The sequence below is a fragment of the Gemmobacter aquaticus genome (genome assembly GCF_007859075.1).
Lineage (GTDB): Bacteria > Pseudomonadota > Alphaproteobacteria > Rhodobacterales > Rhodobacteraceae > Gemmobacter > Gemmobacter aquaticus.
On the sequence record NZ_VOAK01000011.1, the window covers coordinates 57,162 to 111,204 of the forward strand.

Here is a 54,043-nt window from a genome sequence, read left to right on the forward strand (position 1 = left end):
GGACTGCACGATCCGGGGCAATGTCGTGATCGGCCCCGGCAGCCGCGTCATGCACGGTGCCAGACTTGTGGCTGAGGGCGGGGGGCGGATCGTTCTGGGCCGGAACTGCATCGTTCTGGAGAACGCGGTGATCCGCGCGACGGCGCGCCATGATTGCCGGATCGGCGATCACTGCGTGTTCGGCCCCCAGACCCATGTCGTCGGCGCCGATATCGGGGACGAGGTCTTTGTCGCGACCGGGACCACCATCCTGCATGGCGCCAGCATCGGGGCAGGGGCCGAAGTCCGCATTCAGGCGACAGTCCATATCCGAACACGGCTTGATCCGGGCGCTGTGGTCCCGATCGGATGGGTCGCGGTCGGCAACCCCGCGCATATCCTATCCCCCGACCGGCATGAGGCGATCTGGGAGGTGCAGAAGGATCTTGATTTTCCGGGCTTCGTCTATGGTGTCAATCGCGACGATCCCATGGCGATGCGCAAGATTGCCCTGCGCTTGTCGGAGGATCTGGGGCAAACGTGATGACAGCACGCGTCCTGTGGGTGGTGGACCGCTGAGCTGTCGTCGGATCCGATGCACGCCAGGTCCTTGGCGGTTGGTCAGGGGCCGCTATGGGCGCAGAAGTGACGCCGCCTGAGCTTCCAGGCAGCGTATAGGATCGCTCATCATAGCAATACAGGATGACTGATTGTGCCCTAGGGCAGCCGTGACGGCCCCGGTTCCAGACCGGCCACCTCGCGGCGGAAGCGCGGGGTGTCACCGCGATCATCGGTCGTGTCCAGTTCCTCGGCAAAGCGTCGGCCCGCATAGGTTGCCCAGGCAATCGGGCCCGGCGCTGCCGCATCCCCGATCAGCTGTACCGATTTGACCCCGGCGTCTGCCCATTCGGCCTGCCGGGCGCGCAGATCATGGTAGAGCGCGTCATGGGGCAGGCGTGAGGTCACCATCACAACCGCGTCTGCCGCCAGAGCGCTTGCGGCGCCCGTCCATGTGCAGCCCAGTGTCACCTCTTTCGGACCGATCGCCTCGGGCGCCTTGCTGAGATGCACGCGGACGCCGATCTCCAGCAGCCGGCGCATGATGATGGCTTGCTCCAGCGTGTTTTCCGCCCACTCGGCCACCTTGGCGGCTGGCGTCACGAAGTCGACCTGGCAGCCGCGCGCCGCGAGCACCTCGGCCATGACCGAGCCCATGTAGAAGTGGTCGTCATCATAAAGCATGACGCGTCCACCCGTCGGGCCGATCCCCGCCATCAGATCATCCGGCGAATAGACCGGCATCGCCGCGTCGGTCGGGATCGGGTGCAGATGCAGCCGCGCCACCGCGTCGCGTCGCCAGCTTGCGCCGGTGGCAATGGCCACATGTTCGGCCCCCATGGCCAGAACGTCATCAGCGGACAGGCTGCTATCGCGATAGATCTCGACATTGGTCATCGGTGCCATCTGGCCGGTGCGGTAGTCCGCGACCCGTCCCCAGGCCGCAAGGCCCGGCAAGGTGCGCTCTTTTGCGACGCGCCCGCCCAGAACGGTCGTCGCCTCGGCAAGCGTCACGGCGTAGCCGCGCCGACCGGCCTGCAAGGCAGCCTCCAGCCCGGCAGGCCCGGCCCCCACCACCAGAACCGAGCCGGACGGCCCCTTGGGGCGTGCCCGCTCAGGGTGCCAGCCCTTGCGCCATTCCTCCATGAAGGCGGTGTTCTGGGTGCAGCGGCTGATCCCCCCTGTCATGTCGCCCGAGACGCAGATATTGCAGCCGATGCATTCGCGGATGTCTTCGAACCGCCCCTCCTCGATCTTCTTCGGCAGGAAAGGATCGGCGATCGAGGGCCGCGCCGCGCCGATGAAGTCAAGAACGCCTGCCCGGATCTGGCGCACCATCGCGTCGGCCGAGGTGAACCGTCCGACCCCGACCACGGGTTTCGGCGTCAGCGCCTTGATCCCTGCGACCAGATCCTCTTGCGCGCCCTCGGGCTTGAAGCGGCTGGTTCCAGAGCAGGCCTCCCAGGTTCCATGCGCCAGATCCCAGATATCGGGCAGTTCGCCATGCATCTCGATGAAGTCACGCAACTCGGCATTGGAAAAACCGAAGGCCCCGCCCTCATGCAACGACAGACGCAAGCTGATGGCCAGTTCGCCTCTGGTTTCCTCGCGTGCTTCCTCGACGATCTCGCGCAGGAACCGCGCGCGGTTTTCAAGGCTGCCCCCGTATTCGTCAGTCCGGTGATTGGTCGCGCGGCTCAGGAAGTGCTGAAGGATGCCGAAACCATGCGCCCCGTAGAGGCAGATCAGGTCAAACCCGGCAGTCTGACTGCGGCGAAAGGCGTTGCGGAACCAGCGGCGCAGGTCGCGGATATCTTCACGGTCCATCGTGCGTGCCTGAACCGGGTCGGATGTGAAGGTCAGGATCGGCCCGCCCGTTACTGCCAGCGGCACCTCGCGGCTGTAAAGGTTCGGCCCGTTGATGCCAGAATAGGCCAACTGAATTCCCGCCAGCGCCCCGCCTGACTTCATGGCCTCGGCCATGGCGGCCAAGGCTGGGATGTCCTTGTCCTCCCACAGGTGCTGCTCAATGAAGGGGGTGATCTCGCTCGTGGGGTGAATCTCCGTCTGTTCGGTGAAGATCACACCCCATCCGCCCTCGGCCTTGGTGCGGCGCATCTCCGCCACGGCGGATGGATCGCGGTAGCCACCGCCGTTGCAATGCGGCACCTGATAAAAGCGGTTCTTGGCGGTTTTGGGCCCGATCTTCACGGGCTCGAACAGGATGGCGTAACGGCTGTCGGTCGGCATGTCACAGGGTCCGCAGGTCAAGGGATTGGGTTGAGAGACGCGAGGGATCGCGTGGCGGCAGATCGGCGATCAGTAGCGCCGGATGCTGACCCGCCTGTGCCAGCACCTCGCCATGTGGCCCTGCAATCAGGCTGCCGCCGGTATAGGTCAGGTTGCCCTCGCTGCCGCAGTAATTTGCATAGGCGATGGCCAGCCCATGATTGGCCGCCATTGCCGGAACGGTATGGGCCGGCACATGGACAAAGGGCATCATGTTAGCGGTGGGGCACAGGATCAGCTGAACGCCCTGATCCGCCAGTGCCTTGATATGCGGCGCAAATTCTATGTCATAGCAGATCAGCAGCGCGGCGCGCAGCCCGCCCAGATCGAACGTGCAATAGGCGTCGCCCGGAGTGTAGAGCGCCCTTTCGCGTGGGCCATAGAGCTGCACCTTGTGATAGCGCGCCCGCGCGGTGCCAAGAACGCTGGCGCTGTTGTAAACCGCATCCCCCTCACGTTCGGCGTGGCCAAGCACCAATGCGCAGCCGGCCACCAAAGCCGTCGCGTGCAGCTCCTCCAGCAGTGCGGCATCGGGCGCTGCGGCCGCAGGATCCGCGCAGTTGTAGCCGGGCAGGAACACCTCGGGCAGTACCAGCACCCCGGCCCCCGCCGCGCTGGCCGCGCGTAGCGCCATGCGGGCCCCAGACACAGCTCGTTCGGCATCGCCCGAAGGCGATGGGCATTGCAGCACAGCAATCCGCATCCCGGATGTCTCCCGCCCTGGTGCGCCCGCCCGACCGGTGGGCGTGGCGAGCGCGTTGTGATGGTCACTTCTTCAGATTGGTCCAGACCGCGTCATAGAGCTTCTGGGTTTCTTCATCGCAGACCGCGATGAAACTGCCCTTTGCGGCATCTGCGGGCGGATTGGTCTCTGGGCTGGACTTCACGGCATCCGACAGGAAGGGCTCCACCCCCATCACGCCCGATGTGTAGGCGGCGTAGTTGGTCACCGCCGCCGCGTTTTCGGGCTGCAGAAGGAAGTCCATGAACTTCAGCGCGTTGGCCCGGTTCGGCGCATCTTTCAACAGCACCACGTTGTCCATCCAGACAACATAGCCTTCCTTCGGATAGGCATATTCCACCGGCGCACCCTCGGCCCGGGCCTTGGCGGCAAAGCCGTTGTAGATCATGCCTGCCGCCGCATCGCCCGAAACAAGCACATCCTTGGCCGTGTCTGACCCGAAGCTGGCCCAGCTGGCCTTGGCCTTCAGCAGCATCTCCATCAGCGCCTTCAGCTGTTCCTTGTCATTGGTGCATTGGGGGATGCCAAGGTACATCGAGCCAAGCGCCAGAACCTCGCCCTGGCTGTCGAGCACGTTGATCTTGCCCTGCAGTTCTGGCGGCGGATCGAAGATCAGGCCCAGCGAGTTGATGTCGCCCTTGAAGACATCGCGGTTCACGGCAAAGGCGGTCGAGCCCCATTGATAGGGGATCGAGGATTTGCGACCCGGATCGAAGGGCACATCCACCCATTGCGGATCGATATTGGCGTAGCCGGGCAGCTCTTCGGGCGTGAAGGTATCGAGCAGCCCTTCGCCAGCCATGATCTGCACCATGTAATCGCCGGGCACCGCCACGTCATACTGACCCAGCTTCCCGGCCTTCAGGCTGGCCAGCATCGCCTCGTTGCTGTCATAGGTGTCGATGGTCACCTTTATCCCGGTCTCGGCGGTGAACTTGTCCACCAGCTCTTGCGGCATGTATTCGAACCAGTGGTAGACCGAGAGCGTTTCCTCGGCATGTGCGGCCGCGCCTATCAGGGCAAGTGCGGCGGTGGTCAGCATCAGGCGGTTCATGGGGTGGCTCCTTGTCGGGGGTTACAGGCTCTTCTGGCCCTTGCGGTTGATCAGGTAGGACAGCGTGACGAACAGGATCGAGACGCCAAGCATCAGGGTGGAGATCGCCATGATGTTCGGCTTGATCCCCTGCTTGACTGATCCGTAGATGGCGGTCGGCAGCGTCTCCATGCCGGCGCCTTTCACGAAATTCGTAATGATGAAGTCATCCAGGCTGATGATGAAGGCGAGCAGATAGCCCGACACCACACCGGGCATCATCAAGGGCAGCAGGATCAGGAAGAAGGACTGCGCGCGGCTGGCGTAAAGGTCCCGCGCCGCCTGCTCGAACGACCCGTCGATCCCTTGCAGACGGGCCGCGATGGGCAGGTAGGCAAAGGGGATGCAGAAGGTGATATGGGCGATCAGGATGGTCAGATAGCCCGGTGTCAGCCCCACCATGCTGAAAAAGATCAGCGAGGCCACGGCGATCACGATCTCGGGCACCATCAGGGGCAGGTTGATCAGCGCATAGGTCAAAGACCTGCCCTTGAAGCCGCCCGCCCGCAACATGGCCAGTGCCGCAGCCGTGGCGATCGCTGTCGCCGAGGTGGCCGCGATCACCGCAATGGTAAGCGAGTTCCACGCCGCCGCCTTGAAGCGCGGGGCTTCGGGGCCGGTGAAGACATCCGTGTACCAGCGCAGCGACACACCACCCCAATTGGTGATTGAGGTGGAATCGTTGAAGCTGTAGGCCATCACCACCAGCAGCGGCGCATAGAGGATGACGAGGCATGCCACGGTCATCGCCAGAAATCCGGGGTAGTGCCGCACATTGCGCAGGGCCATCAGCGCACCTCCTGCCGCGTGGCGGCCCGCGCCTGCACGAAGAGCACGATCAGCACGAGGGTCATCAGGATCATCGACACGGCCGCCCCAAAGGGCCAGTTGCCAAGCGATTTCTTGAACTGCTCCTCGATCAGCGATCCGATCATGAAGTTCTTTGCCCCGCCCAGAAGGTTCGGCGCAAGGAATGCACCCAGCGACGGGATGAAGACCAGGATGCAGCCCGCGACGATACCGGGGCGCACGATCGGCAGCACGATCTCGCGCAGGGTCACCCAGCGGTTGGCGTACAGGTCTGCGGCGGCCTCGGAATAGGCAAAGCTGTAGCGTTCGACGGCTGCATAGATCGGCAGAACCATGAAGGGCAGGTAGCTGTAGAAAAGCCCCAGTTGCACCGCCATGTTGGTGTTGATGATCTGCAAGGGCTCGGAAATCAGCCCCACCCCCATCAACGCGTCGTTCAGCGGTCCGTTCTCGCGGATGAGGAAGCGCAGGCTGACGGTGCGGATCAACAGGTTAACCCAATAGGGAACGGTGATCAGGAACAGCCAGATGCCGCGTGAGCTCGCAGGCCGCGTCGCGATGAACCATGCCGTCGGAAATCCGATCAGAAGACATAGCGCTGTCGCCCCCGCTGCCTGCGCGATCGAGCGGGCAAAGACCGTGATATAGGTCCACTCCAGGGTCGGCGGCTCATCCCCGAACAGGCCCCGGTTCAGGAAGAACTGGTCATAGGCGGCCAGCGAGAACTCCCATTCCACCCCGCCGCGAAACTCCTTGGTCAGAAAGGAGTAGACCGCCATCAGCAGCACGGGCAGCAGAAGGAAAATGCCGATCATCGCCCAGGTTGGCAGCAAGAGCGGCACCAGAATGCCCCGCCAGCTTCCCGGCCCCGGCGCATGGTTTGATCCGGGCCCGGCCATCAGTCGGCCAACAGACGCGCAGCGCCTGCCTCTACCGCCAGACCAACCCGCTTGCCGGGTGCCGGTACTGCAACTCGGTCAGAGTTCTGCAAGCGCAGATGCAGCGGGGTGCCATCCTCCAGCCGGGCGATGACCTGCCGGTCGGTGCCCAGATAGACCACCCGGTCGACCACGGCCTGCAGATCGCCCGCCTCGGTCAGGGCCATGCGTTCGGGCCGGATCGACAGGTGATGCTTGCCGATGCCTTGTCCCGCCGCCGCGACCTGCAAGCGGTGCCCTCCGGGCAAGGTAACCTCGGCCCGACCGTCCCGCACCGACAAAACCTCGACCGGCAGAAGGTTGGTCTCGCCAATGAAGTCCGCGACGAAGCGGTTTACCGGTGCCTCGTAGATTTCCTGTGCCGTGCCGATCTGCTGGACATGACCGGCGCTCATCACCGCGATCCGGTCGCTCATCGTCAGCGCTTCTTCCTGATCATGCGTCACGAAGATGAAAGTGATGCCGGTGTCTTCCTGCAGCTGCTTCAATTCGACCCGCATCGCCTGCCGCAGCTTCAGGTCCAGCGCCGACAGGGGCTCGTCCAGCAACAACACCTTGGGTGAGGGGGCGAGCGCGCGCGCCAGCGCCACCCGCTGCTGCTGCCCGCCCGAAAGCTGCGCCGGAAGCCGGTCGGCAAAGGCCGACAGATGCACCATCTCCAGCATCTCGGCCGCCCGCTTGCGCCGCGCGTCCTGCGCAACCTTCTGCATCTTCAGCCCGAAGGCCACATTGTCGATCACGCTCATATGCGGGAACAGGGCATAGTGCTGGAACACCGTGTTCACCGGGCGGTGGTTCGGCTCAAGGTTCGCGATGTTCTGACCAAAGAGCCGGATCTCGCCCTCGGTCACGTCCTCAAACCCGGCGATCATCCGCAAGAGTGTGGTCTTGCCACAGCCCGACGGCCCGAGCAGGGTGAAGAATTCGTTGTCCCTGATGGTCAGCGAGACACCATGCAGCGCAGTCACGTTGCCATAGCGTTTCACCGCGTTGCGTATTTCGACGGCATCTGTCATCGCGCTGGCCCATACCCCCGGTTCGTGTAAAGTCAGGCTAAACACCAGCAAACGGGGGGTATATACCCCCAGAAGGGTATGACCCGGTGCAAGCCCTGCCCAATCTTTCCGAAGAGGCGCTGGCGCGCTGCATCCGCCAGTTGCGCCAGCCCAAGTTTGAACCCGCCCTGTGGGACCTGTTTCGCGCCGCCGTTGCGCCGGACAACCTGATCATCCTTGCCTATCGCGACGTAGGCGCGCCGCAGGTTTTCTATTCCCGAACCGATGATCCCACGGTCTTTGCGGAACTGGAGAGCACATACCTGCCGGGCGCCTACAGGCTCGATCCCTATTTCGGGCTGCATCTGGATCGGGTGCGCGCCGGGGCTTATCGGCTGACCGACATTGCGCCCGACGCATTTCAGAGAAGCCGCTATTTTCTTGAATACTACGCCCAGACCACGCTGGTCGATGAAATCACCTTCATCGCCTATCCCGCACCTGGGGTGTCGCTGAACCTGTGCCTCGGCCGCGATGCCAGTTCAGGGGCCGAGTTCTCGGGGGCTGACCTTGCCACTTGCCAGCGGCTTTCGCCCATCGTGGCCGCGCTGGCCGAGGTGCATTGGTCCACACTGGCCAGTGCCGCCGGCGCAGCAGATGACAGCGCGGCGCTGCTTGCACGGGCGGCAAAAGCCCGGTTGGGGATCGCGCTCTCGCCCCGTCAGGCCGAGGTCGCCCTGCTGATCTTGCGTGGTCACTCCAGCCTGTCGATCGGCGCACGGCTGGAGGTTTCGGCCCAGACGGTCAAGGTCTTTCGCAAGCAGCTTTATGCCCGCTGCGCGATCTCATCGCAGGCCGAACTCTTCGCGCTGATGTTGCCCTTGCTTACCGAGGGCTGACAGCCCCCGACTAGTACTTCACCCAGACAGTCTTGAGCGCTGAATACTTGTCGAAGGAGTGGATCGACAGATCGCGCCCGAAGCCCGACTGCTTCATCCCGCCAAAAGGCGTCATCGCCGATAGCGCGTCCACCGTATTGACCGACACCGTGCCCACATGAAGCCGGTCCGCCATTCGTAGCGCGCAGCCCAGATCGCGGGTCCAGACTGAAGCCGCGAGTCCATAGACCGAGGCATTCGCCATCACCACAGCCTCGTCCTCGGTGCTGAAGGTCTGGATGCTCAGCACGGGCCCGAAGATCTCTTCTGTCGCGATCCGCGCATCTTGCGCCGCCCCTGCAAAGATCGTGGGTTCGATGAAGGCATCCGATCCGTTCAGCGTGATGCGCCCGCCGCCACAAACCAGCCGGGCCTCGGTCTTGCCGATTTCGATATAGCGCGCGACAGCTGCCGCATGTCGGGCATCCACCATTGCCCCAAGTGTGGTTTCAGGGTTCAGCGGGTCGCCGGGGCGGATCGCACGGGCCTTTTCTGCCATCCGCGCCGTCATCTCTTCGGCCACCGCCTCATGCACCAACAGGCGGCTGTTGGCCGAGCAAACCTCACCCTGATTGAAGAAGATGCCAAAGGCCGCCATCTCGGCTGCTCGGTCGAGGTCGGCGTCGGGGAAGACGATGTTGGGGGATTTGCCGCCGGTTTCAAGCCAGACCTGTTTCATGTTCGACTGTCCGGCATAGGTCTGGAACAGCTTGCCCACTGCCGTCGAGCCGGTGAAGACAAGGCAGTCAACATCGCAATGCCGGCCGAGGGCCTGCCCCGCGTCCTCGCCAAATCCCGGCACCACGTTCAGAACGCCATCCGGCAATCCGGCCTCTGCCGCCAGCTCTGCCAGCCTGAGCGCCGAAAGCGGGCTTTGCTCGGCCGGTTTCAGGACAACCGAATTGCCCATGGCAAGCGCGGGCGCCAGTTTCCATGTCGCCATGTCGAGTGGGAAGTTCCAGGGCACCACGGCGCCAATGACACCCAGGGGCACCCGACGCACCATCGCCAGATCGCCTGCACCCGTGGGCGCGATTTCGTCATAAAGCTTGTCGATTGCTTCGGCATGCCACTGGAAGAAATGCGCCGATCCCGGCGCATCGATGGTTGATGAATCGCGGATCGGCTTGCCCATGTCGAGCGTATCGAGAAGCGCCAGCTCGGCCACATTCTCGCGGATCAACGCCGCGAGCCGCAGCAGCACGTCCTTGCGTGCGGCCGGTGCCAGACGTGACCAGCGGCCATCCTCAAACGCGCGTCGTGCCGATGCGACTGCGCGGTCAATGTCCACTGATCCACCCCGCGCCACGTCGGTGAGCACGGTGCCGGTAGCAGGGTTTACCGTCGGAAACCGCGACCCGTCTGCGCTTGGCACAAAGCGCCCGTCAATCCAGCAATCGGTGCGCAAGCGCAGCGCCGCCGCGCGGGCCTTCCAATCGTCATGGCTCAGCATCATTCATTCCCCGGGGATAATCGATCATGGGCGCCTCGGCTCTGTCCTTGGCGCGTCGCACAGAAGTCGCTTTTGGCGACCGAAGGACCGGCCGCTTGTCCGTTATTGTCCGCGCAGTCACCCGAACCGTCATCGCGCATGCAGGCTGGCGCCGAGGGTGGCACGGCAAAGATGAGTTTGAAAGTAAGAGATTGTGAGCCGCAGGTTAGGTTTTGTCTAACAAGGCAGGGCCCTGGGCGCCTGCCTCTGGCATTGCGATACCGCTTTGTCGGCAACGACTTCTTGGCCGGCATGAACCGGTGAACGAGGCTGGGGTTGGGCGCCGCCACACCGATCGCAATGGTGGGTCCGATTGCCTGCGCCGGACACGATTGCAGGTGACGTCACCTTTGTTGAAGAGCAAGCCTCCCGTCGACCTGCAAAAGCACACGACCGCGCCCACTACGGAGGATGCGCACTGGCCAGTCGCTCTCGGCCAGACGGCGCGAAAGCAGAAGCAGGCGGGATTCGAGGTTGTCCTTGAACTCGGGCAATCTCAGCGTGGTATCCAGACGGAACTCACGATTGGTGAACTCTGTCCGACCCTCCTGTGCGAAGGTCTGCAGCATCCGCCAGAGCAGCCTGCCAGGCACACCCTTGATGACATAGTCGTGGTCGATGAACAGGCTGTCATCATAGGCGAAATGCTGGATAAGCACCTCGCGACTGTTGTCGCCTGCGGTCATCGCCGAAACCGAAGTTCCTGCCCGGGCGACGCCAAGCTCGCGCGAAGACTCGACGAAGGCCACGAGGGCCGCCAGCTGCGCGGCGATCAGATTGACGGCCTGCTCGTCCACGGGCGTGAAGGCAAGACGATCCTCGGATTCGGCATAGATCATCCCCCTGACGTCGCCGCCGGCAATCATCGGGACGGCAAGCAGGCTTTGCGGGGCCTCCAGCCCAGGCATCGGTACGTCATGCGACGCGTCGGGGCCAAGATGACCGGTGGTCTTGACGTTGTGGATGTAGAGAAAGTTTCGACCGACGCAGGAAAAGCGCAGGGCCTGGGCTCGCTTCGCGGCAAGGCCGATCACGCCCTCGCCCCATCGGACCTCGGCGCCGGCTCCCTGACGGTTGTAGCCCCGGCTTGCGATTGCCGTAAGGGCACGGGTGTCAGGATCGGCAAGGAACAGCATGCAATGCGATATGCCAAGCCGGGTCACCAGCCCGTCCAACACCAGATCAATGGCCCGGTCAAGGTCGTCCAGCCGAGAGAGCGACAAACAAATCGGGATGGCCGCGCCGAGCGTATCGACGCGCGCAACCCGCGTCGCGGGCGCATCCCGAACGCCCGGTTCGCAGCTTTGCACTTCGACCTCAAGGACGCGGTAGATATCGGCCGACCTCAGGCGCATCACATGGTCCATTCCTTGATGCGTGGCGACCGCTGTCACCAGCGTGGCCAATGTGTCGAAGAGCGGACCCGAGGTCTCGGCGCGTTCAAAGACAAGGTCGAGGATAAGCTGCGCCCCGGTGCGCGCGTTCACAACTACCACCTGCAGCCGTGGGTTCTCGCGGACATTCCGGACCATCTTCGACATGAACTGGTTCGACAGGGCGACGTGGTCCTCGTCGATGTAGAAGACGTGGCTGATGTAGGAGACGTTCGGCGTGCCGTCCCGCGCTGCCGTAACCACGACCGACGGCACGATACCCTCGAAACACTCCCAATGGTCGGCGAGGAGCGGGCGTTCGTGCGTCTTCATAGGCGCTGACCGGCATTCTTGCCGGGGGTCTGCAGGAACACCGCCTCTGGGGCCATGCGAACACGGTAGAGCCCGCGCGCCGTGAAGGTCGTCTGCACCACCGCTTCGGGTTCTCCAAGGCGCCGGATCCGGTCGCGGATCGCGTCGGTGTAGACGGCGGCAAGGTGCAGGTCATCCTTGCTGCAATCCGCCGTCTCAACCACACGGCCCTTGATCTGAAAGGCGTCAAAGGTTTCCGGTGCGGTAAAGGTGACGGCGATCCGCCCGTTGGCCGCGATATTGTCGGCCGTCCTGGTTCCCGGCCAGCGCGAAATCAGCACCTCCACTGCCTCGCCATCGCCGATCACGCGGGCGCCAAACGCACGGGACATCGTGGGAACAAGCGCGCGGTCGCAGGTGCCGACCGTGATCGACGGATGCGACTCGATGAGGCCGATCAGTCTGTCGTCGAAGCCTGAGATCATTTGGCGCCCCGGTGCTTAGGAACTTTTTAGGATTGCATCCAATGCTTAGCAAGTCTCTAGGAAGCACTTGGCTGTCCGACCGGCTAATGACGCTGCATCGATCCAACATGGGCGCAGCAATCATGTATAAACACCTCATCCCTTTGCTATCTGCCGTTGTCGCGGCTTCCATTGCCCTTCCCGCGCAGGCTGAAGACGCGGCCATTGCGCGCGGCGCATATCTGGTGTCCGTCGCCGGTTGCGGTGACTGCCACACGCCTGGCCACTTTCTTGGCAAGCCAGATCTTGAACGGGCGCTTGCGGGCTCGGAAGTAGGCTTTGAGATTCCGGGGCTCGGCACATTCTACGGACCAAACCTGACACCCGACATGGAAACCGGACTTGGCAAGTGGTCCGAGGCCGAAATCGTGGCGGCGATCACAACCGGGGTTCGGCCAGATGGGCGCGTGCTTGCGCCCGCGATGCCGTGGATGGGGTTTGCGAACTTCACCCCCGAAGACGCAACCGCGATTGCCGCCTTTCTGAAGTCGCGCCCGCCGATTTCGAACAAGGTTCCCGGTCCCTTCGGGCCGGGCGAGCAGCCGACGGCGTTTGTGATGCGGATCGTTCCGCCCGGCACCTGATGCACGGCGGGACCGCGACAGGCGTGTTGAGACCGGGGGCAGGGCAGCCTTGCCCCCGGTCAGGTTGGCTCAGGCCTTTGCGAAAGCCAGCAGGTCAGCATTGACCAGTTCGGGGTGTGTCGCGAAGGGGGCATGCGACAGGCCCGGATAGGTTTTCAGCGTGCCGTTCCGCAGAAACTTGATCGCCTTATGTGCCGAATTGTCGATCGGCACGATCTGGTCATCCTCGCCGTGCAGGACCAGGACCGGGATGGTCAGCGCCTTCAGGTCTTCGGTAAAGTCGGTTTCCGAAAAAGCCCTGATGCAGTCGTATTGCGCCTTTGCGCCGCCCATCATGCCCTGCCGCCACCAGTTCTGGATCTGGCCCTGACTGACGTTGGCACCCTCGCGGTTGAAGCCGAAGAACGGCCCCGAGGGAATATCGAGGAAGAACTGCGCCCGGTTCGCCACAAGGGCTGCACGAAAGCCGTCAAAGACCTCGAGCGGAATGCCGTCCGGGTTGCTTTCGGTCTTCGCCATGACCGGCGGAACGGCCCCGATCAGCACCGCCTTGGAGATCCGCCCAGCCTCGGCGCGGGCGGCATAGCGGGCAACCTCACCACCGCCGGTCGAATGCCCGATGTGGATCGCGTTCTTCAGGTTCAGCGCGCGCGCGAGCTCGACCACATCCTGAGCGTAGGTGTCCATCTCGTTGCCGGTATCGGTCTGGTCCGACCGGCCATGGCCGCGGCGGTCATGGGCGATGACGCGGTAGCCCTTTTCCAGAAAGTGGAGCATCTGGTTGTCCCAGTCGTCGCTTGAGAGCGGCCAGCCGTGGTGGAACACGATCGGTTGCGCATCGCGCGGGCCCCAGTCCTTGTAGAAGATGTTGGTGCCGTCGGTTGTGGTGAAAAATGCCATGATCAGGTCTCCTCTAGGGTTCGCTTGGGTTGTTCGGTTCAGGATCAGAAGGGCGGTCGCAGCGGCCCCGGTCGTCACCGGTGTTCGTCTGGTTATCGTCGGGTTCATCGGACCGTCTTTCGTTGCGGTATGGACAAACTACGCCCTGCGATGCACGAAGGGGCGTGGCGAAAATGACAATGATCGGGGCAAAGAGGACAATGGCACATGTGGTGGCCGATATCGGCCTGCTGCTTTATCCCGGCTGCCAGTTGGCGGCGGTCTATGGGCTGACGGATCTGTTCCGCATTGCAGGCGAGTGGACCGGCGCGGACGCCCGCGAGGTGCGCGTGTCGCACTGGCAGGCGGATGACGCAGGGGTGACCTGCATCTGGGACAGCCACCCAGGCACGCCCCACAAGCTGACCCATGTGATTGCGCCCCCCAGCATCATCATGCCCGATCGCATGGCCCCCGCACCCGCCGCCGCACATTGGTTGCGGGAAAGGCACGCGGGCGGGACAGTGCTGTGTTCGGTCTGTGCCGGTGCCTTTGTTCTGGCCGAGACGGGATTGGTGGACGGGCGCCGCGCGACCACGCACTGGGCCTTTGCCCGGCAGCTTGCCCAACGCTTTCCCAAGGTGCATCTGGCCGACGAGCAGATGGTTGTCGACGAGGGCGACATCATGACTGCGGGTGGCATCCTGGCATGGACCGATCTGGGACTTACTCTGGTGGGGCGCCTGCTCGGGCCTGCGACCATGCTTGCCACCGCCCGGTTCCTGCTGGTCGAGCCGCCACGCCAGAGCCAGCGACCCTTTTCCCAATTCATTCCACGCTTTGACCATGGCGATGATGCCGTTCGGGTCAGCCAACACCACATTCACGTCCATGCGCAAACCATGCAGGGCGTCGGCGAACTTGCGGGAATGGCCGGTATGACGCCGCGCACGTTCCTGCGCAGGTTCAGCGCCGCAACAGGGCACACGCCGGTTGAATATCTCCAGCAGGTCCGCATCGCAAAAGCGCGGGAGATGCTGGAGAGGACCCTGACGCCGGTTGACCGTATCGCCTGGGAGGTGGGTTACGCCGACCCTGCGGCATTCCGCAAGCTGTTCCAGAAACTTGCAGGCCTGCCCCCCGCTGCCTATCGCCAGCAGTTCGGCATCGCGAGCCAGATTCCCGATCCGGTGACATGAAAGGTCGACGCGTCTGGTCAGCAGGGCATGCGCGCATTCAGATCGGAAATGGTCCTGCGTTCCGATCGTCTGGATGAATGACGCTGTCTGGCTTTTATTCAGTACGGCATCCCGGATGCCGGGGCTGAAGCTAAGTCTAAAGCTTCTTTTTCTTCGGCAGGGCCGCCGTCGCAAGCGCCCCTTTTTCGAACATCGGGACCACAATGGGCACAGATTTGACCCGCTTGGGCTTCTTCACCTCGCGATTACCGCGCTTGTATCCTTTTGCCATGACGAAATCCTTTGATGAACCATCTGCAACGCGCAGCGGTGAACATGCGATCCTCGCGAAATGCGAGAATTTGCTGAGTTGATTGACCAACATTCGGCTTCCTTGAAAGAGCCGATGGTTTCCGTGCGGATAGGAAACCGCTCTGGATAACTTCCGATCAGGGTCAACTCATTTGAGATCAATATGGGGATGGGTGCAGAAAATAACAATCTCCTAATCGCGAATGCATGGAAACTCGAAGTTTTGACAGCAAATACATAGAATTGGGGGAGGCGCATTCTCAGAGAAATATCACATGGAGGTCGGTCGGATAATGGCGCTTGATTTTCTCAATGAAGCCCTGTATCGAGAGTAAACAGATTTCGCCTGGCAATCAGCCGGTCGAACGAGCAACTTCTCTTCGCTTGAGAGATCTCCGTAACGCCCTGTTTTTGTTTCGACCGGCTGTTGCTGGGTCGGGTAATGCTGTTCCGGTTCTGCGGATATGGCCTAGAATGGACAAGCTTTTGGCAACGAAGAACAAGGCGAAAAAGACCTCCGGCTCACCAGTGCGTGAGACCCTGGCCGATCGAACAAACGCAAATGCGCGAGAAATCGTGGCTGCGGAAGCCAAGAAACGCCACGACCTGACAGTGCTACTTCGGGCAGCGCGTTTGGCCAAAGAAGCTGAGCCAACTTCGGAACCCATTGCGAAGTCAAGAAAAAATGGTGCCGACTGACTTTATGCTTTGAGTTGGCGCGCAAATAATATTTGTGTGTTCTTGCGATTCGTCCGACGGCGAGATGCGGATTAGCGGCCTCTGCTGTTATATGGCTTTCGGATTTGCCCTGAAAGAATGAGCTGGCAAATTTGTGCCCGGGATACGAATTGCGGGTAATGCGGCATGTCATTGCTATGCCGTGATACGACTCGACTGACGCGATGAGCTGCATTGACATTGAAACGTGAAGCGGTGGGCAGGCTCCGTCACTTTGCACTGAATGGTAAAGGACCTGATATGGGATACTCCACACCGAAAACCCCGTTTGATCTGACCAAATTCTTGGATCAGAAAGCCGCGCCAAGATCATACCGCAAGCCGGTTTGGGCGAGAAAATCCTTTGTCAAGCTAAGCGCCGAGAATGACACTTCGCACGGCGACGGCGCCGGAAACGGCTCTGAGGGAAAAATGGACAGCTGAGGCTGGACTAAGTTTTGATTGTTATCAATGGGATGTGCTTGGATCCTGGATTTCGTCCATAGAATCCTCGCATTTCAGAGAGTTTTGACCTATATGGGTTAGGCATATCTTTTTTCGGACCTGTCCCTTTCGGCTCAGCATTCGATCTTCAGCTTTGCCGGGCTGCTACGTCCTGTGAGCAGCGCCCATGAAAAGGAATATCACGATGGCCAATGGCACCGTGAAATGGTTCAACTCAACCAAGGGCTTCGGCTTTATTGCGCCAGCAGGCGGTGACAAGGACGTGTTCGTCCACATCACCGCTCTGGAGCGCGCAGGCCTGCGTGGCCTCGACGACGGTCAAGCCGTGTCCTTCGACATCGAGCGCGACCGCAATGGACGCGAATCGGCGACGAACCTTGTGCTCGCCTGAGCATCTGGCTCGCTGACACCGCAGGCGGGGCCGGTCGCAATCCGGCCCCGTCTGTTTTTTTCGAACCACATCAGGATTGCTGATGGGTTCGCATTTTCAGGAAAGAATTGACTTGATCGAGATCCACTGGGGGCAACCCCTGTCCTTTGTCATGTCGCCCGAGGGCGACGTGCAGAAATTCAGCACCATCGAGCAGGCGAGACACTGGCTGCGGCGAAAGTGGCCCGTCTCGGACGACGCCCATGAAAAGGCGCTGCATCATCTTGAGGCCGCAATGGACTGCATCGGCTCCGTCGGAACGGCGCGCCGGGCGTTTATCGCAGCCGCGCGCAGCGCGGGCTTTGTCCCCGAAGATCTGATGACACAATCCCACCGGCAGGCCGCCTGACGCGTGGAGTGGCCGACACGCATCTTGTCGCCGGCCGTTTGATCTGTCGACTGTCAGCGGGTGATTACCAGGGCACCTGCGCGCCGGAGTAGTCAAAGAACCCGCCATTGTCGCCCGGAGCTAGGCCCCAGATGACGTCGATCACTTGCCGTGCTGCGGCTTGGGGGGCAGTTTTTCGATGGCCGGGATAGGCGCTGGTGAACTGCGTGTCGACGGTCCCCGGATGCATCGCGACCACCACCGCTTCGGGGCGTTTCCGGGCGATCTCGATTGAAGCGGTACGCACAATCTGGTTCGCCGCAGCCTTTGACGCACGGTAGCTGTACCAGCCGCCCAGATGGTTGTCGCCGATTGATCCGACCCTTGCGGTCAATACCGCGGTCACTGACCGGCCCTCGCGCGGCAGCAGCCGCGGCAGGTGCCGCAGGATCAACGCCGGTCCCAGAGTATTCGCTGCCAGCGTCGCCAGCATCGAGGGCCCGTCGATCTCGATCAGCGACTTTTCAGGGTGCTGGCCCTCGGCGGCCAGTATCCCGGTGGCGACAATCACCGTTGTAAACGGCGGATCAAGCGCGCCAAGAACGAGGTCGACCGAGTTTTGATCTGTGATGTCGATACCCTGATCGCGGCGTGAGACGCGGGTGACCAGCTGTCCGCGCGCCGCAAGCTCTGTCGCCAGTGCCCCACCGATCCCGCCCGAGGCGCCAATCACCAATGCCCGCCCCGTCATCGCGTCACGTCGTCAGACTTTGTGGTTCTGCCACGCCGGCACCTGTCCGAGCAGTAGCGGACCTCGTCCCAGACTGCGGCCCATTTGCGGCGCCAGGAAAAAGGGCGCTTGCAGGTCGCGCAGATGCGCGTCGGCAAATCGGCTTTTCGGCGCATTTTCATCGTCGTTCACGCGCAATGCAAAGGTGGCCAGTCATAATGCGGTGAGGGGGAGGGGGCATGCGGTTACACCGCAGCCCATCAGGCGCCAGCCGCCAGTGCCGCCTCGATCTCGCGGCGTGCGCGGGCAGAGGTGGGGCGCGTCGCGCTCGACATCCAGGTGATGACATTTCCGTCACGGCCGATCAGATACTTGTTGAAATTCCAGGTCACCCCGCGACCGGATTGCAAGGCCGCCCATTTGAAAAAGGGATGGGCTTGATCGCCGGTGACATGGACCGGCTCGGTCATCGGGAACTCGACCCCGTAGGTCAGCTCGCAGAAGGACTTGATCTCTTTGGCATCTTCGGACTCTTGCCGGAAGTCGTTCGAGGGCGCCCCGATGACCACGAGTCCGGCCTGTTCGTAAGCGCGCCAGACATCAACAAGATCAGCATATTGTCCGGTGAACCCGCAAAACGACGCGGTATTGGCAACGAGAAGAACCTTGCCCTTCCATTGGGACAGAGGCATCGGCTCTCCCTCAAGGGACATGAAGTCAAAGTCAAAAGCCCGGACGTCGGCGGCACGTGCCGTTGTGACACTGCAGGCCAGTGCAGATGCGATCCAGGCAGAAGCCGTCCGTCGATTTACGATAACCATGTCGACCTCCCGGTGTTTCAACTGCGTATACGCAGGTCGCAACACTTTGGATCAATGGTGACAGAACAGTGCGCGCATCCCGATGGAAAAGCGCCGATCACTGCATCGCGTGGCTGGACCCTTTCAGGTCCAGCCTTTCGCGTTTCAGGATTGGCTGGCTTTCGCCACGCGCCGCCAGGCATGCAGCAGCGGCTCGGTATAGCCCGAAGGCTGTGCGGCGCCTTTCAGGATCAGGTCGCGGGCGGCCATGAACGCCGGGCCGTCGTAATGCGGCGCCATCGGGCGATAGGCGGGATCGCCCGCGTTCTGCCGATCCACGGCCAGTGCCATACGGCGCAGGCTCTCTTCGATCTGCGCCTCGTCAATCAGGCCATGCACCAGCCAGTTGGCCAGGAACTGCGCCGAGATGCGCAGCGTTGCACGATCTTCCATCAGTGGCACATCGTCAATGTCCGGCACTTTGGAACAGCCGACGCCCTGATCGACCCACCGCACGACATAGCCCAGGATCGACTGGCAGTTCAGATCCACTTCACGCGCGATCAGCGCTTCAGACAGGTTGCGGCGCGCCATCAGCGGTGGTGTCATCAGCGCGTCAAAGCTGGCGCGTTCCCGCGTGGCGAGGCTGTCCTGTAGAGCGGCAACATTCAGCTGATGATAGTGCGTCGCATGCAAGGTGGCTGCTGTTGGCGAAGGCACCCAGGCCGTGCTCGCCCCTGCCTTCGGGTGGCCGATCTTTGCGGCCAGCATCTCGGCCATGGCATCGGGCTTGGCCCACATCCCCTTGCCGATCTGGCCCTTGCGGTGCAGCCCGGTGGCGAGACCTGCATCGACATTGCCGGCCTCGTAGGCGCTGAGCCAGACCGCGTCCTTGATCTCGGCCTTGGGCAGCACAGGGCCCGCCTGCATCACGGTATGGATCTCGTCTCCGGTGCGGTCGAGGAAGCCGGTATTGATGAAGGCGATCCGGTCTTTCAATGCGCGGATGCAGGCCCGCAGATTGGCCGAGGTCCGGCGCTCTTCATCCATCAGCCCCAGTTTGACGGTGCCATACGGCAGGCCAAGCAGGGCTTCGATGCGGGCATAGGTCCGGTCGGCGAAGGCTGCTTCGTCGGGGCCGTGCATCTTGGGCTTCACCACGTAGATAGAGCCGCTGCGCGAATTGCGGGGGCCGCTCGTTTTCTGCAGGTCATGCAGGGCGGCCGTCACCGTCACCATCGCATCCAGCAGGCCTTCGGGCACGTCCTGTCCATTCAGTCGGACCGCATCGGTGGTCATCAGGTGGCCGACATTGCGCACCAGAAGCACAGCGCGTCCCGGCAGAACGACAGTGCTGCCATCGGGGGCGGTGAAACTGCGGTCGGGGTTCAGACGGCGGGTCTGCGCCTTACCGCCCTTGGCGAATGTCTCGGTCAGATCGCCCTTCATCAGGCCCAGCCAGTTGGCATAGGCCAAGACCTTGTCTTCGGCATCGACAGCGGCAACCGAGTCCTCGCAGTCCTGAATCGCGGTCAGCGCTGATTCCAGCACCACATCGCGCAAACCTGATGTGCTTGCGGCGCCCACAGGATGCGAGCGGTCAAAGACCAGTTCGATGTGCAGGCCATTGTTGCGTAAAAGGATCGACCCGCGATCACCATTGCCGGAAGTGCCGACAAAGGTTGACGGATCGGCCAGCGCTATCGGCTGCCCGTCGATGGTAGCCACAAATGCACCGGTATCGGTGCTATAGGCGGTCACATCGGCATGGCTGCCAGTTGCCAGCGGCACGGCCTGATCCAGGAAGTTTGCAGCCCATGCCACAGCCTGTGCACCACGTGCCGCGTCATAGCCCTTGGCCTGTGGCGCGCCCGGCAGCGCGTCGGTTCCATAGAGCGCGTCATAAAGGCTGCCCCAACGCGCATTTGCTGCGTTCAGTGCAAAGCGGGCGTTCATCACCGGCACCACCAGTTGCGGCCCCGCGAGGGTAGAGATCTCGGGGTCGGATGGGGTGGTCGCAACTGTAAAAGCAGGCCCTTCGGGCTGGATATAGCCGATCTCGCGCAGAAATGCCTGCCAGGCATCGTTGTCCCAATCGCTGCCACGACGCGCCGCCAGCCAGGCATCGATCTGCGCCTGCATCTCGTCGCGGACGGCAAGCAGGCGGCGGTTTTCCGGCATCAACTCGGTTAGCAGCCCGTGAAAACCGGACCAGAACTGTTCGAGACCAAGGGGCAGGCCGGGCAGCAGGCGGGTTTCGACAAAATCTGCCAGAACAGGTGCGATCTGCAGGCCAGCAATGTCGGTATGGGTGGTCATGGCAATCTCCTTTGTGTGCCACGGTATGCAGATGAACCGCAGAGCTCCAGTTTCGGGTGGATGTTTTCCACCATGTGGAATTAAATCCAGCTTATGGAGAGAACCGGAACAGTTCAGTCAGTGGATCGCGCGTTGATGCTGCTTGAGGCGCTCGCAACGCGGCTTGAGGGAACGCGCTTGTCGGATTTGGCGCGCGAAGCGGGTCTTGCACCATCAACCACGCACCGTTTGCTGACGACGCTGGAGCGGAACGGCTTTGCCCAGTTCGACCCAATGCGGTCGAAATGGCACGTGGGTCGCAAGGCATTTGCCGTAGGGGTAGCCTTCACCAACCTGCAGAGCTTCATTGCCGCCGCGCTGCCCCTTATGCGCCGCCTGCGGGACGCGACGAAGGAAACCGCAAATCTTGGGATTCTCGAGGATGGCGAGGTGATCACCGTGGCGCAGGTCGGCAGCCGCGAGATTATCCGTGCCATCTCCGCTCCGGGGGGCAGGGCGCCGGTGATGAATTCTGGCATGGGCAAGGCGATCGTCGCCACATGGCCCGACGATGCAATCGAGGCGCTCGTGGCGCGCCATGGTCTTCGTCGCCTGACGCGGCGCAGCCTGCGCAGCATGGCGGCGGTCCGTGAGGATATCGAAGCCATCCGCCAGCGCGGCTATGCCTATGACGATGAAGAGTTCACGTCGGGCATGCGCTGCGTCGCATCCGTCGTCTGGTCTGCGACGGGTGAGCCATTGGGTGGGCTGTCGGTCTCTGCATTGGCAGAACGGCTGACGGTTTCAGACATGCCCGCAATGGGAGAACGGGTACGCGACCTTGCGCTGGAGTTGACCCATGTGATGGGCGGTCGGGTACCTCCCGCGACCGGCGCGCGGTGATATCCTTCCGCCGGGGGCAACTGCGCAGGTGTCGGCTGGTGCGTGCGGGGTAGCATTGCGCAAATCAGATCGCAGCCGGGCAGGACTGGGCGGCGTCCCTGACCAGGGATCTCGCCAAAACTGAAGCCTCCGACGCAACCGCGCGGTCAGCGGCAGGGATACCGGAAAAGCACGCCGGTATGGTTCAGGCCATGCGCCCCTGGAGTGGTCTTTAGGGCAGAAATGCTGAGTGTGATCGGGTTCGACTGGGGTGGTTGGCAAGCGGACTCGGGCGCGGACAAGCGGTTGGTCACAGATAGGGTCTTCGCGATACGGCGCCGGCAGTTTGAGGTGCGCCTCATTCTGAGGTAATCTTTGCGCCGCTGGTGCAGAACATAGAAAATGGCTTGCTCAACGGGCATGATCGCGCGAACTTGCCGAACGGCGGCAGGTCATTTGGACAGTGTCTGTTGCAGGCCATGGGGATTGCGGTGTGGTTATCCCCGGGATGTTCATTATGACTGGGCGGGGATTTCACGAGATGATGCGACGGTATGGTCAGACTGGGCTCTTGGCCCGGACAATCAGCATGCGGCGCCAAGTGAAATGAAGTTGCCACGGACTCTGGTTGCGACTGCTGCATTCTTGTGTGCGGGGCTTGCGGTATCGGCGGAAGAACAGCAGCCCTGGCTTCAACTCCATGGCTGGGATGGTCCGTGTGACGGACAGTGCGGCATTGCCGTCTATGCCGGCAGGTTTGTTGAGGACGGCATGGGTGACGTGCTGATCAACGCGCCAAAACTGCCGCAGGATTGGGCCTATGACGACGACTATCTCGTCGCGATCGCCCTCTCCCGCAAGATCGGTACGTTGTGGGGACGCATCGAACTGGAACCCGAGGTCGGGATTGCGCAGCGGTTCGATATCCAGCACGAAACCGAGATATGGGGCGCAGTTTACTTCCGGTATGGTGATTTTCCCTGGAACGACCGTGTGAAAACCACCATGGGGGTCTCTGTCGGCCTGAACTACGCAAGCGACGTATCACCGCAAGAGGACGAACGGTCGAAGACAGGTGAAGGCTATCGCCTGCAGCACTTCTTTTCGCCCGAGATCACCTTCGCTCTGCCCGAGAACGAGAACAACGAACTGCTGATCCGCTTCCACCACCGTTCAGGTGTGTTCGGTCTGATGAACGATGGGGGCGGCGCGTCGCAGTATCTGACCATCGGGGTTCGCCATCGGTTCTGAGCGCGGCAAACAGCGCGCATCAGCGGCCTTTTCCCAAGCTCAGCCTCGCAGCACCCAAGAGCACCGCTGCCTTGGTCTGGGCAGCAGAAACCGATGCCGCCTGGCAAATCGTTCCGCCAGATGTGGAAGCGGCAGCACGCCTGGAGGATGCACAAGGAAGGGCAAGGGCGTCGGGGAAACGCCCTTGCCTCCGCCCGGCAGATCAGAGGAGGAAATCTCCCGCGCGGATCTGGCTGATCCCGGTCAGCTGGATCTCGAAGTCGGCCCGCCCGTCACCGTTTACATCGCCCCGCAGCACAAGATCGTTGCCGGTATCGCTGAACCAGACCGCATTGGCCTTGGCGGTGGTTCCGTTGAAGGTGAAGGCCTGATTTCCGGCGCGTTGGGTGTTGGCGTCGATCCCGCTCAGGTCGATATCGTCACGGCCCGAAGCAAAGTTCTGGATCACGTCGCGGGCCGTGGCGCCGGGGCGGCTCTCGGAGGCACTGGCGAAGACAAAGACATCAGCCGCACCATCGCCTGCGCCACCCGACAGGATGTCACGCCCCGCGCCGCCGATCAGCCTGTCCGCACCCGCGCCGCCACTGAGCCGGTCATTGCCCGCCCCGCCCAGCAGGCGATCATTGCCCAGATCGCCGGTGATCGTGTCATTCCCGCCCAGGCCCTCGATCGTGTCATTACCGCCGCGCCCGCCGATCCGGTCCGCAAATGAGGTGCCGGTAAAGCTGTTCGCGCCGTTCGACAGGTCAAGGTCCTGCGCCGTGCGCGGGTCAACGATGCGGGTGGCGGTTATAAAAGTCTGATCGGGGTTCAGCGCGTTGAAGGTGTAGAGCAACCGACCGTCCGGCAATTCCGATATCGAACGCAGATGCGCAAAGTTGCGGATGCCGTCATTCGGGACGCTGTTGTCGTAGACCGTCGCCACACCGCTTGCCGGCGTGCCATCGGCGTTGAAGACCCGCATCACATGCTTGTAGCCCACGATGTCATTGTCGGGCCGGCTAAGCCATGAGACGACGAACTGCCCGTTTTCCAGTGCGGTCACCTCGGATTGCGAATGTTCCGAGAAGATATCGCCGGTGACGGTAAAGCTGTCCCCGACCTTCGTGCCGCTGGCCGTGATGATCTGTGCGTGGACGACGGGGCCCTTGTTGAAAGGCGGGGTATTGCTGGTGTCGGTCCAGCTGACGACATAGTTTCCATTGGCCAGCTGCGCGAGCTTGGCATCGGAATAGTCCCCGGCCCCGGCAACTTCGATCACGCTGCCGCTCGGGCTGCCGTCAGAGCCGAAGCGCTGCACCACGATCCGGTCCGAGAACGAGACCTGCGTGATCCCTGCCACGATCAGCCCGTCGCTGCCAAAGGTGCTGACAAACCCCTCGGTCTCGCTGATTGACATGCCGGAGGGCAGGGTCATTTCGCCGCCCGCCGGTGTGCCATCCGCATTGTAGATGCGGAACTTCGGCGCGGGGAAGCTGGAGGATTCCGAGCCATCCTCCCAGAACACCGCAAAGCGCCCGTCGTCGAGCGCGATGATGGTTTCCACCTCTTGGTCGTTCTCGGTGGCGACGGGCACCGAGATCTCGCTACCCACCCGAACACCGGCGGCGGTATAGATCTGCATCCGCACGGTCTGTCCGTCGAAGTCAGGGGTCGTCTCGCTCGAGTCAGTCCAGACCACGACGATATTGCCATTGGCAAGCTGGGTGACCTTCGCGCCTTCCTGATCGTCGAAAGTCGTGGTGTTGACGCGCTGCACATTGGTCAGCGCTGTGCCGTTCAACGCGAATTTCCGCAGCAGGATGTCACCGGTGCTGCTGAATTGCTCGCCCACCAGAAGCAGGCTTCCGTCGCGCAGGACGATGGCATCCGCCAGTTCGTCGTTGGTGTTTGCGGGGTCAATGTTGAAAAGCTGAAACTTGGGGGCAACAACTGCGGGCATGGGCACCTCTGAAAAATGAGATTGGCCAGATCTTTGAAAGGCCAGAATGGTCGGGGTCGCGATGCGCACAGCATCACGCTCTCCGACGCCCGCGCAAGTCGCGGTTTCCTTACCTTTCGGTAAAAACATTCTGGGCATCTGGCCGCCCGTGCGGGCGGCTGCGGCTGCCTGCAAGCCCGATCCAGCGGGACAACAAGAAGCCGCGCCTCAGTTCACGGCAGCGGCGATGATGTCGACCATCTTTTGATACTGGCGGCTCTTGGCGTGCTGCAGTGGGGTCACACCGTCGCGGTCGGGGATCGTCACGTCCGCGCCCGCCTCGACCAAGTATCGAACTGTCTGCACATGGTCGGGGCCGCCATCCCCCAGAATGACCGCCTCGATCAGAGCGGTCCAGCCAAGGTTGTTCACGTGATCCAGCGGCGCCCCACCGGCGATCAGGCGGCGCACGACGTCGTGGTGGCCCAGATGCGCGGCGGCGATCAGCGCGGTTCCGTCATAGACGCTGGTAATCAGGTCGGGCCTGTTGCCAAGTTCCAGCGCAAGCGAGACCATTTCGGGATCATCGGCCACCGCCGCGATTGTCAGCACGTCATAGCGATCGTCTTCCAGAGCGTTCATGTCGGCCCCCGCCGCGGCCAGTGCCCGCAGTGCGGCATCATGCGAGGCAAAGGCTGCGACATGGGCTGGCGTTCGTCCGGCCGGGTCGCGCGCATCCGGGGCGGCCCCCTTGGTCAGAAGCGCGCGGATCGTTGACACATCACCTGACTGTGCCGCGGCATGCAGGCCGTCATAGGCTGCAATCTCGGCGGCAGAGGGGGCGGTCTGCGCCCCTGCGGTGATGGGAAGGCAGAGAAACAGGATCATAGACGCGCGCAATATCTGGTCACTCCAGGGTGAAAGAGGGGCCACCTCACCGGGCGACCCCGGTTGATCATTCGGCGCCAATGGCATCCAGACCCTTGCGGGCACAGGTCGTGTCGATGTCGCCCGAAGGTGCGCCGCCAACCCCAATGCCCCCAACCAAGGCTCCGCCGATCTTGATCGGCAGACCCCCGGCCTGAATGACAAGACGTGGATCCATATCTCGCAGACCGTCGTTCTGCGGGTTGCCGCCGATGAACTCGGCAAGGCCCGCCGTGTCGCGTCCAAGGCTGGCCGAGGCGAAAGCCTTGCCCGTGCTGCTGCCCACGGTATGGGGGCCTGCATTGTCGGCGCGCAGCACGACAGAGGTCACGCCGCTGCGCGCGACGATTGCGACGGAGACATTGTGCCCTTCGGCGGCGCAGGCATCCAGGGCCGCGCGCGCGGCCGTCTGGGCCATGTCGAGTGGCAGATAGAATGCGGTCGGCAGCTCTTGCGCGAGTGCGGAGGTCGGCGCCAGCAGGGCGACGGAGAGGGCAAGTTTGCGGAACATGTTCAGTCCTTGTTGACGTTGATGTCCGCAAATTATCTTTCCGCCTGCAACACGGGTATTCGCACTTCTCCCCATCCGATCCGTAGTTCTACGGAGCCTCGCGTCCTTCCAGCCAGAAGCGCGTCAGCTCTGCCGCCGAGGTAGTGCCGGTCTTGACCCCGATGGCCGCCCGATGGCTTTCGACCGTTCGTGGCGACAGCGACAGCGCCTCGGCAATCTGCCGGGTGGTCAGGCCCTTGGCGATCAGTTCCAGCACCTCGGCCTCGCGGCTCGTCAACTGGCCAAGCAGGCGGCGTGTTTCGGCAGCCTCGGCGGCGGCGCGTTCATGCAGGTCCAGTTGGGCCTGCCCGCGCTGGATCGCATCGATCAGGTCTTGCTCATCCACGGGCTTGGTCAGGTAATCGATGGCGCCATTGCGGAAGGCCCGGCGGCAGGCCTCGATATCGCCGTGCCCGCTGATCACGACCGTCGGCCAATGGACCCCGCGTTCGGCCAGCTTTTCCTGCAGCTTCAGCCCCGAAATCACCGGCATACGGATATCAAGGATCAGGCAGCCGGGTTCCAGCCCGCCAAGCTGCGCCAGAAAGGCCTCGGGCGTCGCAAAACTGCGGACCTTGATGCCGACGGTTTGCAGCAGAAGGGACAGCGCCTCGCGCACAGCCTGATCGTCGTCGACAAGGTGAACGGGCCGGGTCATGCCGACACCTTGCTTCCGGGGGCGACGATGGCGGGCAGGCTGACGCGGAAGGTCGTCTCAAGCCCCATGTCGTCCAGCACGATGGTGCCGTTCATCCGGTCGACGAGCCGTTGGCACAACGCCAACCCCAATCCTGTACCATCGGCCTTGCCAGTGACAAACGGCTCGAACAAGCGCGGCCGTATCGCAGGCGATACGCCGGGCCCGGTGTCGGCAACCTCGATCAGGGTCTGGGAACCTGCAGCGCGCGTGCTGACGACAATCTGCCGCCGATCCGATTGAGCGACGGCATCCATTGCGTTTCGCACCAGATTGAACAGGACCTGCTCAATCTCGACCGGATCGCCCTGAACGGCGAGAGCCTCGGGGTCGAGCCTTAGGTCCAGCCTGATCCCCGCTTGGTCCGTTTCGGTCTGCAAAAGTTCGCGGACATTCATTGCCACTGCATTGACCGAGACCGGGCCTGCGGCGTTCGGCGCCGGCCTCGTCCAGCTGCGAAGGCGGTCAAGAATGCCCGAGGCCCTTCTTGTCTGGGCGATGATGGTCTGGAGGCTGGTCTTCAATCCATCGGCATCGCCGCGTTCGGCCAGATGCCGTCCGGCCTGGGCATGGCTCAGGATCGCGGTCAGCGGTTGGGTCAGTTCATGTGCCATGCCGCTTGCCATCTCTCCGAGGGCATTCACCCGCGATGCGTGGGCAAGGCGCGTCTCTTGCGCGCTGATCCGGGCGCTTTGTTCGGCCCGCCGCGCCCGCGCCATCTGTCGAAAGCCCAACACCGCCGCAAAATAGAGCGTCGAGGCGATCGCCGCCGCCATGGCCAGCGACGCGGGCCGAAGCAGGTCATCAATGTTTGGCGAGATGCTGGCCTGAAACACCAGCGGCTGCGAGGTGCTGCCCAGGGCTTTCTCAAACCCCGGCAGAGGCGCATTCGTCGGAGCTGAAGGCGCATCTGCCAGATGGATTGCCTGCGAGACCGAGGGGCGTTTCCAGAACGGGCTATCGGACAGAAGCAGCGCGCGCATGTCGATCTGCATCGCCAGACCATGACGCGCCGCATCGCTGTTCGGGCTGCGCTTCACGATCAGATACCGGCCCTCGGGCGCGGGCAGGGGCAACAGCACCGGCTGGCCCGTTGACTGCCGCGCAGCCGCGCGTATTGCCCCGGCGAGTGCGCCCGTACCAGTAGGCCGGGTGCTCAGGGCAATGCCTTCGCCGTCCAGCGGCACAAGATCAATCGCCTCGATCCGTGGGTAGAATCTCTGGATGGTGGCCGCGACATCCAGAAACAGGTCGGGCCTTTCCTCGGCACCCGCAACGGCCAGCGCGGACAGCGATGTCAGATGGGCATCGTGCTGGTCGGCTCTCTGCGATGCCTGCCGGTGCAGGATCGTGGCTTCGGATTGAAGTTCAGCCAGCAAGGCCTGTCGCTGCGTCAGCGCGCCCGCCAGGACGACAATCGCCATCAACACGACCCATCCGGCAAGGATGAGGCGATTGTTTTCCCAGCGTGAAAGATGCGGTCCGGTCCATGTCATGCGGGGCAGTCTAGCGGACTGTGGCGTCCGTCGAAATGTTGGCTGCGGGAAAACACCTTCAAGCGGAACCGAGGGTTGCTTCGCTGCGGCTGGAGTCCCGCTCGATCTGCCGCGTGATCAGGTGAAATCAAATACACCGTGCAAGAGGATCGTCTCGCCATTGGCGAGCGTAAGAAGCGTGCCGTTCAGCACCTCGCTCGCACGGTAACTGAGTCCGCCAAGGTCAAGAACATCGATGCCGGGATCAAAGCCGTAGACGGTGTCATGACCGTCGCCATCCCGAAAGACCACCACATCGACGTCGCCATCTCCGGCCTCGCCGTCCCCGATCCAGATCTGGTCATCACCCTGTCCACCTTCGACGGTGTCCTGCCCGATAGAGCCGTCCAGCGTGTCGCGGCCCCGGCTGCCGGTGACACGGTCATGCCCCCATCGGGTGCTGAAGTTCACGCCCGGTCCATTGACTGCGCTGTTGGCCCGGGCTGCGGTGAAGCTGTCGTTGCCGGCGTGGGTCCAGCCAAGTTCAAAGCTTGAGAAGTGAAGCGTTGCCTGACCGCCGATGGTCGAGCGGGCAACCCCCGCAAAACTGCCCGAGGCGTCGATGCTTTCGATCGTAACCGAAGCCCCTGGTATCCCAGTAGCTTCGTTTTGCCGAGTGATGTCGCCCTCCTTGATCCAGATATTGATCAGGTCCGACCCATCTCCGCCCGAGATCGTATCGTTGCCGGGGTTGTGGTTCACGTCGCCGCTGCCCCAGCGGATATTCTCGTTTCCGCCACCGCCGTCGATCGCGTCGTCGCCAGTGCTTGAATGAACAAAGTCGTTGCCATCACCCGCATCGATCGTATCGCGACCGCTGCCTGCATCGATGATGTCGTCGAACCGTGATCCCTCGATGCTGTCCGCGCCGCCGCGGGTGAAGATCGACAGGCCGTGGGCGGGAATGCCATCTTTAGGGGCATTCAGTTCGGCTCCCGCACCGTGCACGATGTCATCCCCCTCGGTTCCAAAGACCCGCTCGATGCCCGTGAATGTCAGTTCATTGGCGCCGATCTCGACCTGTCCCCCATCGGTCGACGAAAACGTGATCCGCGCAGCCTCGGCCCCGTCCAGGGAAAGCCTGTCACCACCGGGGTTGCCGGGCGCGTACGGGTCCGGGTCGAACTTTTCGCCACCGGCGCCCCCATGATAGGTGTCGTTCCCTTTGCCGGATGACCAGTGAAAGCTGTCGGCGCCGTTCAGTCCCTCGATCACTTCGGACTGGTCGGTGCCGCGCAGAATGTCGTCCTTGTCGGTTCCCGCAATCGTCGCCATGTCAGCCCTACCGATACCACCTGTTTGAAGCGTAAGTGACTGCCGCAAGGCGGAGCACGATGCGCCCAATGTTCGCAAACTCGTTTGCCGTTCAAAAGCTCAGCGAGAATTCACATCTTCTCAACGACCATAGCATGCGGTGCCCTGTCGTCACCCCAGCGATTGGGCCGTCAGGGCTATTTTCCGTTGTTGTCTTCAGGATTGCCCAAAGACTGATCCTGAAGCCTGCTGTTGATCGCAACCGCAGGTCCCATGCTGACCCGGTGAATACGAGTGCGGCCAAGGCAGGTTCAACTTCAGCACTCCATTGCACATGACGATGATTTCTCGCTGACCCGGAATCCATCGCGCGCATCCATGGTGGCGATCGTCCGGCCATCCAGGTCACCGTGAGGCATGTTCGCATCCCTTTTTATTGGCAGGGGGCACATGCTCCTTCCGTATCCGGCTGAGATAACAGAACAATCCTTCCGTTTTCCTGCGTTAAATGAGGGGCGCTCCTCTCTTGCCTCAGGGGCGGACCGCTGCAATATTGCCGCCGTTCTCGGGGCGGGGTGCGATTCCCCACCGGCGGTGATAGCCCGCGAGCGCCTGCCAAAGGCAGGGTCAGCAGATCCGGTGAAACTCCGGGGCCGACGGTATAGTCCGGATGAAAGAGAATGGACGGGACGGCATCTGCCGGCTCCGGCCGCTATCGCCTTGGGACCGTTCTGGACATCAGGAGGTTCCACATGACCAAACTTCGCATTGCCTTCATCAAGGCTCGCTGGCACGCCGATATCGTCGATCAGGCGCTGGTGGGTTTCACACAGGACATGGCCGCCTCGGGCGCGGACCATGAGATCACCGCCTTTGACGTGCCCGGTGCGTTCGAGATGCCGCTTCTGGCAAAGAAGCTGGGCCAGTCGGGCCGGTTCGACGCCATTGTCGCGGCTGCGCTGGTGGTGGATGGGGGTATCTACCGCCACGACTTCGTCGCGCAGGCCGTCGTTTCGGGATTGATGGAGGCGCAGATGCAGACCGGCGTTCCGACATTCTCGGTCAGCCTGACGCCGCATCATTTCCAGCCGAGTGCCGAGCATCACGCCTTTTACCACGCCCATTTCGTGAAGAAGGGGGCAGAGGCGGCCCATGCGGTGCGACAGGTCGCGGCGCTGACGGTCTGACGGTCGCGCAGTCCGGCAGGTGGAGGTTTTTTTCCGCCTGCCGGTCCGTGCCCTCGTCCTTAGGCAAGACCGCGCACAGTGGTGCCGGGGTTCAGATGCAGGCCGACCAGTTCGACGCGCACGGGCTCGGCTGGGTGATCCTGCCGAATGACCGCCTCGGCGGCACGGCGGCCAACCTCGGCCAGGGGAACCTCGATCGTCGTCAGGCGGGTGCGGATGGCATGGCGCAGCGAGGTGCCGTTAAACCCGATGACCGAAACGGCGTCAGGCACCGCGATCCCCGCGGCGAGCAGCGCACGCAACCCTCCGGTCGCCATCGCGTCGTTCAGGTAGTGAATTGCCGCGGGCAGGGGGCCTTGGCCCAGCAGTCTTTCGGTCAGGATACGCCCGCCTTCTGCGTTGCGGGGCAGGTCGTCGGCGGTGATGCTGCGCGCAGCGGCGCCGGCCTGACGCAGGGTCGACAAAAACCCTTCGCATCTTTGTGCGGCACAGAGGTCGCGCGCGAGTTCCGCGCCGACGTAGCAGCAATCGCGCAGGCCAACCGAGAGGAAGGTCTGTGCCGCAAGCTGGCCGACCGCAACATGTGAAAGTCCGACCGTCGCATCAAGGTCGGGACGATCTCCATCCCAGATCTGCACCGAACGTGGACCGCCTTGCCGCAAAAGCCGCAGCGCCGCGGCGGTGCGATTGATCCCGCCCGAGATGATCAGGCCCGCGGGCTGCATCGACAGCATGGTCCGGATCAGCCTTTCTTCGGTTGAAGGATCGAAGAAGGTCTCACCGATCAGACCGGTCAGGCCGCGTGGGTTCAGCACCGCGTTGATCCCCGAAAGAACCTCGGCGTAGACCTGATCGCTGACCGAAGGGATCAGGACGCCGACCAGCCTGCTGGTCTGGGATGACAGCGCCCCCGCCAGGCTATTCGGAACATACCCCATCTCGTCGACAAGACGCCGCACGCGCGCCCGCGTTTCCTCGCTGATCCGGCCCGTGCCGCGCAGGACTTTTGAGACGGTCATCGGGCTGACACCCGCGGCGCGGGCGACATCGGCGATCGTTTTCGGACGGTGGTGCGAAGGCTCTTGACTCATTCTCTGGTATCGATAACAAATTGGGTTAACGATAACCCAGGCTGGCTGTTCGCTGCAACGGGGAATCGAAGGGAGGACAATTCATGAAACGTGCAATCCGCCGACTATGGTCGGCGATAGACCTTATCATGGCCGGGCTGCTGGTGGCCATGATCGCGCTGGTCTTTGCGAATGTGGTCTTGCGCTACGGATTCTCGTCCGGCATCCGCCAGACGGTGGAACTGGCGCGCCTTTGGTTCATCTGGATCGTGATGCTGGGCGCAGTCACCGTGCTGCATCGGGGGGAGCACCTCGGCATGCCCGAACTGGTTGAAAACCATTTCCCCCGTGCCCTCCCATGGGTAAACCGCTTCAACTGGCTGGTCATTCTTGGATCCTCCGTGATGCTGACCTGGGGTTCGATCCGGGTCACCCAGTCGAACTGGGCCAATATCTCGCAACTGACGGGGCTTGCGCAGGGTTGGTTCTATCTGCCCGGCGTCATCTCGGGCGCCATGATGGCCGCGATTGCGCTGGTGCGCATCGTACATCCCGAGACCGGCAAGCACGACCGAGCGCACGGAGATATCGCATGACCCTGTTCGTGTTCCTTTCGGTCCTGATGGTCTCGATGCTGTTGGGGCTGCCGGTCGCGTTTGCGCTGCTTTTGTCAGGTATCGCGATGATGGTGCAGATGGACCTCTTCAGTGTGGACATCCTGGCGCAGTCGCTTATCAACGGGGTGGACAGCTTCACCCTGCTGGCCATCCCCTTCTTCATGGTTGCGGGCGAGGTCATGTCGCGTGGCGGGCTGTCAAGCCGGATCGTTGCGCTGGCCATGACAATGATCGGGCACCGCAAGGGTGGGCTTGGCTTCGTGGCCATCATCACGGCGATCGTGCTCTCGGGCCTGTCAGGCTCAGCTGTGGCGGATGCGGCAGCGCTGGTGTCGATCCTCTTCCCGATGATGATGAAGGCGAATTACCCGCGAGAGCATAGTCTTGGCCTGCTTGCCTCGGGCGGGTTGATCGGGCCGGTCATTCCGCCGTCGCTGCCGCTGATCCTGATCGGCGTGGCGGGAAACATCTCTATCGGCAAACTGCTGATCGGGGGGATTGCGCCCGGTCTGATGATGGGCGCCGCGCTGTTTGTCACATGGTGGTTGCTGATGCGCAACGAGGCGCTGGAGACGCTGCCCCGGGCAAGCTGGGGTGAATGTGGACGCGCGTTCAAGGACAGTTTCTGGGCCCTGATGCTTCCCGTCATCATCATCGGGGGCATCCGTACCGGTGCCTTCACAGCGACCGAGGCGGCGGTAGTTGCGGCAGTCTATGCGATCTTCGTGTCGATGCTGGTCTACCGCGAACTGGATCTTCGTGGCCTCTATGACACTCTCGTTGCCGCCGGGCGCACCACTGCAATGGTGATGTTCCTTGTCGGCGCGGCGATGGTGGTCTCGTGGATGATCACTGTCGCGCAACTTCCCCAGCAACTCGCGGCTCTGCTGGATCCCTTCATGGACAGTCCGCGCCTGCTGATGGCGGTCATCATGGTGATCGTGTTTCTGGTGGGCACTGCCATGGATCTGTCCCCGACCGTTCTGATCCTTGTGCCTCTGTTCATGCCGGTCATCATGATGGCCGGGATCGACCCGGTCTATTTTGGCCTGATGTTCGTGATCAATTGCTCCATCGGGCTGATCACCCCGCCTGTAGGCACGGTGCTGAACGTGGTCTGCGGCGTCAGCGGGGCGACCATGTCGCAGGCGATGCGCGGTGTGATGCCCTTCATGATCGCCTACCTGATGTTGCTGACCCTGTTCGTGATCTTCCCCGAGTTGATCACCGTGCCCCTGCATTACCTGAACGGATGAATCTTCAAAAAGTTGAAGGAGGAACTTGAATGAAGACTATCGCCAAAGCCCTTGGACTGATTTCGGCACTCGCCCTGACGGGCGTTGCCGCGCAGGCCGAAACCAACCTCAAGCTGGCCCATGCCGCGCCTGAGACTGACCTGCAGCAGACGCTGTCGCTGTTCTTCAAGGAACAGGTCGAGGCGCGGACCAACGGGTCGGTTACCGTCACGATCTTTCCGCAGGGCCAGCTTGGCAACGACGCGGCGATGATCGACGGCGCGCGGTCGGGGATCATCGACATCGCCATGTCGGGGCTGAACAACTTTACCGGTCTTGTGCCCGACGCAGGCGCGCTGGAACTGCCCTTCATCTTCCCGACCCGCGACGTGGCCTACAAGGTTCTGGACGGAGAAGTGGGGCAGGGGATCTCGGGGCAGTTCACCCAGCACGGGCTGAAGGTTCTGGGCTATCCGGAAAACGGCTACCGGAACATGACCAACAACCGTGGTCCGATCAAGGCTCCGGCCGATGTCTCGGGGCTGAACATGCGGGTCAACAACTCCAAGGCGCTGAACGACATGTTCGCGCTGCTTGGCGCCAACCCTACGCAGCTGCCCGTGGCCGAGCTTTACACCGCGCTGGAGACTGGCGTGGTCGATGCGCAGGACCATCCGATCGGCATCGTGCTGTCGTTCAAGTTCAACGAGGTGCAGAAATACCTCAGCCTGACGCAGCACGCCTATTCGGCTCTGGCCTTGGTCATGAACGACGCAAAGTTCAACGGGCTGACCGCGGACGAGCAGAAGGTGGTGCTTGAAGTGGCGGCCGAAGCGATTGCGATGCAACGCAAGGCCGCACAGGACAAGGAAGCCGGCATGATCGAAGAGCTGAAGGCGTCCGGCATGGAGGTGAACGCGGATGTGGATGCTGCCGCGTTCCAGGCGGCCGTCAAACCGGTCTGGGACGGCTATGTCGCGGCAAATGGCGATGCCATGGTCAATGCCATCGTGGCCGCGCAAAAGTAAACTGGATCGGTGTTTTATCATCCACCAAGGGGGCGCCACGCGCCCCCTTTTGCCATCTCACGGTTTAGCGGCTTGACGGGCGAAGCTGCAACTCGGGCGCGATGGCAATGGTCGCAGGGCCTGTCTGGCGGCCATCGATCACATCGAGGATCAGTTGCGCCACCCGCGCCCCGATCTCGCGCGGGAAGGGGTTGATCGTCGTCAGGGGCGGGACCGAGATCTCTGCGATCTCGTAATCGCCAAAGCCCGCCAACGAGATGCGTCCGGGCACGTCGACCCCGCGCCGCTGGCATTCGGTCAAGGCGCCAAAGGCCGAAAGGTCGGATACGCAGATCACCGCCTGGGTGTCGGGCAGGGTTTCCAGCAACCGCCCCATGGCCTCGGCCCCCTCGCGCATGGAAATGGGCGGGGCGCCGACGGCGATCAGGCGCCCGGCGTCGAGCCCATGCGCCTGCATCGCGGCGATGAAGCCCGCGCGCCGGTCGGCGCCGCGCGTGTCGCGGCTGGTGTCCCCGCCGATAAATGCGATGCGTGTCAGCCCCTGGGCGACAAAATGATCGACCATGCCCTTCACCGCCTCGGCATTCGAAAACCCCACCACATGCCCGATGGGGGTTTCAGGCAGGTCCCAGGTTTCGATCACCGGGATGCCCGCGTTCTCCAGCATGCGGCGCGCGCGTGCTGTGTGCTTGCCGCCTGTGACCACAATCGCCTCTGGGCGGCGGCGCAGAAGCTGTTCGATCAGCCGCTCTTCTTCGGCCATGTCATAGTCGGTGGTGCCCAGCAGGATCTGCAAGCCCCGCGCCTTCAGCCCGTCTGACAGGCCGCGAACCGTATCGGCGAAGTTCGCGTTGTTGATCGAGGGGATGGTGACCGCCACGAAATCGGTCCGTTGCGACCGCAGGCTGGAGGCGGTGCTGTCAAAGACATAGCCCAGTTCGTCTGCCGCCTTGAGGATCGCCTCGCGCGTCGCCTCGCTGACCGAACTGTCGGCCTTGAAGGCGCGGCTGACTGTCATGGGGGAAACACCCGCAACGCGGGCGACATCGGCCATGGTCGGGGCTTTGCGAGATGCGCTCATACCCCAGTGGTATCGTTACCCGGGAATGAAATCCATCCCCGGGTCACGCAGGGCATCATGCAAGTTCGAAATCGTGCGCGGTGGTCACATGGTGGTGGATGCGCCCGGTGAAGAACCGTGCCAGCACCGACTCGGTTGCCGCGCGGGCCTCGCTGCGCACAGGGCTCGCGAGTGCCGCGTCGACCGATGCCAGATCGGGGTAGCTGATCGCGAGGATCATCGGGAACTCCGGGGCGCCGTCATCGCGCGATTCCGCGAAGGTCACGCGCACTGCCAGCGCGCCGGGAAACGCCTTCCACTTTGGCAGGATCTCGGTCAGCACGGCCTCGCGGAAGGCAGCGTTCTGGCCGGGGTGAACCTGGCCTTCAAACAGCGCGTAGCGGGTGATCATTCGAACAACTCCTTATTCGGTCCCTTGAAGAATTCCATAAGCGCCGCCTGATCCTCGCCTCCCAGACCAGCGGCCGTCAGCATCCGGTGGATCTCGGCGCAGAGCGCGGTCAGCGGCATCGCGGTGTGGGTCAGTCGGGCCAGATCCTGTGCGCCGTTCAGATCCTTCACCATATTGTCGATCCGCCCCGTGCGCCGGTAATCACGCGCGGCAAAACGGGGCATGTATTCCTGCAGCAGTGCGCTGTCGGCGCGCCCGCCGCGCAGGGCTTGCGGAACCATCTTGGCATCAACGCCAGCCGCCTCGGCGAGTGCGGTCGCCTCGGCCACGGCCAGAAAGCCCAGCCCGCACAGCACCTGATTGATCAGCTTGGTCGTTTGCCCCGTGCCGGGACCACCCATGCGGGTCTGGTTGGAGGCAACCTGCGCCAGAACGTCCTGGGCATCCGCGACATCGGCCTCGGCCCCGCCCTGCATCAGCGTCAGCTGACCGATCGCGGCCTTTGGGATGCCGCCCGAAAGCGGGCTGTCAACCCAACGAAGCCCCCGCTCGGCGGCATCGGACGCCAGCGCCTTGGTTGCCTCGGGGTCGATGGACGACATGTCGATCAGCAGCGTGCCGGGGGCTGCGCCTTCGGCCACGCCGCCGGGGGCAAAGACCGCCGCGCGCACGATGCGGGCCGCATTCAGCGACAGGATCACCGCATGGGCGCCGCGTGCGGCCTCGGCGGCGCTTGAGGCTTCGGTTGCACCTTGCGCGACCAGTGCGCCGCGCTTTTCGGGGTCGAGGTCAAAGACGACGAGCTGCGTTCCCGTAGCCAGCAGGCGCGCACCGATGGCGCCACCCATGGCGCCCGCACCGATGAGGGCAATTCTTCGGCTCATCACAATTCTCCTCGGAGGTGGGGAAGCACATAGGCCACAAGCTCGGCCAGCGGTTGGTCAATATCCACCGTCAGCGCAGCTTCGTCCGGGCCGGGGGGCTCGAGTGCGGCGAACTGGCTGTCGAGCAGCGAGAGCGGCATGTAATGGCCCGCGCGCCTTGCCATGCGGGCGGCGATCACATCGCGACTGCCCGTCAGATGCACGAAGCGGACCGGCCCGCCCGCTGCCGCGCGGATGCGATCACGGTAGGCGCGTTTCAGGGCCGAACAGCCCACCATCACCGGCGCCTGATCCCGCAGCGTAGCGGCCACCCGGTCCAGCCATGGCCAGCGGTCATCGTCGGTCAGGGGGATGCCGTCGCGCATCTTGGCCACGTTTTCGGCCGGGTGCAGGTCATCGCCGTCGATATAAGGCACCTGCAGCGCCTCGGACACGGCCGCGCCCACGCTCGATTTGCCGCAGCCCGAGACGCCCATGAAGATGACACGCAGGCTCATAGCGAGGCCGTGATGCCGCCGTCCACATAGAGGATGTGCCCGTTGACGAAACTCGACGCATCCGACGAAAGGAAGATGCAGGCGCCCACAAGCTCTTCGACCTTGCCCCATCGTCCGGCCGGGGTGCGCTTCTCCAACCAGGCCGAGAAGGTCGGGTCGGCGACCAGTGCGGCATTGAGCGGCGTGTCGAAGTAGCCCGGTGCGATGGCATTGCATTGCAGGCCGTGCTTGGCCCAGTCGGTGGCCATGCCCTTGGTCAGGTTGCCCACCGCGCCTTTTGTGGCGGTGTAGGGCGCGATTCCCGGACGGGCGAGGGCAGTCTGCACGCTGGCGATATTGATGATCTTGCCGCGACCGCGGCCGATCATGTGTCGCGCCACCGCTTGTCCCACGTGAAAGACAGAGGCCACGTTGGTTTGCAAAAGCCGCTCGAACGCGTCGGCCGGAAAATCCTCCAGCGGGGTGCGATATTGCATGCCGGCGTTGTTCACGAGGATGTCGATCGGCCCGACCTCTGCCTCAAAGCCATCGACGGCGTTGCGGACAGCATCATGGTCGGTCGCGTCGAAGGCAAGCGTCGCGGCGCCGGGAATGCGTGCAGCCGCCTCGGCCAGTTTACCCCCGTCGCGCCCGTTCAGCACGACATGCGCGCCCGCAGCAGCCAATCCCTGCGCCAGTGCAAAGCCGATGCCCTGCGATGATCCGGTCACCAGCGCGCGCTTTCCCGTCAGGTCGAACAGTTGCAGTCCCAAGGTTTCCTCCATCTTCAGAACGCTCTCGACAAGCGCTGTCAGACCTGTTTATGTTATCGATAACAAATCACCGATGACCTAACGTGTCAAGACCCGATGGGAGAGATCATGACCAAACCGCACATTCTGCAAGTCGGCCCCTATCCGGCCTGGGATCAGGAACCGCTGGACGCAGCCTTCCACATGCACCGGCTGTTCGAGGCCGCCGATCGCGATGCCTATCTCGCCGAGGTTGGCCCCAAGGTGCGCGGCATCGCGACGCGCGGCGAACTGGGCGCGAATGCGGCGATGATCGCGGCCTGCCCGAACCTTGAGATCATCAGCGTCTATGGCGTGGGCTATGATGCGGTCGATCTGGCGGCGGCCAAGGCGCGGGGCATCCGTGTCACCAACACCCCCGACGTGCTGACCAATGACGTGGCCGATCTGGGTGTTGCCATGATGCTCGTGCAGTCGCGCGGCATGATCGGGGCGGAGACCTGGGTGCGCGACGGATCATGGGCCGCAAAGGGGCTTTACCCGCTGCAGCGCCGGGTCTGGGGCAAGCGCGCGGGCGTGTTGGGCCTTGGCCGCATCGGTTATGAGGTCGCCAAGCGTCTGGCGGGCTTTGATCTTGAGATCGCCTATAGCGATGTGGGTCCCAAAGATTATGCGAAGGACTGGGAGTTCATTGCCGATCCGGTCGCGCTGGCCGAACGGTCGGATTTCCTGTTCGTGACGCTCGCCGCCTCGGCTGCGACACGGCACATCGTCGGGGCGAAAGTGATCGAGGCCCTGGGGCCGAACGGGATGCTTATCAACATCTCGCGCGCGTCGAACATCGACGAGGCGGCGCTGCTTGATGCGCTTGAAACGGGCCGGCTTGGATCTGCCGCGCTTGATGTGTTCGAGGGTGAACCCGCATTGAACCCGCGCTTCCTGTCGCTGCCCAATGTCCTGCTGCAACCCCATCACGCCAGCGGCACATTCGAGACGCGTCAGGCGATGGGCAAGCTGGTGCGCGACAATCTTGGGGCGCATTTTGCAGGTCAGCCCCTGCTGACGCCGGTTCTTTAAGGGGGCGCGTCGCGATGAGAGCCATCGTCATTCACGCCGCCCGCGACCTTCGGATCGAGGATCACCCCGAGGAAGCGCCCGGCCCGGGTCAGCTGCGCCTGCGGCTGGCAACGGGTGGGGTCTGCGGATCGGACCTGCACTACTACAATCACGGTGGCTTCGGCGCGGTCCGGCTGAAAGAGCCGATGATCCTCGGGCACGAGGTATCGGCCCGGGTCGAAGAGGTGGGGCCGGGTGTTACGGGCTTTGCGCCCGGTCAGCTTGTCGCCGTTTCGCCCTCGCGCCCCTGCGGAACCTGCCGCTACTGCCTTGAAGGCTTGCCGAACCAGTGTCTGAACATGCGGTTCTACGGTAGCGCCATGCCATTCCCGCATATTCAGGGCGCCTTCCGCGAAGTGCTTGTGGCCGATGTCGCGCAATGCGTCGATGCCACCGGCCTGACGCCGGGGGAAGCCGCGATGGCCGAACCGCTGGCCGTGACGTTGCATGCCACGACCCGCGCCGGAACGATGCTGGGCAAACGGGTGCTGGTCACCGGCTGCGGCCCGATCGGGGTTCTGTCGATCCTCGCGGCCAGACGGGCAGGGGCGGCCGAGATCGTGGCGACCGACCTTTCCGATTTCACCCTGTCGCTGGCGCGCAAGGTGGGGGCGGATCGCGTGATCAACACGGGCACCGAACCGGATGCATTGGCTGCCTATGCCGAGGGCAAGGGCCATTTCGATGTGCTCTATGAATGCACCGGGGTTGCTGCGGCCCTTGCCGGCGGGATCGCCGCGCTGCGCCCGCGCGGGGTGATCCTGCAACTGGGTCTTGGTGGCGACATGAGCCTGCCAATGATGGCCATCACCGCCAAGGAACTGGATCTGCGCGGCAGCTTCCGATTCCATACCGAGTTTGCTACGGGGGTGGCCTTGATGCGGGCGGGGCTGATCGACGTCAAACCCCTGATCACCCATACCGTGCCGCTTGCCAGTGCCGAAGATGCGTTCCGCGTCGCCTCGGATCGCAGTCAGGCCATGAAGGCGCAGATCAGCTTCGCTGATTGAGCCAGAGCCAATAGGCCGAATGGTCGAGGTCGGCACCCTGCTGCACCTCGACCAGATCACGGAAGGCCGCCTGCACGGTCTTGGACAAAGGCAGGTCGAGGTCTGTGTCTGACGCGAGCACCATCGCGTTGTCCAGATCCTTGAGTTGCGCGGAACTGCGCCCGCCGGGGAGGAAGTCGCCTTCGACCATGCGCCGCCCGTGCAATTCAAGGATGCGACTGTCGGCAAATCCCCCGCGCAGCGCCTCACGCAGGGCAGCCGGATCGCAGCCTCCCTCGGCACCCAGCCGAAGCCCCTCGGCCACCGCGCCGATGGTGATCGCAACGATCAGCTGGTTGGCAAGCTTTGCCACCTGTCCTGCGCCCGATGCGCCCAAATAGGACGGGCGCCCCAGAATGCGCAGCACCGGGGCCATGCGCCCGGCCAGATCGGCATCGCCGCCTACAAAGATTGAAAGCGTGCCCGCCTCTGCCCCGACTACGCCGCCGGACACCGGGGCATCCAGATAGCCACAGCCGCGCGCCTGCGCCATTGCGGCCAGCGCGCGATCCGTCGCCGGATCGACAGAGCCCATATCGATGAAGCAGGCCCCGGCCCGCGCTGCCGCCAGCGCGCCCTGATCCAGCAGAACCGCGCGCGTGGCCGGACCGTCGAGCAGCATGATGATGACAAGGTCGGCCTCTGCCACCGCCGCGGCCGGGGTGGGGGCAGTTTGCGCCACATCCGCCAGCGCCGCCGACCGCGCGGCGTTGCGGTTCCAGACGGTCACCTCATGACCGGCCGCTGCCAACCGGCGGGCCATTGGCGCGCCCATGAGGCCAGTACCCAGAACGGCGATCTTCATTGCGCACTTGCCCCGATTGCGGCCAGCGCCGCTGCGGCAACGGCCACATCCTGTTCGCCTGTGCCCGACCCGATCCCGATTCCGCCCAGAAGGACGCCGTTGCGAATGATCGGCAACCCACCCGGCAGCCCGGTCATGGTGCCTTCCGTTGCAAGCGGAATCGAGGTGCGGACTGCTTCGGGCAGCGCGGATGATGGCCGTCCGGTCGATGCCGCCGTCTGCGCCTTGGCCCGTGCGGACCGCATCGACAGCACCCTGGCACCCACCATGCGAAACGAGGCAAGCTCGACTGCAGAGGCATCGACGATCACGATGCATTGCGGCTGACCCATCCCGGTGGCAGTCTCGACGGCGGTCTGCACGAGCAAGGCGACCGCCGCATCGGTCAGCCTCTCGGTTGGCGTAGTGATCTGCATGGCAGCCCTTTCGGTTTGACGTCTGATCTTGGTATCGATAACAATATGTGCCGGGGAGGAAACCGCAATGTCGTTCTTTGTCTGCGATGACCCGCAATTCGCATCCTACGTTCTGGGGAACGCCCCAGTAAAGCAGCTGGCGACCGGATATGACTGGGTCGAAGGGCCGGTCTGGTTCGGTGACATGGGGTGCCTGCTGTTCTCCGACATCCCGAACAACCGTATCCTTCGGCTGGACGATGCGGGCGTGTCGACGTTTCGGTCCCCGTCGAACTTCTCCAATGGGCACACCCGCGACCTTCAGGGCCGGCTCGTCAGCTGCGAGCATGGCGGGCGCCGTGTCACCCGCACCGAATGGGATGGCCGCGTGACGGTGATCGCCGACAGCTATCAGGGCAAGCCCCTCAACAGCCCCAATGACGTGATCGTCGCGCGCGATGGCGCGATCTGGTTCAGCGACCCGCATTACGGCATCATGACTGACTACGAAGGCTACCGCGCCGAGCAAGAGTTGCCCTGCAATGTCTATCGGGTTGATCCAGGTGGGCGGATCGAGGCGGTGATCACCGACATGGCCTGCCCGAACGGCCTCGCCTTCAGCCCGGACGAACGGCTGCTCTATGTCGCTGACACCGGGCGGATGTTCTCGGACGATCCGCAGCATATTCGTGTCTATGACATGGTGGACGGGCGCCCGGCGAACGGACGGCTTTTCCACACCATCGCGCCGGGGTGCGCCGATGGCATCCGGCTGGATAGCGAAGGGAACCTCTGGTCCTCGGCCGGCGATGGCGTACATTGTATTGCCCCCGATGGCCGGCGCCTTGGTCGCATCCTCGTGCCCGAGCGGGTCTCGAATATCTGCTTCGGGGGCAGGGCAAAAAACAGATTGTTCATTACAGCGACGACCAGCGTCTATTCTGTCGTCCTGAACCGGAAGGGGGCACAGTGTCCATGACTGACAAAAGCATGAACGGGGTAGGGCAGGCGAACATCGGGTTGATCGGTCTGGGCACGATGGGGGCGGCTCTTGCGCTGAACATCGCCGAGAAAGGGTTTCCCATCGCGGTATGGAACCGCACCACCAGCGTGACGCAGGCGTTCCATGCGGGCGCAGGTGCCCTTGCCGCCCGCATCGTTCCAACCGAAACACTGGCCGCGCTGGTCTCGGCGATTGCCGCGCCCCGCACGATCATCCTGATGGTGCCCGCAGGCCCCGCCGTCGATCAACAGCTTGAGGCGCTGGCGCCCTATCTGGGCCCCGATGATCTGGTCGTCGATGCCGGCAACGCGAACTTCCACGACACCAATCGCCGCACAGCCGCAGGTCTGCCCTTTCGCTTCGTGGGCATTGGCGTCTCGGGTGGGGAAGAGGGCGCGCGCCACGGCCCCGCGATCATGGTCGGCGGCGCCGCCGAGGACTGGCAACGCCTTTCGCCCGTCCTGCAGGCCATTGCCGCCCGCACTGAGGACGGCACGCCCTGCGCCGACTGGATGGGCCCTGCGGGTGCGGGCCACTTCGTCAAGGCCGTACACAACGGTATCGAATATGCCGACATGCAGATGATCGCCGAAACCTATGGCGTGATGCGGGATGGCATGGGGCTTGCCTCTGAAGCGATCGGCCAGATCTTCGCCCGCTGGAACGAGGGCACATTGCGGTCCTATCTGGTGGAAATCTCTGCCGCCGTGGCGCTTGCCCGCGATCCGGTGGCGGGTGGGCCGCTTCTGGACATGATTGTCGATGCGGCGGGGCAAAAGGGCACCGGGCGCTGGACGGCGATCGAGGCGCAGAATCTTGCAGCCCCGATCCCGGTGATCGAAGCGGCCGTCATGGCGCGCAACGTCTCGGCCCGCAGGGCCGAGCGTGCGATCGGAGAGGCGCTGTTCGGGGCGGCACCGCAGCGTCTGGACGGGGTGCTGACGGCGGATGATCTGGAGCAGGCCCTGATCGCGGGCAAGATCCTTTGCTACGCGCAGGGCTTTGCGATGATGACGGCTGCGGGTGCCGAGTTTGGCTGGGCGCTCGACATGCCCGCGATCGCGCGGGTCTGGCGTGCGGGCTGCATCATCCGCTCGGCCATGCTGAACGACATGGCGAACGCGCTTTCCGAAGACCCCGCCCGCAACCTGATCCTTGCGCCGTTCTTTGCCGATCATCTGCGTCATTGCCTGCCCGCGCTGCGTCGGGTTGTGGCTGCCGGGGCGCAGAACGGGCTGGCGCTGCCTGCGCTGGCCAGCGGCCTTGCGTGGTTTGACATGATGCGCACCGCGCGCGGTACGGCGAACATGATTCAGGGTCAGCGGGACTATTTCGGTCTGCACGGATTCCAGCGGCTTGATGGCATTGATCGTCCGCACGGGCCTTGGGCTGCCGGAGCGTCGGCCTGATGAAGCCACCCTATCCGCGCCGTGTCGTGACGCAGGCCGATGTCTCGGCGGACTGCGGCCTGTCCGAGATGACGGTCAGCCGCGTGCTGCGCGGACAGGCCGGGGTCTCGGCGCGCAACGCGGAAAAGGTTCGTGAGTCAGCCCGCAAGCTGGGCTATGTAGCCAATCGCATTGCCGGGGCGCTGGCCGGGGCGCCTGTGCCGCTGGTTGCCGTGATCGTGCCGAGCCTTTCGAACATGGTCTTTCCCGAAGTGCTCATGGGCCTCGCAGAGGGGTTTGAGGGCACGCCGCTTCAGTCGGTGCTGGGTCTGAGCAACTATAGCCCCGTCACCGAAGAGCGCGTGCTGGCCGAGCTTCTAGCCTGGCGCCCGGCGGCAGTGGTGCTGACCGGTCTCGACCACAGTGCGACGACGCACGACCTTCTTGCCCGCGCCAATGTGCCGGTGGTGGAGATCATGGACAGCGACGGCACGGGGATTGATTGCCTCGTCGGTCTCTCGCAGCGTGCGGCGGGGGCGGGGATGGCACAGGCGGTCATCGCCGCCGGATATCGCAATGTCGTGCTGCTTCGGTCAAACCAACAAGCCGACCGGCGTCAGGACAGCCGCTTTGCCGGGTTCTGCGACGCGCTTCAGGCGGCGGGCGTGCCAGTTCTGGGAAGCGTTTGTTACCGCGGCGCAAGTTCGGTTCCCAAGGGCCGCACGCTGGCGGCCGAGGCACTGGAGCGCTGGCCCGAGGCCGAGTTTCTCTATTGCACGAATGACATGATCGCGGCGGGCGCGCTTTTCGCACTGGAGGCAGCGGGGCGGAACGTGCCGGAAGACATCGGACTTGCGGGCTTCAGTGGGCTTGAGCTGCTCGCAGGTCTGACGCGGCGGGTTGCGACCACCGATGTGCAACGGTTCGAGATCGGGCGTCAGGCCGCGCAGATGATTGTAGAACGTCTGGCTGGCGCCGAGCCCGGATTGCGACATGAGCTTCGCCCCGTCGTAGATGCGGGTGACACGTTGCGCCTTCAGCCGGTTTCGCCCGCGATCAACCGGGTCGGGATCACCGTCACCTCCTGACCGGCTTCGCCCTTCAGCCGCGCCACCAGCGCCTCGGCAGCCGCCTTCCCGATTCCTGTCGTGGGAACCTGGGTTGTTGTCAGCCGTCGCGGAAGGATGGAGGCGGCCTCCATCCCTCCCCAACCTGCGATACCGATGTCTTCGGGCACGCGCAGCCCGCGCGACTGGCAATAGGCCATGCCGCCGATCGCCATTTCGTCATTGTGGAAGTAGACCACATCCAAAGGCTTGCCGCGTGCAAGCAAAGTCTCCATCCCGCAGTAGCCTGCGTAAAAGCCCGGCGCGTCATGCAACACCTCGGCATCGACCAGCGGATACCCCATCCGGGCCAGCATGTCGCGGAACCCCTCCAGCCGGGCAGCACCCATCACGTCAGACCGCGCCAGCGCGCCGACATATCCCGCGCGCCTGCGCCCGCGCCCCAGCAGGTGCCGCGCCATCTCGGCCCCGCAATCGACATGCGAAAACCCCACCGACATGTCGATGGGGCTGGTGGTCAGGTCCCATAGCTCCACCACCGGCAGGGCGGCGCGGCGCAAAAGGTCGACGGTGCCCGGTGTGTGGTTGCGACCCGACAGGATCAGCCCCGCCGGGCGCCAGCTAATGACCTGTCGCACCCAGGCCTCTTCCTCTTCGGCAGAGTGGTTGTTGGCGCCGATCATCAATTGATAGCCCAGCCGGCTGAGCGCCCGGTCAACCCCGTCGAGCACATGGCCAAACAGCCCCGAAGTCAGGCGCGGCACGCACATGCCGACCAGCGTGCCGGCCTGATCGGCCCCAAAGGCCGCTGCCAGCCGGTTGGGCACATAGCCCAGCCGAGCGGCCTCGGACAGGACTTTGTCGCGCGTCTCGTCAGAAAAGCCCGTTCCCCCGCGCAGCACGCGGCTGACGGTCATTTTCGACACACCTGCCGCGCGGGCAATGGCCTCCAGATTGGCTTTCATCGCTGTGTTTCCCGCCGGGTCCTGCGTTGGGCGCCGTCGCTTGGCTGCCGCCATGTTATCGATAACTTTTCTCTTGACAGCAAGATGCGATCGGCTCAGTTTAGGCTACGTTACCGGTAACCTTGACGCAAGATCGGGCCGGAAACAAGGGAGGAGATTACATGGAACCGTCATCGGACGGCCTGTTCTTTGATCGCGTCGTCAAGTCCTTTGGCGGCACGCGGGCGCTGAAGGGTGTCTCGCTCAAGATCGCGCGTGGTGAGATCGTGGCCCTGTTGGGCGAGAACGGCGCAGGCAAATCAACATTGATCAAGGTGCTGGGCGGCATCCATCGCCCTGATGAGGGCGGCGTCTTCATCGACGGTGAGCCCTACGCCCATGAGGCCGGGCGTGCAGGAGGCCAGAAGGTGGCCTTCATCCATCAGGACCTCGGCCTGATCGAATGGATGAGCGTGGCTGAAAACATCGCGCTTGCCCTTGGCTATGTGCGTCGCGGCCGCCGGATCGACTGGTCCGCGACCGAGGCTGCGGCCGACGCGGCGCTGCGGCTGGTCGAGGCTGATTTCAGTGCCACCGCGCGCGTCTCAAGCCTGACACGCACGCAGAAATCGCTGGTGGCCATTGCCCGCGCGCTGGCGCAGGACTGCGATTTTCTGGTGCTGGATGAACCCACCGCCAGCCTTCCGGCGGATGAGGTGGAGCGGCTTTTTGCTGCGCTGCGCCCCCTCAAGGCGCGCGGCGTCGGCATGATCTACGTCAGCCACCGCCTTGACGAGATCTTCCGGATTGCGGGGCGGGTTGCCGTGCTGCGGGACGGGCAGATGGTGGGCATGCGCCCGATCGACCACACGACCCCGGACGAACTGGTCAGCCTGATCGTCGGCCGCAAGGCCCGGGAGATCGCGCGTCCTGCCGTGCAGGAGGGGCCTGCGATCCTGCAGGTGGAGGATTTGCGCACCGATGCCGTCGGGCCTGTCAGCTTTCAGATCCGGCGGGGGGAACTTCTGGGCCTTGCCGGATTGCGCGGGGCGGGGCACGAGGATGTGGGCCGCGCGCTTTTTGGCATGGCCACGCATACAGGGCGCATCACCCTGAACGGCGTGTCGCCGGATCTGCGCAACCCGCAGGTGGCGATGCGCTCGGGCATCGGCCTTGTCGCCCGTGACCGCGTCGGCGAAAGCGTGGCGCCGGGTCTGACCATCCGCGAGAACGCCTTCCTCAACCCCTCGGCCATAGGGCGGCGCCTTTTCAGCCTTCTGGCCCCCGCCCGCGAAGAAGAAATGGCACGCGCCATGGGCCGTCAGGTGGGGCTTTCGCCCAACGATCCGACCTTGACCATCGAGGCGCTATCGGGCGGCAACCAGCAGAAGGTCGTCATGGGCCGCTGGCTGGGATCGGACCGCCAGCTTCTGGTGACCGAAGACCCGACGGCCGGCGTCGATGTCGGCGCCAAGGCCGAGATTTATCACCTGCTCTACCAGGCGCTGGCCAGCGGCATGGGCGTTCTGGTTGTCTCGACCGATTTTGAGGAAATCGCGAACATCTGTCACCGCGCCATCGTGTTCTCGCGCGGGCTTCCCGTCGCCGAGTTGAGCGGCGTCGAACTTTCCACCGAATCCCTGATCCAGGCCGCATCGGCCGGTGAAGTTGCCTGAGGACATCATGCCCGGTATCGAATCCAACGCTGTTGAACCCACCAAGGATGAACTGCGCGGCCTTTCGCCCCTGCAAAAGGCGTGGCGTCTGGCGCCAACCTACGGGCTTGTCATCCTGATGGTGGGGCTGATCGTGGCTTTCTCCATCCTGCTACCCGCGACCTTTCCGACCATGCTGAACCTGCGGGCGATCCTGTCGGACAAGGCGATCATCGCGCTGCTTTCACTTGCCGCAATGATCCCCATGGTGGCCGGGCGCATCGACCTGACCGTGGGCTACGGGATCGTGCTATGGCACATTCTCGCGATCAGCCTGCAGACGATGTACGGCTTGCCGTGGCCCGTCGCGGTCGCGATCGTGCTGATCCTGGGAACGCTGACTGGCGCGCTGAACGGCATTCTGGTCGAGGTGGCGCGGATCGACAGTTTCATCGCGACGCTGGGCACCGGGACAATCCTTTATGCGCTGGCCCTGTGGCATACCGGCGGGCGGCAGATGGTGGGGGCCTTGCCCGATGCCTTCTACGCGATCAATGGCACCTTCATCTTCGGCCTGCCCATCACCGCCTATTACGTGCTGGCGATCACGCTGATCCTGTGGGTGGTGCTCGATTATACCCCGGTCGGGCGTTACCTCTATGCCATCGGCGCCAACCAGCGCGCGGCCGAGCTGAACGGCATCCCCACCCGCAAGTTCGTGATCGGCGCCTTTGTCACCTCGGGCTTCATGACCGCCGTGGCGGGTGTGCTTCTCGCCTCGAAACTCCGGATTGGGCAGGCCTCTGTCGGGCTGGAGTTTCTGCTGCCTGCCCTTGTGGGGGCCTTCCTCGGCTCGACCACGATCAAGCCGGGCCGGGTCAACGTCTGGGGCACGATCGTCGGTGTGATGATCCTCGCGGTTGGCATTTCCGGCATCCAGCAAACCGGCGGCAGCTTCTGGGTCGAGCCGCTGTTCAACGGCACCACGCTTCTGATTGCCATCGGCATCGCGGGTTACGCGCAACGCCGCAAGGGCACGAAATCCAAGTAATCGGCATATTCTGGGAGGAAAACCATGCTGAGAAGAACCTTCGCAATCTCGCTTGTTGCGCTGACGGCCGCCCTGCCGGCCTTTGGCGACGCGATCTCGGACGCGATGGCCGAGGTGCAGAAGTACGCAGGCCAGAAGACGGTCTGGGATGGCCCGACCAGCGGCCCGACCGCAGCGGCCGGCAAGAAAGTCGTCGTTCTGGCGGCCGACATGAAGAACGGTGGCATCCTCGGTGTGTCCAACGGCATCGAAGAGGCCGCAGCCAAGATCGGCTGGGAGGTTACCATTCTGGACGGTGCAGGCTCGATCCAGAGCCGTGCCGCAGCCTTTGGTCAGGCGCTTGCCCTGCAACCCGATGGCATCATCATCAACGGCTTTGACGCAGTCGAGCAGCAGGCTGCGCTGAAACAGGCCTGCGACGCGGGCATCCCGATGGTCAGCTGGCACGCAGGCCCCGTTATTGGCCCTGATCCGGACAACTGCCTTTTTGCCAATGTCTCGACCGATGCGATGGAAGTGTCGGCGGCCGCAGCCAAATGGGCCTTTGCGGATGCAGGCGGCAAGCCGGGCGTCGTGATCTTCACCGACTCCACCTACGCCATCGCGATCGCCAAGGCCGACAAGATCAAGGAAACCATCGAGGCGCTTGGCGGGACGGTGCTGGAGTATGTCGATACACCCATCGCCGATACCTCGAACCGGATGCCCACGCTGACGACGGCGCTTTTGCAGAAGTACGGCGCAAGCTGGACCCATGCGCTGGCGATCAACGACATCTATTTTGACTTCATGGGGCCAAGCCTCGCTGCAGCGGGCATTCCCGGTGACGGTGCGCCCAAGGCGGTTGCTGCCGGCGACGGGTCAGAAAGTGCCTATCAGCGCATCCGTTCCGGCCAATATCAGGCGGTCACGGTCGCCGAACCGCTGAACCTGCAAGGCTGGCAACTGATCGACGAGCTCAATCGCGCGGTCAGCAAGGCCGAATGGTCGGGCTATACCTCGCCCCTGCATGTTGTGACAAAGGACAACATCAGCTTTGACGGCGGCGACAAGAACATCTTCGATCCGGGCAATGGCTATCGTGAGGCCTATGCCAAGATCTGGGGCAAGTGAGTCCGTCAGAGAGTGATACGTCCGGGGGCCATATGGCCCCCGGTTCTTTTGTGACTGCGCCTAGTGCGCGTCATACGGCGCTGCGATTTTGCGCAGGCGGATTGGTCGGCGCTTCCCTGTGCCGTCCTGCATCCTCGACCAGACGGCGGAAGGTCGGGCACTCCATATGGCTGGGGGCAGGGCAGTCGGCAATGTGCCGCAGCATCTCGCGCAGTGCGGTCAGCTCCAGGATCTGGCGGTCGATCTCGTCCGCCTTTTCGTGCAGCGTTGCGCGCGGCAGGTCGGGCAATCCTTGCCGGTCGAACATGCGGGCAATCTGGTCAAGCGAGAATCCCGCCTGCTTGCAGAGCGCGATAAGCTTTAGCTGCAGCAGAACCTCGGGCGGAAACTGTCGGCGCAGCCCATGGCGTTTGACGGATGAGATCAGCCCCTCTGCCTCGTAATACCGAAGCGCCGAAGGTTTGACGCCACTGCGCGACGCGACCTCTCCAATATCCAGAAATTTCATGCTTGACCTCAAGTCGGCTTGAAGTGGCAGCCTGCGCCCAATTGGATCATCAGACAAGAGGGAACCAGAATGGACCACACCAAGACAGACCCGCCCAAAAGCGCGCGGGCGGCCATCACCATCACGCTGGCGCTGTCGATGGGGCTTGCGGCCCTTGGAACAAGTATTGCCAATATCGCCTTGCCTGCGCTTGCCTTGGCGTTTGCGGCGCCGTTTCCGCAGGTTCAGGCGATTGTCGTGGGTTATCTCGTCGCCCTGACGATCTCGGTTGTCGCCGCAGGCCGCTTGGGGGATCGCTTCGGGCTGCGGCGCATGCTTGTCGTCGGGTTGGTGATCTTTGCGCTATCTTCGCTGCTTTGCGCGCTGGCGCCCGGCCTGTGGCTTTTGGTGGCTGCGCGGGCCTTGCAGGGGGTGGGCGCGGCATTTCTGATGACGCTCGCGATGGCCCTGATGCGGCAGACGGCCGCCGAGGCGCGGATCGGTCGCGCGATGGGGCTGCTCGGCACCATCTCGGCACTCGGCACGGCGCTTGGGCCGGTACTTGGTGGCCTGCTGATCCCGGTCGCAGGGTGGCGCGGCCTCTTCTGGGTGCAGGTGCCGCTCGCCACCCTCGCGCTTGTCATGGCATGGATGGCACTGCCTGCTGACCAACCGGCCAAGAGGCCCACCAGTGCTCGCGCGCCTCGCATCCTGAACCGGGGTCTTGTTCCAAATCTGACGATCAACCTTCTGGTTGCGGCAGTCATGATGACAACGCTGGTGGTCGGCCCATTCTATCTTGGATTCGGCCTTGGCCTGTCGCCGACTGCAACCGGGCTCGCGATGGCCGTCGGCCCGGCGATTTCGATCCTGGGCGGCGTGCCCGCAGGCCAGCTGGTTGACCGCTGGGGTGCGGGGCGCATGCTCGCCGTCGGGCTGATCCTTCTCTCCGTCGGTGCCTTTGGCATGGCCCTTTTGCCGGGTGCAATCGGTCTTGCGGGCTATGTACTGGCGATTGCCTTTCTCGCGCCGGGCTACCAGATCTTTCAGGCGGCCAACAACACTGCCGCGCTGGCGGATGTGCCCAAGGATCAACGGGGTACAGCTTCGGGGCTACTGAACCTGTCGCGAAATGCGGGGCTTATCGCCGGAGCTTCGGCCATGGGCGCGGTTTTTGCCTTTGGCGTGGGATCGACAGATCTGGCGCAGGCATCGCCCGCCGCGATCGGTGCGGGACTGCGATTGACCTTCCTGCTGGCGGGCGCGCTGATGGTCGCCGCCATCGGGATCTACCGGCTAGCTCAAAGCTTGACGCCGCGGCTCGACCAGCGGGCCTGTCGGCAATAGGGATGGGGCATCGGAATTGTCATCCTGCCGGCCTATCGACCGGCAGGATGATGCATCAAGGTTCAGACCGCAGCCGCCGCACGCGCCTGCTTGCGGCGGGCCACGCGGGCGCGGATCGCCTCAACATCGGTCACAGGCGTCGCGGCAAAGAGCTGCCGTGTATAGGCATCTTGCGGGTTGGCAAAAAGCGCCTCGCGCGTCCCCTGTTCCACGGCCACGCCCTTCGAGATCACCATGACGTCGTCGGCGATGTAGCGCACCACCGACAGGTCGTGGCTGACAAACACATAGGTCAACTTGAACTCGTCCTGCAGATCGGCCAGCAGGTTCAGCACCTGCGCCTGCACTGAAAGGTCCAGCGCCGAGACCGGTTCGTCCAGAACCAGAAGCTGCGGGTTGAGCATCAGGGCACGGGCAATCGCGATCCGCTGCCGCTGCCCCCCCGAGAACATGTGCGGATAGCGGTTGAAATGCTCAGGCGCCAGACCCACGCGCTTGAGCATCGCCTCGGCCCGTTCACGCCGCTCAGACGCCGGGATCGAGGTGTTGATGACCAGAGGCTCCATCAGCACGTCGCCGACCTTCTGGCGCGGGTTGAGTGAGCCGTAGGGGTTCTGGAACACCATCTGCACCTTGGAGCGCAGCTCGGGCGAGGGGCGGCGGCGCGAGATATCCACCGGCTGCCCTTCAATGCTGAGCGTGCCGCCTGATTGCGGGTCGATCAGGGCGATGATCCGCGCCAGCGTGGACTTGCCCGATCCGCTCTCGCCGACGATGGCCAGCGTCTTGCCGCGCTCGACGCGGAAATCCACGCCCTTCACGGCGCGCACGGTTTTGGCACGGCCAAAGAGCCCGCCCGGAACGTGATAGTCCTGTGTCAGGCCGCGGCCTTCAACGATCACGGTCATTTCATGTCCTCCGCCAGCAGGAACTCGGATACCGTGGGAAGCCGGTCACCCGTTGCGTTTTCCGGCAGGGCCGCCAGCAGCGCGCGGGTATAGGGGTGCTGCGGGTTTTCGAACAGGCTCAGGACATCGGCCTCTTCCATGCGGCGCCCCTTGTACTGCACCACCACACGGTCGGCGGTTTCGGCCACCACGCCCATGTCATGGGTGATCAGGATCAGGGCCATGCCGTAATCCTCTTGCAGCGACATCAGCAGATCGAGGATCTGCTTCTGGATCGTCACATCGAGCGCCGTTGTCGGCTCGTCCGCGATCAGAAGGCGCGGGTTCGAGGCGATGGCCATCGCGATCATCACGCGCTGGCACTGCCCGCCCGACATCTGGTGCGGATAGGCGTTGAGCTTCGTCTCGGGCTCGGGGATGCCGACAGAGCGGAACAGGTCCAGCGCGCGGGCCCGTGCATCGCGGCGGCTCATCCCAAGGTTCAGGCGCAGGACCTCCTCGATCTGGAAGCCCACGGTGAACGAGGGGTTGAGCGAGGCGACCGGCTCCTGAAAGATCATGGTGATCTCATGCCCGATCAGCTTGCGCCGCTCGGCAGGTGTCAGGCGCAGGATGTCGCGGCCATCAAAGGTCATCTCGTCGGCGGTGATGGTGGCGGTGTCGGGCAGAAGCCCCATCACCGCCAGCATCGAGACCGATTTGCCCGACCCGGATTCCCCGACGATGGCCAGAACCTCGCCCTTGTCGACAGAGACATCGACCCCGTCCACAGCCTTGAAGGCGCCGGTGGCGGTTGCAAATTCGACCGTAAGATTGCGGATGTTCAGCAGGCTCATGTCAGCTCCGCTTCAGTTTGGGGTCAAGCGCATCGCGCAGGCCATCGCCCATCAGGTTGATCGCCAGAACCGAGATCAGGATTGCAAGGCCGGGGAAGGTGACGACCCACCATGCGCGCAGGATGAACTCGCGCGCCTCGGCCAGCATCGTGCCCCATTCCGACGCAGGCGGTTGCGCGCCCATGCCCAGAAAGCCAAGCGCAGCCGAGTCGAGTACTGCCGACGAAAACGACAGTGTGGCCTGAACGATCAGCGGTGCAAGGCAGTTGGGCAGGATGGTTCGGAACATCAGCCGCAGGTTGCCAGCACCAGCCACGCGCGCGGCGGTGACATATTCGCGGGCCTTTTCGCCCATCACCGCGGCGCGGGTCAGACGC

At 63.5% G+C, this 54,043-nt stretch carries 57 protein-coding genes and 1 riboswitch (2 of these 58 only partly in view); of the genes, 23 read left to right on the plus strand and 34 right to left on the minus strand.

Annotation, left to right across the window (positions count from 1 at the left end; all coding sequences use genetic code 11):
* Positions 1-523, plus strand: partial view of a gamma carbonic anhydrase family protein gene (locus tag FQU74_RS02260; RefSeq protein ID WP_146284818.1) — the 3' portion only. 80 nt of this gene lie to the left of the window's left edge; only the last 523 of its 603 coding nucleotides appear in the window; its start codon lies off the left edge, out of view; it ends in the stop codon at positions 521-523.
* Between the two features lie 173 nt (positions 524-696).
* Here the strand turns inward: FQU74_RS02260 and FQU74_RS02265 are convergent, their stop codons facing one another.
* The 6 genes from FQU74_RS02265 to FQU74_RS02290 all read right to left on the minus strand — a co-directional run bounded on the left by FQU74_RS02265 (position 697) and on the right by FQU74_RS02290 (position 7,425).
* Positions 697-2,787 (minus strand): oxidoreductase, encoded by a 2,091-nt coding sequence (locus FQU74_RS02265; protein WP_146284819.1) that lies wholly within the window; start codon positions 2,785-2,787, stop codon positions 697-699.
* Position 2,788: 1 nt separating this feature from the next.
* The gene (locus FQU74_RS02270; protein WP_146284820.1) at positions 2,789-3,529 is read right to left on the minus strand and encodes a nitrilase-related carbon-nitrogen hydrolase; all 741 of its coding nucleotides are present in this window, start codon (positions 3,527-3,529) and stop codon (positions 2,789-2,791) included.
* Between the two features lie 64 nt (positions 3,530-3,593).
* Positions 3,594-4,622, minus strand: a complete 1,029-nt coding sequence (locus FQU74_RS02275) for an extracellular solute-binding protein (RefSeq protein ID WP_146284821.1) — start codon at positions 4,620-4,622, stop codon at positions 3,594-3,596.
* Between the two features lie 21 nt (positions 4,623-4,643).
* Positions 4,644-5,450, minus strand: coding sequence for an ABC transporter permease (locus FQU74_RS02280; protein WP_146284822.1), 807 nt, complete (start codon positions 5,448-5,450; stop codon positions 4,644-4,646).
* Entirely contained in the window at positions 5,450-6,370 is a 921-nt protein-coding gene (locus FQU74_RS02285; RefSeq protein WP_146284823.1) for an ABC transporter permease, read from the minus strand. The genes FQU74_RS02280 and FQU74_RS02285 overlap by 1 nt, the downstream gene beginning before the upstream one ends.
* A complete protein-coding gene (locus FQU74_RS02290) occupies positions 6,370-7,425 on the minus strand; it encodes an ABC transporter ATP-binding protein (RefSeq protein WP_146284824.1) in 1,056 nt (351 codons plus the stop codon). The genes FQU74_RS02285 and FQU74_RS02290 overlap by 1 nt, the downstream gene beginning before the upstream one ends.
* An 86-nt stretch (positions 7,426-7,511) precedes the next feature.
* On the opposite strand from FQU74_RS02290, the gene FQU74_RS02295 reads away from it, so the two are divergent.
* Positions 7,512-8,303, plus strand: coding sequence for a LuxR C-terminal-related transcriptional regulator (locus tag FQU74_RS02295; RefSeq protein WP_158635516.1), 792 nt, complete (start codon positions 7,512-7,514; stop codon positions 8,301-8,303).
* Positions 8,304-8,313: 10 nt separating this feature from the next.
* Here the strand turns inward: FQU74_RS02295 and FQU74_RS02300 are convergent, their stop codons facing one another.
* The 3 genes from FQU74_RS02300 to FQU74_RS02310 all read right to left on the minus strand — a co-directional run bounded on the left by FQU74_RS02300 (position 8,314) and on the right by FQU74_RS02310 (position 12,004).
* Positions 8,314-9,795 carry an aldehyde dehydrogenase gene (locus FQU74_RS02300; RefSeq protein ID WP_146286172.1) on the minus strand — a complete coding sequence of 494 codons (1,482 nt, stop codon included), beginning with the start codon at positions 9,793-9,795 and terminating at the stop codon, positions 8,314-8,316.
* Positions 9,796-10,178: 383 nt separating this feature from the next.
* Complete coding sequence (locus FQU74_RS02305) at positions 10,179-11,540, minus strand: GAF domain-containing protein (RefSeq protein ID WP_146284826.1); 1,362 nt, start codon at positions 11,538-11,540, stop codon at positions 10,179-10,181.
* A complete protein-coding gene (locus tag FQU74_RS02310) occupies positions 11,537-12,004 on the minus strand; it encodes a pyridoxamine 5'-phosphate oxidase family protein (RefSeq protein ID WP_146284827.1) in 468 nt (155 codons plus the stop codon). The genes FQU74_RS02305 and FQU74_RS02310 overlap by 4 nt, the downstream gene beginning before the upstream one ends.
* Positions 12,005-12,126: 122 nt before the next feature.
* On the opposite strand from FQU74_RS02310, the gene FQU74_RS02315 reads away from it, so the two are divergent.
* Complete coding sequence (locus FQU74_RS02315; RefSeq protein WP_206664988.1) at positions 12,127-12,627, plus strand: c-type cytochrome; 501 nt, start codon at positions 12,127-12,129, stop codon at positions 12,625-12,627.
* Between the two features lie 69 nt (positions 12,628-12,696).
* On the opposite strand, the gene FQU74_RS02320 is transcribed toward FQU74_RS02315, so the two are convergent.
* On the minus strand, positions 12,697-13,527 hold the full coding sequence (locus FQU74_RS02320) for an alpha/beta fold hydrolase (protein ID WP_146284828.1): 831 nt from the start codon (positions 13,525-13,527) through the stop codon (positions 12,697-12,699).
* A gap of 173 nt (positions 13,528-13,700) precedes the next feature.
* Here FQU74_RS02320 and FQU74_RS02325 point away from each other — a divergent pair, with 173 nt between their 5' ends.
* Entirely contained in the window at positions 13,701-14,705 is a 1,005-nt protein-coding gene (locus FQU74_RS02325) for a GlxA family transcriptional regulator (RefSeq protein ID WP_146286174.1), read from the plus strand.
* Positions 14,706-14,841: 136 nt separating this feature from the next.
* Here FQU74_RS02325 and FQU74_RS02330 read toward each other — a convergent pair whose 3' ends face one another.
* Positions 14,842-15,069: a hypothetical protein gene (locus FQU74_RS02330; RefSeq protein ID WP_146284829.1), complete on the minus strand. Its 228-nt coding sequence runs from the start codon at positions 15,067-15,069 to the stop codon at positions 14,842-14,844.
* A 401-nt stretch (positions 15,070-15,470) separates the two neighbouring features.
* Here FQU74_RS02330 and FQU74_RS02335 point away from each other — a divergent pair, with 401 nt between their 5' ends.
* The 4 genes from FQU74_RS02335 to FQU74_RS02350 all read left to right on the plus strand — a co-directional run bounded on the left by FQU74_RS02335 (position 15,471) and on the right by FQU74_RS02350 (position 16,957).
* The gene (locus tag FQU74_RS02335; protein ID WP_146284830.1) at positions 15,471-15,695 is read left to right on the plus strand and encodes a hypothetical protein; all 225 of its coding nucleotides are present in this window, start codon (positions 15,471-15,473) and stop codon (positions 15,693-15,695) included.
* A 213-nt stretch (positions 15,696-15,908) separates the two neighbouring features.
* Positions 15,909-16,157: a hypothetical protein gene (locus FQU74_RS02340; protein WP_146284831.1), complete on the plus strand. Its 249-nt coding sequence runs from the start codon at positions 15,909-15,911 to the stop codon at positions 16,155-16,157.
* A gap of 205 nt (positions 16,158-16,362) precedes the next feature.
* Positions 16,363-16,569: a cold-shock protein gene (locus FQU74_RS02345; protein ID WP_146286175.1), complete on the plus strand. Its 207-nt coding sequence runs from the start codon at positions 16,363-16,365 to the stop codon at positions 16,567-16,569.
* An 82-nt stretch (positions 16,570-16,651) separates the two neighbouring features.
* Complete coding sequence (locus FQU74_RS02350; protein ID WP_146284832.1) at positions 16,652-16,957, plus strand: DUF982 domain-containing protein; 306 nt, start codon at positions 16,652-16,654, stop codon at positions 16,955-16,957.
* Positions 16,958-17,021: 64 nt separating this feature from the next.
* On the opposite strand, the gene FQU74_RS02355 is transcribed toward FQU74_RS02350, so the two are convergent.
* The 4 genes from FQU74_RS02355 to FQU74_RS02370 form a co-directional block, all read right to left on the minus strand.
* Entirely contained in the window at positions 17,022-17,687 is a 666-nt protein-coding gene (locus FQU74_RS02355; RefSeq protein ID WP_146284833.1) for an SDR family NAD(P)-dependent oxidoreductase, read from the minus strand.
* On the minus strand, positions 17,684-17,842 hold the full coding sequence (locus FQU74_RS02360) for a DUF2256 domain-containing protein (protein WP_146284834.1): 159 nt from the start codon (positions 17,840-17,842) through the stop codon (positions 17,684-17,686). The genes FQU74_RS02355 and FQU74_RS02360 overlap by 4 nt, the downstream gene beginning before the upstream one ends.
* Positions 17,843-17,926: 84 nt before the next feature.
* Complete coding sequence (locus FQU74_RS02365; protein WP_146284835.1) at positions 17,927-18,487, minus strand: glutathione peroxidase; 561 nt, start codon at positions 18,485-18,487, stop codon at positions 17,927-17,929.
* Positions 18,488-18,631: 144 nt separating this feature from the next.
* Positions 18,632-20,785, minus strand: coding sequence for a malate synthase G (locus FQU74_RS02370; RefSeq protein WP_146284836.1), 2,154 nt, complete (start codon positions 20,783-20,785; stop codon positions 18,632-18,634).
* A 93-nt stretch (positions 20,786-20,878) separates the two neighbouring features.
* On the opposite strand from FQU74_RS02370, the gene FQU74_RS02375 reads away from it, so the two are divergent.
* Complete coding sequence (locus tag FQU74_RS02375; RefSeq protein ID WP_146284837.1) at positions 20,879-21,667, plus strand: IclR family transcriptional regulator; 789 nt, start codon at positions 20,879-20,881, stop codon at positions 21,665-21,667.
* 750 nt (positions 21,668-22,417) lie between these two features.
* Positions 22,418-22,897, plus strand: coding sequence for a hypothetical protein (locus FQU74_RS02380; protein WP_146284838.1), 480 nt, complete (start codon positions 22,418-22,420; stop codon positions 22,895-22,897).
* A gap of 202 nt (positions 22,898-23,099) precedes the next feature.
* On the opposite strand, the gene FQU74_RS19680 is transcribed toward FQU74_RS02380, so the two are convergent.
* The 6 genes from FQU74_RS19680 to FQU74_RS02410 all read right to left on the minus strand — a co-directional run bounded on the left by FQU74_RS19680 (position 23,100) and on the right by FQU74_RS02410 (position 29,802).
* Entirely contained in the window at positions 23,100-24,839 is a 1,740-nt protein-coding gene (locus FQU74_RS19680) for a calcium-binding protein (RefSeq protein ID WP_158635517.1), read from the minus strand.
* A 207-nt stretch (positions 24,840-25,046) separates the two neighbouring features.
* On the minus strand, positions 25,047-25,706 hold the full coding sequence (locus FQU74_RS02390) for an ankyrin repeat domain-containing protein (protein WP_146284840.1): 660 nt from the start codon (positions 25,704-25,706) through the stop codon (positions 25,047-25,049).
* Between the two features lie 67 nt (positions 25,707-25,773).
* Complete coding sequence (locus FQU74_RS02395) at positions 25,774-26,256, minus strand: GlcG/HbpS family heme-binding protein (protein ID WP_146284841.1); 483 nt, start codon at positions 26,254-26,256, stop codon at positions 25,774-25,776.
* Positions 26,257-26,344: 88 nt separating this feature from the next.
* A complete protein-coding gene (locus FQU74_RS02400) occupies positions 26,345-26,953 on the minus strand; it encodes a response regulator transcription factor (RefSeq protein WP_146284842.1) in 609 nt (202 codons plus the stop codon).
* Positions 26,950-28,416: a sensor histidine kinase gene (locus tag FQU74_RS02405; RefSeq protein ID WP_206664992.1), complete on the minus strand. Its 1,467-nt coding sequence runs from the start codon at positions 28,414-28,416 to the stop codon at positions 26,950-26,952. The genes FQU74_RS02400 and FQU74_RS02405 overlap by 4 nt, the downstream gene beginning before the upstream one ends.
* A gap of 189 nt (positions 28,417-28,605) precedes the next feature.
* Positions 28,606-29,802, minus strand: coding sequence for a calcium-binding protein (locus FQU74_RS02410; RefSeq protein WP_146284844.1), 1,197 nt, complete (start codon positions 29,800-29,802; stop codon positions 28,606-28,608).
* 536 nt (positions 29,803-30,338) lie between these two features.
* Positions 30,339-30,467: riboswitch (FMN riboswitch) on the plus strand.
* A 66-nt stretch (positions 30,468-30,533) separates the two neighbouring features.
* Here FQU74_RS02410 and FQU74_RS02415 point away from each other — a divergent pair.
* Positions 30,534-30,968: a 6,7-dimethyl-8-ribityllumazine synthase gene (locus tag FQU74_RS02415; RefSeq protein ID WP_146284845.1), complete on the plus strand. Its 435-nt coding sequence runs from the start codon at positions 30,534-30,536 to the stop codon at positions 30,966-30,968.
* 59 nt (positions 30,969-31,027) lie between these two features.
* On the opposite strand, the gene FQU74_RS02420 is transcribed toward FQU74_RS02415, so the two are convergent.
* On the minus strand, positions 31,028-32,059 hold the full coding sequence (locus FQU74_RS02420; protein WP_146284846.1) for a LacI family DNA-binding transcriptional regulator: 1,032 nt from the start codon (positions 32,057-32,059) through the stop codon (positions 31,028-31,030).
* 83 nt (positions 32,060-32,142) lie between these two features.
* Here FQU74_RS02420 and FQU74_RS02425 point away from each other — a divergent pair, with 83 nt between their 5' ends.
* From FQU74_RS02425 to FQU74_RS02435, 3 genes are read left to right on the plus strand one after another with little or no spacing between them, the layout of a single operon-like run.
* Positions 32,143-32,634 carry a TRAP transporter small permease gene (locus FQU74_RS02425; protein WP_146284847.1) on the plus strand — a complete coding sequence of 164 codons (492 nt, stop codon included), beginning with the start codon at positions 32,143-32,145 and terminating at the stop codon, positions 32,632-32,634.
* Entirely contained in the window at positions 32,631-33,911 is a 1,281-nt protein-coding gene (locus FQU74_RS02430) for a TRAP transporter large permease subunit (protein ID WP_146284848.1), read from the plus strand. Before FQU74_RS02425 ends, FQU74_RS02430 begins: the two co-directional genes overlap by 4 nt.
* Before the next feature lie 29 nt (positions 33,912-33,940).
* On the plus strand, positions 33,941-34,918 hold the full coding sequence (locus FQU74_RS02435) for a TRAP transporter substrate-binding protein (protein WP_146284849.1): 978 nt from the start codon (positions 33,941-33,943) through the stop codon (positions 34,916-34,918).
* Positions 34,919-34,982: 64 nt separating this feature from the next.
* On the opposite strand, the gene FQU74_RS02440 is transcribed toward FQU74_RS02435, so the two are convergent.
* The 5 genes from FQU74_RS02440 to FQU74_RS02460 are packed head-to-tail and all read right to left on the minus strand — an operon-like array spanning position 34,983 to position 38,523.
* Complete coding sequence (locus FQU74_RS02440) at positions 34,983-35,999, minus strand: LacI family DNA-binding transcriptional regulator (RefSeq protein ID WP_146284850.1); 1,017 nt, start codon at positions 35,997-35,999, stop codon at positions 34,983-34,985.
* Positions 36,000-36,054: 55 nt separating this feature from the next.
* Positions 36,055-36,390, minus strand: a complete 336-nt coding sequence (locus tag FQU74_RS02445; protein WP_146284851.1) for a hypothetical protein — start codon at positions 36,388-36,390, stop codon at positions 36,055-36,057.
* A complete protein-coding gene (locus FQU74_RS02450; protein ID WP_146284852.1) occupies positions 36,387-37,274 on the minus strand; it encodes an NAD(P)-dependent oxidoreductase in 888 nt (295 codons plus the stop codon). Before FQU74_RS02450 ends, FQU74_RS02445 begins: the two co-directional genes overlap by 4 nt.
* Positions 37,274-37,771 (minus strand): gluconokinase, encoded by a 498-nt coding sequence (locus tag FQU74_RS02455; RefSeq protein ID WP_146284853.1) that lies wholly within the window; start codon positions 37,769-37,771, stop codon positions 37,274-37,276. The genes FQU74_RS02450 and FQU74_RS02455 overlap by 1 nt, the downstream gene beginning before the upstream one ends.
* Positions 37,768-38,523: an SDR family oxidoreductase gene (locus FQU74_RS02460; RefSeq protein WP_146284854.1), complete on the minus strand. Its 756-nt coding sequence runs from the start codon at positions 38,521-38,523 to the stop codon at positions 37,768-37,770. Before FQU74_RS02460 ends, FQU74_RS02455 begins: the two co-directional genes overlap by 4 nt.
* A 108-nt stretch (positions 38,524-38,631) precedes the next feature.
* Here FQU74_RS02460 and FQU74_RS02465 point away from each other — a divergent pair, with 108 nt between their 5' ends.
* Both FQU74_RS02465 and FQU74_RS02470 read left to right on the plus strand, forming a co-directional pair.
* Complete coding sequence (locus FQU74_RS02465; protein WP_146284855.1) at positions 38,632-39,579, plus strand: 2-hydroxyacid dehydrogenase; 948 nt, start codon at positions 38,632-38,634, stop codon at positions 39,577-39,579.
* Between the two features lie 14 nt (positions 39,580-39,593).
* Positions 39,594-40,628: an L-idonate 5-dehydrogenase gene (locus tag FQU74_RS02470; RefSeq protein WP_146284856.1), complete on the plus strand. Its 1,035-nt coding sequence runs from the start codon at positions 39,594-39,596 to the stop codon at positions 40,626-40,628.
* On the opposite strand, the gene FQU74_RS02475 is transcribed toward FQU74_RS02470, so the two are convergent.
* Together FQU74_RS02475 and FQU74_RS02480 are read right to left on the minus strand one after the other, a co-directional pair.
* Positions 40,612-41,472: an NAD(P)-dependent oxidoreductase gene (locus tag FQU74_RS02475; RefSeq protein WP_146284857.1), complete on the minus strand. Its 861-nt coding sequence runs from the start codon at positions 41,470-41,472 to the stop codon at positions 40,612-40,614. The two genes, FQU74_RS02470 and FQU74_RS02475, sit on opposite strands and share 17 nt — an antisense overlap.
* Positions 41,469-41,888, minus strand: a complete 420-nt coding sequence (locus tag FQU74_RS02480) for a GlcG/HbpS family heme-binding protein (protein WP_146284858.1) — start codon at positions 41,886-41,888, stop codon at positions 41,469-41,471. The genes FQU74_RS02475 and FQU74_RS02480 overlap by 4 nt, the downstream gene beginning before the upstream one ends.
* Positions 41,889-41,955: 67 nt before the next feature.
* Between FQU74_RS02480 and FQU74_RS02485 the strand changes: the two genes are divergently transcribed.
* The 3 genes from FQU74_RS02485 to FQU74_RS02495 are packed head-to-tail and all read left to right on the plus strand — an operon-like array spanning position 41,956 to position 45,346.
* Positions 41,956-42,846, plus strand: coding sequence for an SMP-30/gluconolactonase/LRE family protein (locus FQU74_RS02485; RefSeq protein ID WP_146284859.1), 891 nt, complete (start codon positions 41,956-41,958; stop codon positions 42,844-42,846).
* Positions 42,843-44,279, plus strand: coding sequence for an NADP-dependent phosphogluconate dehydrogenase (gene gndA, locus FQU74_RS02490; RefSeq protein ID WP_229704331.1), 1,437 nt, complete (start codon positions 42,843-42,845; stop codon positions 44,277-44,279). Before FQU74_RS02485 ends, gndA begins: the two co-directional genes overlap by 4 nt.
* Entirely contained in the window at positions 44,279-45,346 is a 1,068-nt protein-coding gene (locus FQU74_RS02495; RefSeq protein WP_146284860.1) for a LacI family DNA-binding transcriptional regulator, read from the plus strand. The genes gndA and FQU74_RS02495 overlap by 1 nt, the downstream gene beginning before the upstream one ends.
* On the opposite strand, the gene FQU74_RS02500 is transcribed toward FQU74_RS02495, so the two are convergent.
* Positions 45,295-46,290, minus strand: a complete 996-nt coding sequence (locus tag FQU74_RS02500) for a LacI family DNA-binding transcriptional regulator (RefSeq protein WP_146284861.1) — start codon at positions 46,288-46,290, stop codon at positions 45,295-45,297. The two genes, FQU74_RS02495 and FQU74_RS02500, sit on opposite strands and share 52 nt — an antisense overlap.
* Before the next feature lie 161 nt (positions 46,291-46,451).
* On the opposite strand from FQU74_RS02500, the gene FQU74_RS02505 reads away from it, so the two are divergent.
* From FQU74_RS02505 to FQU74_RS02515, 3 genes are read left to right on the plus strand one after another with little or no spacing between them, the layout of a single operon-like run.
* Complete coding sequence (locus FQU74_RS02505) at positions 46,452-47,945, plus strand: sugar ABC transporter ATP-binding protein (protein WP_146284862.1); 1,494 nt, start codon at positions 46,452-46,454, stop codon at positions 47,943-47,945.
* Between the two features lie 7 nt (positions 47,946-47,952).
* Positions 47,953-48,975, plus strand: a complete 1,023-nt coding sequence (locus tag FQU74_RS02510) for an ABC transporter permease (RefSeq protein WP_146284863.1) — start codon at positions 47,953-47,955, stop codon at positions 48,973-48,975.
* Positions 48,976-48,999: 24 nt separating this feature from the next.
* Complete coding sequence (locus tag FQU74_RS02515; protein WP_146284864.1) at positions 49,000-50,088, plus strand: substrate-binding domain-containing protein; 1,089 nt, start codon at positions 49,000-49,002, stop codon at positions 50,086-50,088.
* 70 nt (positions 50,089-50,158) lie between these two features.
* On the opposite strand, the gene FQU74_RS02520 is transcribed toward FQU74_RS02515, so the two are convergent.
* Positions 50,159-50,596 carry a helix-turn-helix domain-containing protein gene (locus tag FQU74_RS02520; protein WP_146284865.1) on the minus strand — a complete coding sequence of 146 codons (438 nt, stop codon included), beginning with the start codon at positions 50,594-50,596 and terminating at the stop codon, positions 50,159-50,161.
* 69 nt (positions 50,597-50,665) lie between these two features.
* On the opposite strand from FQU74_RS02520, the gene FQU74_RS02525 reads away from it, so the two are divergent.
* Positions 50,666-51,922, plus strand: coding sequence for an MFS transporter (locus tag FQU74_RS02525; protein WP_146284866.1), 1,257 nt, complete (start codon positions 50,666-50,668; stop codon positions 51,920-51,922).
* Between the two features lie 62 nt (positions 51,923-51,984).
* On the opposite strand, the gene FQU74_RS02530 is transcribed toward FQU74_RS02525, so the two are convergent.
* The 3 genes in view from FQU74_RS02530 to FQU74_RS02540 are tightly spaced (at most 1 nt apart) and all read right to left on the minus strand, a layout consistent with a single transcriptional unit that may run on beyond the window.
* On the minus strand, positions 51,985-52,830 hold the full coding sequence (locus tag FQU74_RS02530; protein ID WP_146284867.1) for an ATP-binding cassette domain-containing protein: 846 nt from the start codon (positions 52,828-52,830) through the stop codon (positions 51,985-51,987).
* Entirely contained in the window at positions 52,827-53,666 is an 840-nt protein-coding gene (locus FQU74_RS02535) for an ABC transporter ATP-binding protein (RefSeq protein ID WP_146284868.1), read from the minus strand. The genes FQU74_RS02530 and FQU74_RS02535 overlap by 4 nt, the downstream gene beginning before the upstream one ends.
* 1 nt (position 53,667) lies before the next feature.
* Positions 53,668-54,043, minus strand: partial view of an ABC transporter permease subunit gene (locus FQU74_RS02540; protein ID WP_146284869.1) — the 3' portion only. 527 nt of this gene lie beyond the right edge of the window; only the last 376 of its 903 coding nucleotides appear in the window; the start codon falls outside the window, past its right edge — the gene reads right to left on this strand; the stop codon is at positions 53,668-53,670.

What these genes read in the sequence shown, in the direction of transcription:
- FQU74_RS02265 (WP_146284819.1), bottom strand. Translation starts at nt 2,787, where the DNA reads ATGCCGACCGACAGCCGTTACGCCATCCTGTTCGAGCCCGTGAAGATC.
- FQU74_RS02270 (WP_146284820.1), bottom strand. Translation starts at nt 3,529, where the DNA reads ATGCGGATTGCTGTGCTGCAATGCCCATCGCCTTCGGGCGATGCCGAA.
- FQU74_RS02275 (WP_146284821.1), bottom strand. Translation starts at nt 4,622, where the DNA reads ATGAACCGCCTGATGCTGACCACCGCCGCACTTGCCCTGATAGGCGCG.
- FQU74_RS02280 (WP_146284822.1), bottom strand. Translation starts at nt 5,450, where the DNA reads ATGGCCCTGCGCAATGTGCGGCACTACCCCGGATTTCTGGCGATGACC.
- FQU74_RS02285 (WP_146284823.1), bottom strand. Translation starts at nt 6,370, where the DNA reads ATGGCCGGGCCCGGATCAAACCATGCGCCGGGGCCGGGAAGCTGGCGG.
- FQU74_RS02290 (WP_146284824.1), bottom strand. Translation starts at nt 7,425, where the DNA reads ATGACAGATGCCGTCGAAATACGCAACGCGGTGAAACGCTATGGCAAC.
- FQU74_RS02300 (WP_146286172.1), bottom strand. Translation starts at nt 9,795, where the DNA reads ATGCTGAGCCATGACGATTGGAAGGCCCGCGCGGCGGCGCTGCGCTTG.
- FQU74_RS02305 (WP_146284826.1), bottom strand. Translation starts at nt 11,540, where the DNA reads ATGAAGACGCACGAACGCCCGCTCCTCGCCGACCATTGGGAGTGTTTC.
- FQU74_RS02310 (WP_146284827.1), bottom strand. Translation starts at nt 12,004, where the DNA reads ATGATCTCAGGCTTCGACGACAGACTGATCGGCCTCATCGAGTCGCAT.
- FQU74_RS02315 (WP_206664988.1), top strand. Translation starts at nt 12,127, where the DNA reads ATGTATAAACACCTCATCCCTTTGCTATCTGCCGTTGTCGCGGCTTCC.
- FQU74_RS02320 (WP_146284828.1), bottom strand. Translation starts at nt 13,527, where the DNA reads ATGGCATTTTTCACCACAACCGACGGCACCAACATCTTCTACAAGGAC.
- FQU74_RS02325 (WP_146286174.1), top strand. Translation starts at nt 13,701, where the DNA reads ATGACAATGATCGGGGCAAAGAGGACAATGGCACATGTGGTGGCCGAT.
- FQU74_RS02330 (WP_146284829.1), bottom strand. Translation starts at nt 15,069, where the DNA reads ATGTTGGTCAATCAACTCAGCAAATTCTCGCATTTCGCGAGGATCGCA.
- FQU74_RS02335 (WP_146284830.1), top strand. Translation starts at nt 15,471, where the DNA reads ATGGACAAGCTTTTGGCAACGAAGAACAAGGCGAAAAAGACCTCCGGC.
- FQU74_RS02345 (WP_146286175.1), top strand. Translation starts at nt 16,363, where the DNA reads ATGGCCAATGGCACCGTGAAATGGTTCAACTCAACCAAGGGCTTCGGC.
- FQU74_RS02350 (WP_146284832.1), top strand. Translation starts at nt 16,652, where the DNA reads ATGGGTTCGCATTTTCAGGAAAGAATTGACTTGATCGAGATCCACTGG.
- FQU74_RS02355 (WP_146284833.1), bottom strand. Translation starts at nt 17,687, where the DNA reads ATGACGGGGCGGGCATTGGTGATTGGCGCCTCGGGCGGGATCGGTGGG.
- FQU74_RS02360 (WP_146284834.1), bottom strand. Translation starts at nt 17,842, where the DNA reads ATGCGCCGAAAAGCCGATTTGCCGACGCGCATCTGCGCGACCTGCAAG.
- FQU74_RS02365 (WP_146284835.1), bottom strand. Translation starts at nt 18,487, where the DNA reads ATGGTTATCGTAAATCGACGGACGGCTTCTGCCTGGATCGCATCTGCA.
- FQU74_RS02370 (WP_146284836.1), bottom strand. Translation starts at nt 20,785, where the DNA reads ATGACCACCCATACCGACATTGCTGGCCTGCAGATCGCACCTGTTCTG.
- FQU74_RS02375 (WP_146284837.1), top strand. Translation starts at nt 20,879, where the DNA reads ATGGAGAGAACCGGAACAGTTCAGTCAGTGGATCGCGCGTTGATGCTG.
- FQU74_RS02380 (WP_146284838.1), top strand. Translation starts at nt 22,418, where the DNA reads ATGGGTGACGTGCTGATCAACGCGCCAAAACTGCCGCAGGATTGGGCC.
- FQU74_RS19680 (WP_158635517.1), bottom strand. Translation starts at nt 24,839, where the DNA reads ATGCCCGCAGTTGTTGCCCCCAAGTTTCAGCTTTTCAACATTGACCCC.
- FQU74_RS02390 (WP_146284840.1), bottom strand. Translation starts at nt 25,706, where the DNA reads ATGATCCTGTTTCTCTGCCTTCCCATCACCGCAGGGGCGCAGACCGCC.
- FQU74_RS02395 (WP_146284841.1), bottom strand. Translation starts at nt 26,256, where the DNA reads ATGTTCCGCAAACTTGCCCTCTCCGTCGCCCTGCTGGCGCCGACCTCC.
- FQU74_RS02400 (WP_146284842.1), bottom strand. Translation starts at nt 26,953, where the DNA reads ATGACCCGGCCCGTTCACCTTGTCGACGACGATCAGGCTGTGCGCGAG.
- FQU74_RS02405 (WP_206664992.1), bottom strand. Translation starts at nt 28,416, where the DNA reads ATGGCGATTGTCGTCCTGGCGGGCGCGCTGACGCAGCGACAGGCCTTG.
- FQU74_RS02410 (WP_146284844.1), bottom strand. Translation starts at nt 29,802, where the DNA reads ATGGCGACGATTGCGGGAACCGACAAGGACGACATTCTGCGCGGCACC.
- FQU74_RS02415 (WP_146284845.1), top strand. Translation starts at nt 30,534, where the DNA reads ATGACCAAACTTCGCATTGCCTTCATCAAGGCTCGCTGGCACGCCGAT.
- FQU74_RS02420 (WP_146284846.1), bottom strand. Translation starts at nt 32,059, where the DNA reads ATGAGTCAAGAGCCTTCGCACCACCGTCCGAAAACGATCGCCGATGTC.
- FQU74_RS02425 (WP_146284847.1), top strand. Translation starts at nt 32,143, where the DNA reads ATGAAACGTGCAATCCGCCGACTATGGTCGGCGATAGACCTTATCATG.
- FQU74_RS02430 (WP_146284848.1), top strand. Translation starts at nt 32,631, where the DNA reads ATGACCCTGTTCGTGTTCCTTTCGGTCCTGATGGTCTCGATGCTGTTG.
- FQU74_RS02435 (WP_146284849.1), top strand. Translation starts at nt 33,941, where the DNA reads ATGAAGACTATCGCCAAAGCCCTTGGACTGATTTCGGCACTCGCCCTG.
- FQU74_RS02440 (WP_146284850.1), bottom strand. Translation starts at nt 35,999, where the DNA reads ATGAGCGCATCTCGCAAAGCCCCGACCATGGCCGATGTCGCCCGCGTT.
- FQU74_RS02445 (WP_146284851.1), bottom strand. Translation starts at nt 36,390, where the DNA reads ATGATCACCCGCTACGCGCTGTTTGAAGGCCAGGTTCACCCCGGCCAG.
- FQU74_RS02450 (WP_146284852.1), bottom strand. Translation starts at nt 37,274, where the DNA reads ATGAGCCGAAGAATTGCCCTCATCGGTGCGGGCGCCATGGGTGGCGCC.
- FQU74_RS02455 (WP_146284853.1), bottom strand. Translation starts at nt 37,771, where the DNA reads ATGAGCCTGCGTGTCATCTTCATGGGCGTCTCGGGCTGCGGCAAATCG.
- FQU74_RS02465 (WP_146284855.1), top strand. Translation starts at nt 38,632, where the DNA reads ATGACCAAACCGCACATTCTGCAAGTCGGCCCCTATCCGGCCTGGGAT.
- FQU74_RS02470 (WP_146284856.1), top strand. Translation starts at nt 39,594, where the DNA reads ATGAGAGCCATCGTCATTCACGCCGCCCGCGACCTTCGGATCGAGGAT.
- FQU74_RS02475 (WP_146284857.1), bottom strand. Translation starts at nt 41,472, where the DNA reads ATGAAGATCGCCGTTCTGGGTACTGGCCTCATGGGCGCGCCAATGGCC.
- FQU74_RS02480 (WP_146284858.1), bottom strand. Translation starts at nt 41,888, where the DNA reads ATGCAGATCACTACGCCAACCGAGAGGCTGACCGATGCGGCGGTCGCC.
- FQU74_RS02485 (WP_146284859.1), top strand. Translation starts at nt 41,956, where the DNA reads ATGTCGTTCTTTGTCTGCGATGACCCGCAATTCGCATCCTACGTTCTG.
- gndA (WP_229704331.1), top strand. Translation starts at nt 42,843, where the DNA reads ATGACTGACAAAAGCATGAACGGGGTAGGGCAGGCGAACATCGGGTTG.
- FQU74_RS02495 (WP_146284860.1), top strand. Translation starts at nt 44,279, where the DNA reads ATGAAGCCACCCTATCCGCGCCGTGTCGTGACGCAGGCCGATGTCTCG.
- FQU74_RS02500 (WP_146284861.1), bottom strand. Translation starts at nt 46,290, where the DNA reads ATGAAAGCCAATCTGGAGGCCATTGCCCGCGCGGCAGGTGTGTCGAAA.
- FQU74_RS02505 (WP_146284862.1), top strand. Translation starts at nt 46,452, where the DNA reads ATGGAACCGTCATCGGACGGCCTGTTCTTTGATCGCGTCGTCAAGTCC.
- FQU74_RS02510 (WP_146284863.1), top strand. Translation starts at nt 47,953, where the DNA reads ATGCCCGGTATCGAATCCAACGCTGTTGAACCCACCAAGGATGAACTG.
- FQU74_RS02515 (WP_146284864.1), top strand. Translation starts at nt 49,000, where the DNA reads ATGCTGAGAAGAACCTTCGCAATCTCGCTTGTTGCGCTGACGGCCGCC.
- FQU74_RS02520 (WP_146284865.1), bottom strand. Translation starts at nt 50,596, where the DNA reads ATGAAATTTCTGGATATTGGAGAGGTCGCGTCGCGCAGTGGCGTCAAA.
- FQU74_RS02525 (WP_146284866.1), top strand. Translation starts at nt 50,666, where the DNA reads ATGGACCACACCAAGACAGACCCGCCCAAAAGCGCGCGGGCGGCCATC.
- FQU74_RS02530 (WP_146284867.1), bottom strand. Translation starts at nt 52,830, where the DNA reads ATGACCGTGATCGTTGAAGGCCGCGGCCTGACACAGGACTATCACGTT.
- FQU74_RS02535 (WP_146284868.1), bottom strand. Translation starts at nt 53,666, where the DNA reads ATGAGCCTGCTGAACATCCGCAATCTTACGGTCGAATTTGCAACCGCC.